The organism is Neisseria subflava, from assembly GCF_024205705.1.
GTDB classification, from domain to species: domain Bacteria; phylum Pseudomonadota; class Gammaproteobacteria; order Burkholderiales; family Neisseriaceae; genus Neisseria; species Neisseria subflava_D.
Genome location: NZ_CP073115.1, coordinates 1,036,772 through 1,094,442, shown reverse-complemented (window position 1 = coordinate 1,094,442; position 57,671 = coordinate 1,036,772). Strand labels below are relative to the sequence as shown.

The window sequence follows — 57,671 nt, the reverse complement described above, 5'->3', positions numbered from 1 at the left end:
AAGAGCCTGGTTTGATGTCTTCACACGCCTGACGCGCGTCATAATATTCCAAATCCGTACCGGGCAAAGCTTTGCGGTAGCGTTGGTTGGCAGTCATGTCGGTTCTCCTAAAATCTATTCTTTTTTTGGTTTTGGGTTTCAGACGGCCTGTTGATTCGGACCTTAAGGCCGTCTGAAACCATAAATTCTGTTTTATTGTTTGTTGTCTGAAATCTATTTGCGGTATGAAAAAAAATTGCTGCTCCGCTACCATCATTCCCGTATAGACGGAAATCCAAACTTAAATCTTTCAGCACTCTTTACAGCAGAACATTTCAACTTTTGAATTTCTGCCTGTATGGGAATGACGACAGCAGAGCAGCATGTTTTCCAAACGGCCGGCTCTCTCTCTCGCATACTGCACTAGGCCGTCGAAAAACGAAAACATCATTTATTCATTGTTTTCAAACGGCATTTCGAGATGGGGCGGGCTGGCGGCCCACCCTGCTGTGATGTGTATCAGCGGTTTTCAATCTCCACGAATGCCAAATCTTCAGGGCCTGTGTAGTTTGCGCTCGGACGGATGATTTTGCCGTCTTTGCGTTGCTCGAGAACGTGTGCGCTCCAACCGGTTGTACGGGAAATCACGAACAGCGGTGTGAACATAGCGGTCGGTACGCCCAATTTTTGGTAGGAAACGGCGGAGAACCAGTCCAGATTCGGGAACATTTTTTTCTCTTCCCACATCACGCTTTCCAAGCGTTCGGCAATGTCAAAGAGGCGCATATCGCCGGTTTCTTTGCTCAAACCGCGTGCCACTTCTTTAATGACAACATTGCGAGGGTCGGAGATGGTGTACACCGGATGACCGAAACCGATCACGATTTCTTTGCGGCCGATGCGTTCGCGGATGTCTGCTTCGGCTTCGTCGGCATTGCGGTAGCGTTTTTGAATATCGTAAGCCACTTCGTTCGCGCCGCCGTGTTTCGGGCCTTTCAACGCGCCAATTGCACCGGTAATGCTGGAGTACATATCAGAGCCTGTACCGGCAATCACGCGGGCGGTAAAGGTAGAAGCGTTGAACTCGTGTTCGGCATACAGAATCAGTGAAACGTGCATGGCTTTGATGTGTGATTCGCTTGGGCGTTTGCCGTGCAACAGGTGCAGGAAATGACCGCCGATGGTCTCTTCGTCGCTTTCAACTTCAATGCGTTTGCCGTTGTGCGAATATTGATACCAGTACAGCAGGATGCTGCCGAGGCTGGCGATCAGTTTGTCGGCGATGTCGCGCGCTTCACTTTCCGGATGGCTTTCACGTTCAGGATGAACGCAGCCCAGCATGGATACACCGGTACGCATCACGTCCATCGGATGGGTATGTGCAGGCAGGCTTTCCAACACTTTAATCACACGGATAGGCAGACCGCGCATGGATTTGAGTTTGGCTTTATAAGCGGCCAGCTCGAATTTGTTGGGCAGATGGCCGTGAATCAGCAGGTGGGCGACTTCTTCAAACTCGCATTTTTGTGCCAAATCCAGAATGTCGTAACCGCGATAGCTCAAATCATTGCCGGTACGGCCAACGGTACACAATTCGGTATTACCGGCCGCAACGCCGGAAAGCGCAACGGATTTTTTAGGTTTGAAAGTCGGGGTTTGCGTAGTTGCAGTCATGGTATTTCTCCTTTGTATTTTTATGGGTTTTATTTTTTCAGACGGCCAATGCGGATTTGCTGAAAGGCCGTCTGAAAGCGGTAAATCATTTTTGAAACAATTTATCCAGTTTTTGCTCGAAGGCGTGATAGTTCAGATGCTCGTACAGCTCGGCACGGGTTTGCATACTGTCAACCACCGCCGCCTGCGTGCCGTCGCGCATAATCGCTTCATAAACATTCAGTGCGGCTTTGCTTGCGGCGCGGAACGATGACAGCGGATACAACACCAGCGATACGCCGTTTTCAGCCAGCTCGCTTTGGGTATAAAGCGGCGTTGCACCAAATTCGGTAATGTTCGCCAACACAGGGACTTTCACCGCGTCCGCAAATTGGCGGTACATGTTCAAATCGGTCATGGCTTCAGGGAAAATCATGTCTGCACCGGCTTCGACACAAGCCTGAGCGCGTTCGATAGCAGCATCCAAACCTTCTACCGCCAGCGCATCGGTACGCGCCATAATTACAAAGTTCTCATCAACGCGCGCATCGACGGCAGCTTTGATACGGTCAACCATTTCATCTTTAGAGACAATGGCTTTGTTCGGACGGTGGCCGCAGCGTTTTTGCGCTACCTGATCTTCAATGTGAACCGCTGCAACACCGGCGCGTTCAAAGTTGCGAATCGTACGAGCGATATTGAACGCTCCGCCCCAACCCACATCAATGTCCACCAGCAAAGGCGTATCCACATTGTCCGTAATCCGCCGCGCGTCGATCAGCACATCTTCCATTGTGGTGATGCCCAAATCAGGGATACCGCAAGAGCAGGCTGCTACGCCGCCGCCGGACAGATAAATCGCCTTGAAACCGCTTTGGGTGGCCAATCGCGCAAAATAAGCATTGACGCAACCGACGACGGCAAGAGGATTCGATTCTTTTACGGCTTGACGGAAACGCGCTCCGGCAGAGTGTTGGCTCATCATATTTCTCCTTTATAGACTTTTTTCAGTATTAATCGGACGGCTCGGTTTTTTCACAACTTGAAATGAACCGTTTAAAAAGAAACAATCGTTCTAAAAACTGTTTTCAGACGGCCTGTAAGATTTCAATCATCAACTATCTGAAAATTTAAAATCAATAAATACAAATAGTTATCAAAACTAATAAATACAATAAGGCTGAAGCGGAGGCGTACGTTTTTTAATTTTTATTAATCAGAATATGAATTCGATTGGAGATACAGATATTTAAAAACCCGAAGCGTTTGAAGGAATGCGGAAACTGGATTCGGGTCGAGAGCCTTCAGACCGTCGGGACTGCCAATAAACTGGCGACGACGGGAGCGGCAGAGATAGGAGAAAATCTATAACAAGAGAGAGTGGTTTGATACAGATTCATGATGATGTTCCTTTGTAGTGCGATGTAGTTTTTATTTATGGAAACAAATTTAAAAAATAAAACCGGTCTTGTCAAACACTTTTTTCAAAAAAATTATAAAAAATTCAGTTATTAATAAACGATTTTTTCACAACAAATGTAAAAAACGGACAGGCTGTACCACATCAAATCCTTATGTAGCCTAGCTTCTGTCCGTTTTATTCTTTTGGCAGATAGTTAGAATGATTGTAAACAATCTATCTAAAAATAATTTATAATTGATTCATTTATAAGGAACTTTTAAATATACCGTCTGAAAAAATTAAAATTTTTGCCTTTAAATTTTCAGACGGCCTTTGCATGATGACTACTCTGCACTAAATGCCGTCTGAAAAGTCTGCTTGCCAATGGTAATGTCGGCAGTGTAATCATGGCGGCCTTCGACGCAAAACGGCAAGCGGATTTGCGCAACCTGCCAACTTTGCGACGATTGTTGCGTCAGGTTGTAGCGGTTGAAGCCCATATCCATGTTTTTCATACTGAAACTGATACTGACAGTGCCCGTATTCTTCGGGACATTTTCCACTACAATATCGAAAGGCTCGTGTGTATTGATGGAGGTCGCACGCACTTTTGAACCGTCAGGCAGGACGCAGCCTTGTGTTAGACTACATTCGACTACATTAGCTTTTGACTGTTGCTTCTGCCACCAATCCAAGAGCAGCAGTTTGGCTGCTGCAAACACAATCAGTAAAACAGCGGCAATCAGTAGTTTTTGATTTTTACTCATTTCAAACGGCCTCAATGTCATTATCGGTCAAAACGGCATGCACACCTATGCTCTGCCACTGTTCGCGATAAATGGAAACCATACTTTCCAGAGCTGCCACAATCAGCGGCATCGCCACGCCTTGTGCCAAAATATCCATAACTTGCCCGGCAGCCGCTTCATTCGCTACTTTCCATACGACAGCATCTGCATTTTGCACCCGCCGCCATTGTTCGGCATTTTCAATGATTGGCCACACGCTGGATGCTTCTATCGGCTTGCCTTGCTGCCAATCGGCAAATTCCAACAATACGGCAGATGCGGTTTGATGCTGAGCCGACATATACGGCACAACATGATATTCGCCCATGCTGTTTTGACCGCTCAAGCCAATTTTCAGACGGCCTTGAAACTGGCGCGGAATGGATAGGGAGCGTAACAATGCGCTATTGGCTGGCAGCATCGGCGCAACGGTAAAATCCCCTGCCTTTTGCCATGCCCATTTCTGCCCTTCCCTCGATTGGATTTCGCCCGTCCATTGGTCGGCTTCCACCCATAAAAAATGCAGGCGTACATGTGCGTGTTCGTAGGAATGGACTTTGGTCAGCCACGGCGTAGCGGCGAGGATACGGATGCCGAGTTCTTCTTCAAACTCGCGTTGTAAGGCTTGAAAATTGCTTTCGCCTGCCTCAACCTTGCCTCCGGCAAATTCCCAATAGCCGGCATACGGCTTTCCCTCTGGACGGGAACTGAGCAGGTAGCGGCCGTTTTTGTCGAGCAAAATTCCGGCAACCACTTGCACCAATGGACGTGTGTCTTCAGTCATCATGAGATTATTCTTATATGCGGCAGGCGGCGACACCTGCCGATTTATGCGTAAAAAAAACGATGTCGGGCTTATACGCCCGACCTTCAATAAATACCAAACCCTTCAGGCCGTCTGAAAAAGATGCTTTATTTCAGAATACTTAAATCCGGCCTTATTTTTCCGCAATGACAAAAGCCATGACGGTATCTTCTTCATCGCTCATACTGAGATGGCAGCTTCGGATACCCTGTTCCTCCAGCCATTTAGTCAAAGCCGGTGCAAAAAACAATTCAGGTTTGCCCAGTGCATCATGCCCGACACCGATATTGCGGAAAGACACCACGCCGCGTATGCCCGTCCCGACGGCTTTGGCAAAAGCCTCTTTGGCGGCAAAGCGTTTGGCAAGATAGTTGACCGGTTTGCCTGCCTGCGGAAACTCCAACAGCTCTTCTGGGCTGAGAATGCGTTGCGCAAATGCCAGTCCGAATTTTTTGTTCAGGCGGATAATGCGTTTGAGGGAAACAATGTCTGTACCAATTCCGTAAATCATGGGTCTGCTCCTTGTTTAAATAGTCAGGCCGTCTGAAAGTGTGGATACCGGCCAAAGCCAATTGCCTTAGTCGGTATGACTGATGCCGTTAAGGCAGCATTCTGGCTCTGAACATGATTTCCTTCATTTGGCGGACAGCTTCTGGCAAGCCGAGGAAGAGTGCTTGGGAAATCAGCGAATGGCCAATGTTCAACTCACGGATGGCCAGAATTTGAGCAATCGGCGTAACGTTGTGAATGGTCAGGCCGTGTCCGGCGTTAACGACCAAACCCAAATCGCTGGCGTAATGCGCGCCGTTTTGAATGCGCTCGAATTGTTTCATTTGTTCGGCATGGCTGTGCGCATCGGCATATGCACCGGTGTGCAACTCGATAACGGGCGCGCCGACATCATAAGCGGCTTGGATTTGCGCGTTGTCGGCATCGATAAACAAGGACACGCGGATGCCTGCGTCGGTCAAGATTTTGGTGAACTCGGCTACTTTATCCTGTTGCGCCAATACGTCCAAACCGCCTTCGGTGGTTACTTCTTGACGTTTTTCAGGCACGATGCACACATCTTCCGGCATGACGTTGAGCGCGTTTTCCAGCATTTCTTCCGTCAGCGCCATTTCCAAATTCAGGCGCGTGCGGATGGCGTTTTTAACGGCGAACACGTCCTCATCTTTAATATGGCGGCGGTCTTCACGCAAGTGCATGGTAATCAAATCTGCACCGTGGGTTTCCGCAATCAGCGCTGCTTCGACAGGGCTGGGATAAATCGTACCGCGCGCATTGCGGACGGTGGCAATATGGTCGATGTTTACGCCTAACAACATAATAATGTCCTTTCTTTAAGGTTTCAGACGGCCTGAACCTTCTCATATCAAAGGCCGTCTGAAAAAAATTCAACTGCCCAAGCCAAACTGCTGTAACTGCTGCAAAACCTGCCGAGACTTGATGCCCTCGGGCAGAAGGTTGTCAATTAAAAGCCGCGTCACTTTCAAGGCCTGCCCCAGACTTTCCTGATGAACGAAACTGCCTTCCCTCAAATCAATTAACGTCTCGCCCAATACGGCAACGCCTTTATTGATCGCGTGAAAGCGGTCGTCCTCGGCCAGGGGTACCACAGCCTCTTCCGGCGTAAGCCAATACGTTTCTTCGCCATTGATTTCATTGCCGTTGCCATCATGGAACAAATCGGGGGCAAAGCCCAAGCGTGTCAGCAGAGACCATTCAAAACGGCGCAAAGCGGCAATGTGGTTGGCCTCGCAACAGATAGTTTTCATGGTTTCCGCCAACACATCGTAAAGCTCGGGCAACGGGTCTTCACGGACGGTCAACTTCAGCATCAACTCGTTCACATACAATCCGCTGAACAAAGCCCTGCCCTGCGGCTGCGGCCAACCGCCTATCCATTCGGCGCGATGCAGGGTCTTCAATTCTTGCAAGCCATACCAAGACGCGCTCACCGGTACAAACGGCACCAATACGCCGCGCAATTCGCTCTGTCGTTTACGCGCACTTCTGGCCAACAAAGCCACCCGCCCATAACAGCGGCTGAAAGCCTCCACCCACAAGCTGCTCTCGCGCCAAGGGGCGGAAGCAAGCAGAAAGATAGGTTCGTGGTTGATGCGGTTTGGTTGCGCCATAAGGGTTTGGAAAGATAAAGAGTATGTCGATTATAACGGAAAATCGATGCAAAAAGGCCGTCTGCAAATCTGCCTTCTATAAAGGCCGTCTGAAAACCTTTATAATCCATTTTGAATGAACAACCGACTTTCCTGTGTTTATGCCAAAATTTCCTTTTAAATCCGCCATTTCCCTGCTCTCCGCAGCCCTATTATCCGCCTGCTCGCTGGTGAAATATCAGCCTGTCGCCGGTATTGATACGGTCGACCTGCAACGTGGCTACCGCTTTGAAACCAGCCGGCTTCAGCGCAACGACGAAGACGATACGCTTATTGTGTTGATGTTCTCCGGTGGCGGTACACGCGCGGCGGCTTTGGGTTATGGTGTGTTGGAGCAACTTCATAAGCAACAGATTACCATTGGCGGCAAAAAACAATCTTTGATGTCGAATGTCGATGTGGTAGTCGGCGTATCCGGCGGCTCGGTTTTGGCAGCTTATTTTGCACTCAAGGGCGAAGAGACCATTCCCTTGTTTTATAAACGTTTCCTACACCAAAACTTCCAACGCCAAGTCGTCAAACAGGCATTTTCCATGTCCAACCTGCCCCGACTGGCCTCGCCTGAATACGGACGCGGCGATCTGTTACAGGAGCAGTTTGAAAACTACCTTTTCGGCAAAACCACTTTCCGCGATTTGGAGAAAAATGCCAAAGGCCCGTTTGCCATCATTTCCGCCACCGATATGGGCATAGGCGAGCGTTTCAATTTCACACAGGAATATTTCGACCCGATGTGTATCGACTTGGGCGACTTGCGACTTGCCCGTGCCGTCGCAGCTTCAAGCTCCGTGCCTATGGTATTTGCACCGATCACCCTAAACAACAACGGCGGACGCTGCAGCTACACGCCACCGATCAAAATCGAAGATGTAGACGACAGCGAAACAGGCAGACAACAAAGCCGCACCATAAAAGAATTTTACGAGCGCTTCCAAAAATACGCAGACGGGAAAAACCGACCCTACATCCACCTGATAGACGGCGGCCTGACCGACAATCTGGGTATGCGCAGCCTTTTGGATATGACGGAAATGTACCCGGAAAAAATCCTGACAAACAAAATCCTGCAAAACAACATCCGCCATATCGTCGTCATCAACGTCAATGCGCAAAACCAAGTCAGCAGCAATTTGGACAAAACCGCGGCCGTTCCCGGTTTCCGCGACGTCGTCTCCTCTATCGTCAATATTCCCATCGACCAAAACTCGCAAGAATCCCTGCGCCGTTTCCGTGCCTTCGTCGATCAGTGGAATAAAGACAAACAGAATGAAAACATCTATTTCTCTTTCGTCAGCCTGAATCTCAAAGACCTTCCGCCATCCCAGCTGAGGGACAAGGTATTGAATATCCCGACCAGTTTCTATCTGCCACCGGAAGACGTGGACAATCTGCGCACCGCCGCTGCCGAACTGATGAAACAATCGTTGGACTACCGCAACCTGCTGACAGAATTTGCAGCGCACCACAATCCCGACGCCATCTTTGCCGAACCGCCACCAGACGCTAAAGATTTCAAACTGTTAAACGAAAAAGAAACACAGAAACAATCTGTCCCATAAAGTATTGCTCTGTTAAAATAGACAAATAGATTTCAACCCCTTCAGACGGCCTCAGAGATAAAGGCCGTCTGAAAAAAATATCAAAAACAGAATACAACCATGACCGAAAAAATCACACCTATCGTTACCGATATTGACCGCCCTATTCTCGTTCCGCCCGGCGGCTATAAAAAAGTCCTGCTGCATTCCTGCTGCGCCCCATGTTCCGGCGAAGTGATGGAAGCCATGCTTGCCAGCGGCATTGACTACACCATTTATTTTTACAACCCCAATATCCATCCGCACAAAGAATATATGTTGCGCAAAGAAGAAAATATGCGCTTTGCGGACAAATTCGGCATCCCTTTTATCGATAAAGACGATGACTACGAAAACGACCGTAAAGAATGGTTCGCCAAAGCCAAAGGCATGGAATTTGAACCCGAACGCGGTATCCGCTGCACCATGTGTTTCGACATGCGTTTTGAAAAAGCGGCGCAATACGCCCATGAAAACGGCTTCCACGTTTTCACCAGCTCACTGGGCATTTCACGCTGGAAAGACATGAAACAGATCAACGGCTGCGGCCATCGTGCTGCCGAGCCATACGATGACTTGGTTTATTGGGATTTCAACTGGCGCAAAGGCGGCGGCAGCGCACGCATGATTGAAATCAGTAAGCGCGAGCATTTCTACCAACAAGAATACTGCGGTTGCGCCTACTCCCTGCGTGACTCCAATGCCCACCGCAAATCGCAAGGCCGCATCCCCATCAAGCTGGGCGTATTGTATTACGGTGATGAATCCACCCAATACGAGCCTCAAGCCGAAAACAAAATCATTGTTGAGAAATAAATATCAAAGGCCGTCTGAAACATTCAGACGGCCTTTGTTTAAATCAGACGATTAACGGCGGCGGAATTTGCCGTGATCAAAATCATCAAATGCCTGATAAGCGGCTTGGCATTGGATTTTTTGCTCGGCATAAGGCAAACCGCGGAACGCTTTTGCCGCTTTTCGGTTTTCCCTCAACTCGGCCTTGTTGCCTTTGTAGCGATACCAAGCTGCACGGCGCTCAAGGTATCTTTTACAAGCAGGATGCAATTTGTTTTTCTTCGCATACTGGTGTTTGCTCGCTTGATGGCCATGCGGTTTGGCCGCCGCTTCGGCAGAATAAGCACCCAAGCTCAATACGGCAACCGCCGCCAGTGCGGAACCTAAAGTTTTCAGTGTCAACATGATTCGCTCCCAGTTTAGGTTGGATAGTTCTTCCATTATATGCCTCGCCTGATACCTCGACAAACTGCCCAATGTGTTGATAAATGAGTGTAAGCAATTACAGCGCTATCCTTCTTGCTTTGCAAAATTTAACACACACTCTATGCATACAGAAGCCGAATATAAATTTCTTTATTTATAAGCCTCTAGCCAATGTCTGACCAAATGTGATGCAAATGCAAAAAAATATCAAATCTCCACAAAGCCACATGAATCCTAGTCTGAGCCCTCCCTCTCCTTAATCAGCCCCCGAAAAAAGCGCATTGTCAAGTCTAGTTAAACAAAGAAAAATACATTATATTGTGCCGTTCAAAGCAATCACATACCGTATCTTGTGTTTTTTAATGGGAAGACTGAACAATGAATGCAGCAACGAATATTAAAGTAACCAAACGCGACGGACGCTTGGAAAATATCGATTTAGACAAAATCCACCGTGTTGTTACTTGGGCGGCAGAAGGCTTACAAAACGTCTCCGTATCGCAAGTCGAGCTCAAATCACATATTCAGTTTTACAACGGTATCCGTACCGACGATATCCATGAGACCATCATCAAGGCCGCGGCCGACCTGATCTCACAAGATACGCCCGATTATCAATATCTGGCTGCACGCCTCGCCATTTTCCATCTGCGCAAAATTGCTTATGGCGAATTCGAGCCGCCTCACCTCTACGGTCACGTTAAAAAACTGACCGAAGCAGGTAAATACGACCGCCACATCATCGCAGATTACAGCCGCGAAGAATTCGACGAGCTGAATGCCTATATCGACCACAGCCGCGATATGACCTTCTCTTATGCTGCCGTAAAACAGCTGGAAGGCAAATATCTGGTTCAAAACCGCGTTACCCGCCAAATTTATGAAACGCCGCAGTTTTTATACATTTTGGTGGCCATGTGTCTCTTCAGCAAATATCCGAAAGAGACCCGTTTGGATTACGTCAAACGCTTTTACGACGCCGTTTCCACATTCAAAGTATCGCTGCCTACGCCTATCATGAGCGGCGTGCGTACGCCTACCCGTCAATTCTCAAGCTGCGTGTTGATTGAATGCGACGACAGCCTCGACTCCATCAACGCCACCACCAGCGCGATTGTAAAATACGTTTCCCAACGAGCAGGCATCGGCATCAACGCCGGCCGTATCCGCGGCTTGGGCAGCGAAATCCGTGGCGGCGAAGCGCAACACACCGGCTGTATCCCATTCTTCAAAATGTTCCAAGCGGCCGTTAAATCCTGCTCGCAAGGCGGCGTACGCGGCGGCGCGGCAACCTTGTTCTACCCATTGTGGCACATCGAAGCCGAAAGCCTGTTGGTATTGAAAAACAACCGCGGCGTAGAAGACAACCGTATCCGCCAACTGGACTACGGCGTACAAATCAACCGCCTGCTGTACACCCGCTTGATCAAAGGCGGCAACATTACCCTGTTCTCGCCGAATGAAGTTCCAGGTTTATATGATGCCTTCTTCGCCGACCAAGACGAATTCGAGCGCCTCTACACTCAATACGAGCAAGATCCAAACATCCGCAAACGCACTTTACCGGCAACAGAATTGTTCTCCACCCTGATGCAGGAACGTGCCGGTACCGGTCGTATCTACATCCAAAACGTTGACCACTGCAACACGCACAGCCCCTTTGATCCACGCGTTGCGCCCGTGCACCAGTCCAACTTGTGCATGGAAATCGCCCTGCCGACCAAACCTTTGGACAACATCAACGACCCGAACGGCGAAATCGCCTTGTGTACCTTATCCGCCTTCAACTTGGGCGCATTGAACAACTTGGACGAACTGGAAGAGCTTGCCGATTTGACCGTACGCGCACTTGATGCCCTGCTGGATTATCAAGACTATCCGGTTGCTGCAGCACGCACCGCGACCATGAACCGCCGCACACTCGGCATCGGCGTCATCAACTACGCCTACTATCTGGCAAAAAACGGCGTACGTTACAGCGACGACTCCGCCCTCGGCCTGACCCACCGCACCTTTGAAGCCATGCAGTATTACCTGCTCAAAGCATCGGTAAACCTTGCCAAAGAATACGGCGCATGCCCGCTGTTCAACCAAACCGTTTATTCGCAAGGCAAACTGCCTATCGATACCTACAAAAAAGACTTGGATGCCGTGTGCAGCGAGCCTTTGCACTACGACTGGGAAAGCCTGCGCGCCGACATCGTCAAATACGGCCTGCGCAACTCTACCCTGACCGCACTCATGCCGTCTGAAACCAGTTCGCAAATTGCCAACGCCACCAACGGCATCGAGCCGCCACGCGGATTGGTAACGGTCAAAGCATCAAAAGACGGTATTTTGAAACAAGTCGTACCGGAATTTGAAACCCTGAAAGATGCCTACGAAACCCTGTGGCAGCTTCCCGGCAACGAAGGCTACCTGAAACTCGTCGGCGTAATGCAAAAATTCGTCGATCAATCGATTTCCGCCAATACCGCCTACGACCCGAACAAATTTGAAGGCAGCAAAGTTTCCATGAAACAAATGCTCAAAGACCTGCTGACCGCCTATAAATACGGCGTCAAAACCCTGTACTACCACAACACCCGCGATGGCGCAGACGATACGCAGACCGATATTCAAGATGACGGCTGTTCGGGCGGGGCTTGTAAGATTTAAAACAGGCTGATTTTTGAAATATATCCAAGGCTTCTAGATAGTAGAAGGCTTTAAGGATTTTCTTAAATTAAAACCTACTACTATATGAAGCTAAGTTGTTATTTTCCAGAAAAGGAAAAATATGGATGCCATTTGGTCATTCTTAGCTGAATATAAATTTTATGTATTTATTAGTGTTCTTTTAGTCTTCGCTATTTTAGGATGGCACTTTATTGATAAAATTCAACATGTTTCATATGGTGAATTAACAATTAATAGAAAAGTCGACTAATTTTTAAAAAGAGAGACATTATGTCCTGCGAACACCTAACCATGTCATACAGCACCTTTTCCAAAACCAAAAACGACGCGCTGAAAGAGCCGATGTTTTTTGGTCAACCGGTAAATGTCGCCCGTTATGACCAGCAGAAATACGAAGTATTTGAAAAACTGATCGAAAAACAATTGTCTTTCTTCTGGCGTCCGGAAGAAATCGACGTGTCGCGCGACCGTATCGACTACGCCAATCTGCCCGAACATGAAAAACATATTTTCATCAGCAATCTGAAATACCAAACCCTGCTCGATTCTATCCAAGGCCGCAGCCCGAATGTTGCGTTCTTACCTTTGGTGTCGATTCCCGAACTGGAAACTTGGATTGAAACGTGGAGCTTCAGCGAAACCATCCACTCGCGCAGCTATACTCATATCATCCGCAATATCGTTAATGATCCGTCAGTCGTGTTCGATGATATTGTGCAAAACAAATACATCATCGCCCGTGCTGAAGACATTGCCTGCTATTACGATGATTTGATTGAATACACTCAGTATTACAATCTGTTGGGCGAAGGTTCGCACAATATCGGCGGCAAGCTTGTTACCGTATCTTTGCGTGAGTTAAAGAAAAAGCTCTATCTCTGCCTGATGTGCGTCAACGTATTGGAAGCCATCCGCTTCTACGTTTCATTCGCCTGCTCGTTCGCCTTTGCCGAGCGCGAATTGATGGAAGGCAACGCCAAAATCATCAAACTGATTGCCCGTGACGAAGCCCTGCACCTGACCAGCACCCAGCATATGCTCAACCTGATGCGTGCCGGTGCCGATGATCCTGAAATGGCTGAAATTGCGAATGAATTGCAGGACGAGTGTTTCAACCTCTTCAAAAAAGCAGCCGAGCAGGAAAAAGAATGGGCGGCCTATCTGTTTAAAGACGGCTCAATGATTGGCCTGAACAAGGAAATTTTGGCTCAATACGTTGAATACATTACCAATCTGCGTATGCAGGCGGTTGGCCTTCCTGCCGGATTTGAAGGTGCGACCCAAAATCCGATTCCTTGGATCAACGCATGGCTGTCTTCTGACAATGTACAGGTTGCGCCGCAGGAAGTGGAAATTTCTTCTTACTTAATCGGTCAGATTGATTCGGAAGTCAGCGCGGACGATTTGGGCGATTTCGAGCTGTAATCGAACATTCGGTTTTATGATCAAGGCCGTCTGAACGGTGTGGCAGAAATCTTTGATTTCGTCTTTACACCGTTTCAGACGGCCTTTCCAATCCAAATAAATCATATGGCACTCATCAGCACACACGACAAAACCTTCCAACTCCAACAAGGCGAAACCTTATTGGAGGGCTTGGAGCGCACTGGACACGAAGTTGAATACCAATGTCGCAGCGGTTATTGCGGTTCATGCCGGGTTAAAATCTTGGATGGGAAAGTCTCTTATGATAATTTTCCGCTCGCTTTTGTCGCGCCCGGAGAAATTTTGCCGTGCTGCTGCCGAGTTACTGAAGACATCAAACTCGATTGTCGGGAGCGCATCAAAGAGCCGGATTTATTTGATGTCGATTTATTTGAAGACAAATAAAAAATGCCGTCTGAACATTGCGGTCGAAATCTTTGATTTCATTTCCACCGTTCAGACGGCATTTTGTATGGTTAAGCTTATTTACGCTCACCAACCGGCAAAACAGTACGGCCGAAAGATTCGTTGATGACCTCTGCCGCTGCCAAGTAGAACGCACCAAGTGCAGTTACCAAGCCTAAGCAACCGCCGATATGGACGATGCTGTGGTTTTGCATACCGTCGCCAATACCCAAAGCAAAGAAAGTCAGCGTCAAGCAAAAGAAAATACCGCTCAATACTTTAGGCTTGGTCAAGGTAGCCACAAACATCATCAGCGAAAACATACCCCATGCGCAAAGATACCAGCCGATAAATGCCGGGGCTGTTTCACCTTTAAAAAAGATGGTAAACAAAGCCCATGTCCACCAGAAGGCGCCATAGCTGATAAAAGCGGTAAAGCCAAACGTATTGCCTTTCTTGAACTCAAACATACCGGCAATAACTTGGGCGATACCACCAAAGGCGAGAGCCATGCCCAAAACTAAGCCGACACCCTCTTGAGCAGTAAAAAAGCCGCCGTTAATCAGACTGAGCAACCAAGTTGTCAATGCAAAGCCACACAGGCCTACTGGACCTGGGTTCGCTAGGTTTTCTTTAGTAGTAGTCATTTTATTTCTCCTCTGGTTATTAAAATAGGAAACCCATTGTTACCTATTTTATTTAAAATTAAAAGAAATAAATTTAAAAAAATCAGGCTGTCTGAAAAATATTTTTCAGACAGCCCTGAATATTAATAATTAAACTATCCCAAAATTGCCAAGATTTTCCTTAATTCGTTGGCATCAATTTGGCCGGGGGCCGACGTTTTTTGTGCCGCACCAAAGGTAACGGCCGAGCCGAAAGTCGAGCCGGCCAAGCGGCTGACGGCTCCGATTTTACCCATAGACATAGTAATAATCGGGCGGTCGATAATTTGTGAAACATCATATGTTGCCTGCAATAAAGTCAATACATCTTGCGGCGATTGCGGCATCACGGCAATTTTGCAGATATCCGCGCCCCACTCGGCCATTGTTTTCAGACGGCCTGTAATGTCTGTCAAAGACGGCGTGGATTGGAAATCGTGATTACAAAGTAAGGCGGCAGTTTGATACTCATGCGCCAAAGCAATGGTTTGTTTTACGCTGCTTTCCTCGGCAAAAAGCTCGATGTCGATAATATCGGCTTGTTTGGAACGGATGATTTTTTCCAATAATTCAAAATAATAGTCGTCAGAACAAGGCGTATTGCCGCCCTCTTGCGCCCTTCTAAACGTAAACAGTAAGGGCTTGTCAGGAAAAGCCTGTCGAGCGATACCTAATTGTTCGGCAATAAAATCGGCATCAAGCGCTTTTTGGAAAAAATCCGCACGAAATTCAATGATGTCAAAAGCCGTATCTGTTAAGATACGCAAAGCCTGCTTCAATTCCTGCGTATTGGCAGCCACCAGCGGCACGGCAATTTTAGGCAGGCCTTTGCCGATCTCGATATTCTTAATGATGACAGGTTTCATATTGTTCCTTTTTGCTGTTCAAGCCAATCAGTGCAGATGCTCGTAAATGGTTTCCGCCAAGGCTTTGCTGATGCCTTCAACTTTTTCCAAGTCCTCACGGCTGGCCGCAATCACGCCGCGTAAACCGCCAAATCGGGTAAGCAATGCTTGGCGGCGTTTGCTGCCGATACCGGGGATTTCGCTGAGTGAGGAAGTAACGCGTGCTTTGTCGCGTTTTTTGCGGTGGCCTGTAATCGCAAAGCGGTGCGACTCATCCCGTACAGTTTGCAATAAATGCAAGGCCGGGCTGTTGGGCGGCAGGCGGAAGACTTCGCCGGTAAAAGGCAGTATGAGTTCTTCCATACCGGCTTTGCGCTCGGGGCCTTTGGCGATACCGACCAAAGGAATATGCAGCCCGAGTTCTTCCCATACCGATACGGCTACACCGATTTGCCCTTTGCCGCCGTCAATCAACACGACATCCGGCCATTTGACGCTTTCGCCGTTGGCTTCGGCTTCCTGCATTTTGCCGTAACGGCGCGTCAACACTTCGCGCATGGCGGCGTAGTCGTCGCCGGGCTTGGCAGTCGTGATGTTGTAGCGGCGGTATTGCGAAGGCTGGATGTTTTGCTCATCGTACACAACGCAGGACGCAATAGTGGCCTCGCCTTGTGTGTGGCTGATATCGAAACATTCAAGGCGGTTGAGGCCGTCTGAATCCATGCCGAGGATTTTGGCCAGTTCATCAATGCGGTGTTGCTGGCTGCTTTGTTGCAGGCGGCGTTGAGCAATCGCCATTTGCGCGTTTTGTTCCGCCATTTTCAACCAGACTTTGCGTTCGCCTATGGTTTTGGTGACAAACTGCATCTGCTTGCCGTGTTCGCCCTCCAAAGCCTCTTTCAGCGCATCGGGAACGGGAAAGTTGCTAATAATGATGTCGGGTTTGCTTTTGCCCAAATAATGTTGGGCTACGAAGGCTTCGGCGTAATCTTGTCCATTTGGCTCGGGATCGTTTTTGGTGTCGGGGAAAAAGCTTTTATCGCCGACGTGCCGGCCACCGCGGATGCTGACCCAGTGTACGCAAACCAGGCCGTCTGAAACTGCCAGCGCGAGCAAATCGATATCGTTTGGATTGTTCGGATTTTTGCTGTCGATAAACTGATTACTCTGCATGATGCCGAGCGCTTGAATTTGATCGCGGTAACGGGCGGCTTCTTCAAATTGCAGATTAGCGGCGGCGGTTTGCATTTTGTGTTGCAAGGTACGCGTCAGTTCGTCGGTTTTGCCATTAAGGAAAGTCGCGGCTTCGCGCACGCTGTCGCGATAATCTTCTTCGCTGATGTGGCCGACACAAGGCGCGGTGCAGCGTTTGATTTGGTAAAGCAGACAAGGACGGTCGCGGTGCTCGAATACGCTGTCTTCGCAGGTACGCAGCATAAAGACTTTTTGCAATACTTGAATGCTGTCGCGCACGGCGTTGCTGTTGGGATACGGGCCGAAATATTGATTTGGCTTTTTCAGTGTGCCGCGGTAATACGCCATTTGCGGATATTGATGGCCGCTGAGCATCAAATAAGGATAACTTTTGTCATCACGGAAAAGGATATTGTATTTCGGCGATAAGGCTTTGATGAAGTTGTTTTCGAGAATCAGGGCTTCGGCTTCGGAACGCGTGATGGTGGTTTCGATATGGTGAATCTGTTTTACCATCAATGCGATGCGCGGCGAATGGTCGCTTTTTTGGAAATAGCTGGAAACGCGCCGCTTGAGATTGACCGCTTTGCCGACATACAAAACATTATTGTCTTCGTCAAAAAAACGGTACACGCCCGGCAGATTGGGTAGATTTTTCAGAAAAAGAGGTAAATCGAACGGTTCGGTTGCGCTCACGGGATTTTCTTTTGGAATAAGCAGGCCGTCTGAAAACTTTTCAGACGGCCTTTTTCATTGACGTTTAAGATTCTTGAGACGGAGTATCTTCAGTTTCTACCACTTGGTTTTCAGCTGCATCGGTTTCTAAAGGGGCTTCATCTTCAGCCTCTTCGGCCACACGCTCCAAGCTGACCAAGGTTTCGCCTTCGTCCAGATTAATCAGGCGGACACCTGCGGCAGCACGGCCGGTCTCGCGGATTTGTTCAACTTTGGTACGAATCAGGACGCCGCCGCTGGTAATCAGCATCAGGTCGTCGGTTTCGCTTACCAAAGTTGCGGCAACCAAATCGCCGTTGCGCTCTCCGGTATTGATGGCAATATTGCCTTGACCGCCTTTGTTTTTACGGCTGTAATCAGCAATCGGGGTACGTTTACCATAGCCGTTGGCGGTAGCGGTCAATACTTGCAAATCGCTTTGCTCGGCTTCAGGGGCGAAGGTAATCAGGCTGACAATCTTGCCATCGGCCGGCAGGCGCATACCGCGCAAACCGCCACTACCGCGACCGGACGGACGGACACCGTGTTTGCCGCTTGGCAATGCGTTTTCGGCATTTTCATCATCCAGGCCGTCTGAATCTTCGTTTTCGATTTCGATATCGGCATCTTCTGCTTCATCGTTACCGGATTTTTCCCAATATTCGTTAAAGCGGATGGCTTTGCCCAAGTTGGAGAACAGCATAATGTCGTCCGCACCGCCGGTTTGCGCTGCGCCGACCAAGTAATCGCCTTCTTTAAGCGCAATGGCTTTGATGCCTTGGCTACGAACGTTTTTAAATGCAGACAGCTGGACTTTTTTCACCATGCCTTGTGCAGTGGCGAAGAAAACGTATTGGTCTTCCGGGAACTCGCGGACGGCCAAGATGGCGCTGACTTTTTCGCCTTCTTCCAATTGGATAACGTTGTTGATCGGACGACCGCGGCTGTTGCGGCCGCCTTCCGGCAGTTTGTACACTTTAATCCAATGGCACTTGCCCAAATTGGTAAAGCACATCAAATAATCATGCGTGTTGGCAACAAACAGGGTTTCGATGAAGTCTTCGTCTTTGGTTGCCGCTGCCTGTTTGCCACGACCACCGCGACGTTGCGCCTGATAATCGGTTGTCGGCTGGGTTTTGATGTAGCCGCCATGAGTCAGGGTAACGACCATTTCGCGTTGCGGAATCAGGTCTTCATCGGCAATATCGCCGCCAAACGGATTGATTTCGCTGCGACGCTCATCGCCAAAGTTGGCTTTAATGTCTGCCAATTCTTCGCGGATGATTTGGGTAACGCGCTCTGGTTTGGAAAGAATATCCACAAAATCAATGATTTTGCTCATCAGGTTTTTATATTCGCCGACAATTTCTTCCTGATCGAGGCCGGTCAGGTTACGCAGGCTCATGCGCAGGATGGCATCGGCTTGCAATTCGCTCAGATAATAGCCTTGGCTGTGCAGGCCCAAATTCTCTGGCAAGCCTTCAGGGCGCATCATGTGCAGGTCTAAATCCGTGCGGCTGAGCATGTCTTCAACCAAGCTGCTGCGCCATGGGCGGGACAGCAGTTTTTCTTTGGCTTCCGGCGCATTGGCAGATTCTTTAATCAGACGGATGATTTCGTCGATATTGGACAAGGCCACCGCTTTACCTTCGGCAATATGGCCTTCATGACGCGCTTTTTTCAGGCGGAACAAAGTACGACGGGTAACGACTTCGCGACGGTGGCGCAGGAACTCGGACAGGATTTGTTTCAGGTTCAGCAAACGCGGTTGGCCGTCAACCAGGGCCACCATGTTGATACCGAAGCTGTCTTGCAGCTGGGTCAGTTTGTAGAGTTGGTTCAAAACGACTTCGGCATTTTCATTGCGTTTCAATTCAATCACGACACGCATACCGGATTTGTCGGACTCATCGCGCAGGTCAGATACGCCTTCCAACGTTTTTTCGCGTACCAACTCGCCAATTTTCTCAACCAGCTTGGCTTTGTTTACTTGATATGGGATTTCATCGATAACGATGGCTTCGCGTTCACCGTTTTTGCCGATAGGCTCAATATGGGTTTTACCGCGCATTACCACGCGGCCACGGCCGGTTTTATAGCCTTCGCGCACGCCACTTAAGCCGTAAATAGTCGCACCTGTTGGGAAATCGGGCGCTTGGATGATATTGATCAGCTCGTCGATTTCAGTTTCAGGCTCATCCAACAAACGCAGGCAGGCATTGATGGTATCGCCCAAATTGTGTGGCGGAATATTGGTTGCCATACCGACGGCAATACCAGACGAACCATTGACCAACAGCGCAGGGAAACGGGTCGGCAATACCAGCGGCTCATGTTCGCTGCCGTCATAGTTGGGGCCGAAGTTGACGGTTTCTTCTTCAATATCCGCCAGCATTTCATGGGAAATTTTTTCCATGCGGATTTCGGTATAACGCATGGCTGCTGCTGCCAAGCCGTCGACAGAACCGAAGTTGCCCTGACCGTCGATCAACACATAACGCATGGAGAAGTCTTGCGCCATGCGGACGATGGTGTCGTAAACGGCTATATCGCCGTGGGGGTGGTATTTACCGATAACGTCGCCGACGATACGCGCCGATTTTTTATAGGCGGAATTCCAGTTGTTTTTCAACTCGTGCATCGCGTACAACACGCGGCGGTGTACCGGCTTGAGACCGTCGCGGACATCCGGCAGGGCTCGCCCCACAATTACGCTCATGGCGTAATCGAGGTAGCTCTTGCGCATTTCGTCTTCAAGGCTGACAGGCAGGGTTTCAAGTGCAAATTTATGGTCGTTGCGGATGGTTGCGTCGGTCATGATTATCTGTAATTTCGTATGGCAAAAATCTTGTTGATTCTACCACAAAACAAGCGGTTTATGGCTTTTGCGTGAAGGCCGTCTGAAACAGGATTTCAGACGGCCTTCATTATTTAATAAATTCAATTTAGTTGCAGCCAGAATCTTCGTTCGCAGCCTGCAGACTCAACTCTTTACGCTTTTTAGCCCTTTCATAACGGCAACGTTGGCGCGGTGTATTGATTTCCAAAGGCGGTACAGGAACCGGCTTACCGTCTTCAACGGCAACCATGGTGAAGTAGCAGCTGTTGGTATGACGCACTTTGCCGGTGTGGATGTTTTGCGCCTCAACCCGAATACCGACTTCCATAGAAGTGCGGCCTGTGTAGTTGATACTGGCGTAAAAGGTTACCAGTTCGCCGACATGAATAGGCTCTTTAAACAATACTTTATCAACAGACAGAGTAACGCAATAGGTACCGCTGTAACGGCAGGCGCAGGAATATGCCACTTGGTCGAGCAGGCGCAAAAGATCGCCACCATGGACATTGCCGCTAAAGTTTGCCGTATAAGGCATCATCAGCTCGGACATGATCAGTTCATGGGAAGGAAGTTGGCGTTCCGGTTTCATCGTTTATTCTCCTTTTGATATTTATTTTTAAATTGTCTGAAAACTTCAGACTGCACGTGTGCAAAATTATTCTACCGTTTTTAATCGTTGAATTTCAACCCCTTGCCTACCCGTTTACAGCCATTTTCTACGTGAGAAGAAAATCAGCAGTCCGATGATAATGCACAGCATCACACCCAAAACCATGAAATAGCCGTAATGCCAATGTAGCTCGGGCATATTGTCGAAGTTCATGCCGTAGATGCCGGTGATGACGGTCAGCGGCATAAAGATGATGGTAATAACCGTCAACACGCGCATTTGCTGGTTCATGCGGTTGGATTGGAAGGAAAGATAAATGTCCATCATGCTCAACACCATATCACGCGAGGCATCAAGCGATTCGATAAGCTGCATATTGTGGTCGTACACGTCGCGCAGATAGACGGTCGATTCGCCTTTGAAAATGGCAAAATCGCCGCGTACGGCCAGTTGGTAAAACACATCGCGCAATGGCAAAAGCGTGCGCCGCAGACGGACGGCATCGCGCTTGAGGCGGTGAATCTTACTGAGAATATCGCTGTTTTCATTTTTAAACAGGGACTTGTCTATTGCTTCGACACGGTTGTTGTACGATTCCAAAACGATGAAATAGTCGTCCACAATACGGTCAAGCAGGCAATAAGCAAGAAACGCCGTATTTTTGTTCAAAATATTGTGCGGATTTTCATGCATCTGCCGGCGGAGATGGCTGAACAAGCCCAGCGGTTTTTGTTGGAAAGACAACACAAAATCTTTGCCGATAATCACATACACTTGGTCGGAATGGAGCTTGCCTGTGGTGGTGTAATGGTAAACCTGTGCGGCAGTAAACACATAGTTGCCGTAGTCTTCGATTTTCGGGCGCTGCTTGCGGCTGAGAATGTCTTCAATAACCAGCTCATGGATGCCGTAAGGCTCAAGCGCGTGTTTGAGCAAAGCAGCATCATTGATGCCGACAAAATGCAGCCAGTTGATTTGGCCTTCTTGCGGGCGTGCAATATCGGGCAAAGCCTTTCCGGCAAGATAATCATGCTGAACAAAGGTATCGGCGGAATATAAGGTTTGGTGGATGGCAGAACGCGGCGCATTGTCCGTGTTGCTGCGCTGCATGGCCTGCTCTTGCAGATTGTCGTTTGTCTCAACAGGATTGGCTGGTTTATTCATAAAAAGAAATCACGTTTATTGGTTTGAATGGATTGTACAGACATAAAAGGCCGTCTGAAAACTGATTTTCAGACGGCCTGACAATATCTATCAACGCTTTATTAGGCTTGAGGCGCGGTTTTCTCCAGCTCCAATGCAGCGGCAAGCAAGGACAGGCGCGCCATTACGCCATAAACGTATAGACGGTTGTGTTCGTTGTCCACGTCGCAGTCTTTTTCGGAGCGTGGCATGCCGAGCGAGTCCCATTGTTCAAATACGCGCTTGCAGGCTTCGGGCGCTTCTTGGGAATTGTCGCCACTGCCGGTGGGAATGCTGTTGGACAGCGGGACGAATACCATGCCGCCGGCGTTAAGGTTTTCGTCTGCGCCGCGCCCTTCGTGTACGCGGAAGAAGCCGCCGATAACGAAACGGTCCATCATATAAACGACAGGTTCACACACGGCGCCGTTCATGGTTTCGTAGGTATAAATACCTTCTTGGACAATGACTTCGCTGACTTCCAAACCTTCTTTGACTTTCGCCATTTTATTGCGGTTTTTACGGTTCAAGCCGCGCACTTCATCCGCAGATTTAACGCTCATCACGCCCATGCCATAAGTACCTGCGTCGGCTTTCACAATAACGAAAGGCTGGTCGGTAATGCCCAATTCATCGTATTTGGCTTGAATTTTCGCCAATACGCGCTCTACCGCGCCTGCCAACGCATCCTCACCTTCACGCTCTTGGAAATCCAAACCGCTGATTTTTTCAAAATAAGGATTGATTTGCCATTCGTCGATGTCAATCAACTTGGCAAAGTCGGCTGCAACTTGGTTGTACGCGCCGAAGTGTTCGGTTTTACGGCGAGTCGTCCAACCGCCGTGCAATGGCGGCAATACGGTTTGGCTGATGTCTTTAAGGATTTCAGGGATGCCCGCAGACAAGTCATTATTCAACAAAACAACGCAAGGCGAGAAGCCGTCTGCGAGATGTACACGCTCACGGGTACGCAATAAAGGCTCAAGCAAAATTTTGTCGCCCAACGCGGTTTCAAACTCGGTTGGCTCAGTCACTTCAGGATTCAAGCTGCCCAAGCGCACTTCGTATCCTGCCGAACGCAAAATCTCGCTGAGTGCGTAAACGTTTTGCAGATAGAATGTGTTGCGTGTGTGGTTTTCAGGAATAATCAATACGGATTTGGCCGTTTCACATGCGCGCTGTACCGCATCTTGCGCGGCAACCGCCGCCAGCGGGATAAAGTTGGGATTTAAATTATTGAAGCCGCCCGGAAACAGGTTCATATCGATAGATGAAATTTTGTAACCGGCATTACGGATGTCAACCGAACCATAAAATGGCGGACGGTGTTCGTTCCATTGCGAACGGAACCATGCTTCGATTTTGGCATGATTGGCAAGGACTTTTTTCTCAAATTTCCGTAATTGAGTCAGATGCTCAGGAGCCATTACCGGTAATTTCATTTTCTATACCTCTTGGTAAGTGTGGATGTTGAGTGAGAATGATAGAACTTTTTAGTACATTTCGACAAGCATTCTTTCAGATAAGATGAATCTTTTTGTCAACAATTCTACAATTTGTCTAATTTTTGACAAGTGTTTTTGAAACTTTACAACAAATTTTAAAAATTGGACAAATTCCTATTGCGCAGCCCCTATAAAAAGCCTAAAATCCGCCCATAAACGCAAACCATCATTCATACCTACCAATAGCAAAGAATACTCATCATGAGCGCACAAACCCTTTACGATAAACTTTGGAACAGCCACGTCGTCCGCGAAGAAGAAGACGGCACTGTCCTGCTTTACATCGACCGCCACCTGGTTCACGAAGTAACCAGCCCGCAAGCATTTGAAGGCTTGAAAATGGCCGGCCGCAAACTCTGGCGTATCGACAGCGTGGTCTCCACAGCCGACCACAACACTCCGACCGGCGACTGGGACAAAGGTATCCAAGACCCGATTTCCAAGCTGCAAGTCGATACCTTGGACAAAAACATTAAAGAGTTTGGCGCACTCGCCTACTTCCCGTTTATGGATAAAGGCCAAGGCATCGTACACGTTATGGGCCCGGAACAAGGCGCTACCCTGCCCGGCATGACCGTTGTCTGCGGCGACTCGCACACTTCTACCCATGGCGCATTCGGCGCATTGGCGCACGGTATCGGTACTTCCGAAGTCGAGCACACCATGGCGACCCAGTGCATTACCGCAAAAAAATCCAAATCCATGCTGATTGCCGTTGAAGGCCGTCTGAAACCCGGCGTTACCGCCAAAGACGTAGCGCTTTATATCATCGGTCAAATTGGTACGGCCGGCGGCACAGGCTACGCCATTGAATTTGGTGGCGAAGCCATCCGCAGCCTTTCTATGGAAGGCCGCATGACCTTGTGCAATATGGCGATTGAAGCCGGTGCGCGCTCAGGCATGGTTGCCGTCGACCAAACCACCATCGACTATGTAAAAGGCAAACCTTTCGCACCTAAAGGCGAAGCATGGGACAAAGCCGTCGAATACTGGCGCACGCTGGTGTCTGACGAAGGTGCCGTATTTGATAAAGAATACCACTTCAAAGCCGAAGACATCGAGCCTCAAGTAACTTGGGGCACCTCGCCTGAAATGGTTTTAGACATCAGCGGCAAAGTGCCTAATCCTGCCGAAGAAGCCGATCCGGTCAAACGCAGCGGCATGGAACGCGCCCTTGAATACATGGGCTTGGAAGCCGGTACGCCATTAAACGAAATCCCTGTCGATATCGTCTTTATCGGTTCTTGCACCAACAGCCGTATTGAAGACTTACGCGAAGCTGCCGCTATCGCCAAAGGCCGCAAAAAAGCGGACAATGTACAACGCGTATTGATTGTCCCTGGCTCCGGTTTGGTTAAAGAGCAGGCAGAAAAAGAAGGCTTGCACGAAGTATTTATCGAAGCCGGTTTTGAATGGCGCGAGCCGGGCTGCTCAATGTGCCTCGCCATGAATGCCGACCGCTTGACCCCGGGACAACGTTGCGCCTCTACTTCCAACCGTAACTTTGAAGGCCGTCAAGGCAACGGCGGACGCACCCACCTCGTCAGCCCTGCCATGGCAGCCGCAGCCGCGGTTACCGGCCACTTTACCGACATCCGCACTATGGCTTAAAGTATTTTCAGACGGCCTTTATTCATCAGGCCGTCTGAAACAATACCTTGCTCAAGCAAGTTTTCTTATTATATTGCGAAAAACGTCCGAAAACCTTCTTAATCATTGATAACTTGAAAGGAATCTAGTATGAAAAAACTGTTTGCATTGGCTGCCGCAGCCCTTATCCTGTCAGCTTGTTCCAGCACTTGGTCCGGCGCAAAAGACGATACCAACCGCAATTGGGACAAAACCAAAGAGACTGCCGAGCGCGTAGCCGATAAAACCGGAGAAGCCGTTAAAAAAGGCGGTAATGCCGTAGGTCGCGGTATGAGCCATGTTGGAGAAAAAATCGAAGCAGCTACCGAATAATTCGGTAAGGTGGGCCGTCTGAGCCTCCTGAATCCGTTTCAGACGGCCTGTTTCCCTACTATTCAGACATCCTAAGATTCCCAGTGAAAGAAGAAGCAATGAGTAATCCGTCAAGCTGGTTCGGCATCCATGCTCAAGATTTGGATCGCGCCAAGGCCTTTTACGAATCCGTATTTGACAAGCCCTTGCAAGACGTTGGCGGCAACGGATTCCGTTTCATCATTTTTCCGGCCGATTACACACAACACGGCACGGCGGGCATGATTTGGCATGACAGCAATGCCCAACCCGGCCACGGTGGAACGACCATTTTCTTCAATTGCCCGGATTGTGCCGAAACCGCAGAAAAAGCCGTTGCAGCAGGCGGCAAGCTTTTACAAGAAAAATTCCGCATTGCCAACGGCTTTGCCGCATTTATCGAAGATACAGAAGGCAACCGAATCGGTTTGCACAGCACACGCTAACCCGAATAGCCATAAAATTTCCCATTATTACTATAAGAATCTGATATGAAAGCCTTTACCAAAATTTCCGCCATCGTCGCCCCGCTCGACCGCAGCAATGTCGATACCGACGCCATCATCCCTAAACAATTTTTAAAATCCATCAAACGCAGCGGCTTCGGCCCTAATGCCTTTGACGAATGGCGTTACCTCGACCACGGCGAACCGGGCATGGATAACAGCAAACGCCCGTTGAATCCGGATTTCTCCCTGAACCAGCCACGCTATCAAGGCGCGCAAATCCTGTTGACGCGCAAAAACTTCGGCTGCGGCTCTTCACGCGAACACGCCCCTTGGGCATTGGACGACTACGGCTTCCGCGCCGTCATTGCCCCCAGCTTTGCCGACATCTTCTTTAACAACTGCTACAAAAACGGCCTTTTACCTATCGTTTTGACAGAAGAACAGGTTGACCAGCTTTTCAAAGAAGTTGAAGCCAACGAAGGCTATCAGCTCTCCATCGACCTTGCCGAGCAAACCCTGACCACCCCTAGCGGCGAAACATTCACATTCGACATTACCGAACACCGCAAACACTGCCTCTTAAACGGCTTGGACGAAATCGGCCTGACCCTGCAACACGCTGACGAAATTCACGCCTTTGAAGAAAAACGCCGCCAAAGCCAGCCTTGGCTGTTTAACGGTTGATATACAAAAGGCCGTCTGAAAAATTTAAGTGTTTCAGACGGCCTTTACTGAATGTTTTGGGATAGACCATGAGATCATTCGACGAATTAATCCAAACCCAAGACCCTGCGTGGCCATTGATTCAAGAGTGGCTTACAAAAGCGGTAAACAGCGTTGAAGTTCTGCCACGTACGCTTGAAAAGGCAAAGGAAGAACTTGTCAAAACCCAAGTAACGATACGTTCGTTTATGGGTGCTGTCGTTTATGAAACCGGCGGTATCCTTATCGATGACGGCTGGTTACGGATACTTGGTTCTGGCAGCGCGAAGCTACCTCGTGGTTTGGGAAGTTGGAATCTAAGCCGTACACAATCCGAGCCAGCAGGCCCTGCTCCCTATTATCTGTTTGCCGATGATGTTGCTGGAGGCTATTTTGCGATTAATGGCGGAGGATTGAATGGCAAAGTAGGTAATGTTTTCTACCTACCACCGGATACACTGGAATGGGAAGATTGCGGTAAAGGTTATGGCGACTTCTTAAATTGGGCATTGAACGGTGATTTACAGTTGTTTTACGAAAACCTGCGTTGGAAAAATTGGCACGAAGAAATCCGTGATTTGAATGGCGACAGCGTTTACACGTTCTTTCCGTTTTTATGGACTGAAGAAGGCAGCGACATAAACCAAGTCAGCCGCAAGCGTATTCCTATCGCTGAACATTATGCTTCCACTTTGGATCTGCACAAAACAACTCTATAAAGGCCCTTTCAGACGGCCTTGTTGTCAGAATACAAATAAGGCATCCTGAAAACCGTATTGGCTTCACATCCTGAAGTTTAATTTCTATCTAACCATACCATGATCACCGACACCATAAGCAATGCCAGCCGCTACGCTGCCTTGCATCCCGACTTTGCCGAGGCCCTCCATCTGTTGCAGACCTTGGATTTTTCCAAGCTGCCGGACGGCCAAGTGCCATGCGAGAATCCTAATATCCGTATTTTTATCGGCAGCGAGCCGATGAGGACGAAGGGAGAAGCCCAGCCTGAAGCGCACTTAAAACATATTGATATTCAAACACCGATTGATGGCAGCGAAACGTATGGCTGGATAGACAGAGGCCGTCTGAAAAACGGTTTAGGCTACAACGAAAAGCGCGATATCGAGTTTTTCGACTGCGAGCCGGAAACTTGGCTGACCTTGGAGCCCGGCGAATTTGCGCTATTCCTCCCGAATGATGCGCATGCCCCATTGGTCGGCGACAGACCGAACATACGCAAAGTTGTTTTTAAAATCCGTGTTGAAACCGAACGTCTATAATTTTTTAGACGGCCTTATCCTCTTATTCAGGACACAATATGTCTTTTTTCAGCAAGTTGTTCCGATCCAAACCTAAATTAATGACTTGGCAGGAATTTGTCGAATACTTTGCCCGTCGCATCCAAGAAGAATTGGATCTTGAGGCGAAAATCGACTGGGGCGAAAATATTGCTTCTTCGCCCATCATTGTCCAGTTTTCCGAAGACGATGAAGCATCGTACAGTACATATTTGAGCAACCATTACACAAGTTATCTGCAAAATCCCGAGGTCTTGGAGGCTATTGTTGCTGCCAATTTAGCGGTTATCGATAAGATTCAGGACGCTGATGCCGGTGTTTCAGCACAACAAATTCTTCCGACGATTAAAAATACGATTTATCTGGAAAATGCCAGACTGATTACAAATACGGACGAAGCCGAACCTGCCGATTACCTGGTATACAAACCGATTGCCGGCGATATCATGTTGCTTTATATGGTGGATACGGAAGAATCCATGCATACGCTCAATCGTGAGCATATGAAAGAGGCCGGTATTGAAGATGAGGACGCCTTGTATCGTACCGCCATGGATAATTTGCGCCAACGGATGAATGGACATGTCCAAATTCATCATGCCGAAGGTTGGTCATTGTCTCAAATCCATTTGGACAACGACTATGATGCTTCCCTGATTTTGCTTTTGGACGAAGTACTTAAAGACGATCCTATGCTGCCGGCCAACCCTGTTTTTGCAGTCCCGGCACGCAACGCCCTGCTCGTTTGCAGCCCGTCCGATGAAGAAGCTTTGCAGGCGATGGCGAATATTGCCCTGCAGGCATTTGAAGACTCTGCCTACGCGATTTCTACCCAGCTTTACCAGTACCATAATGGTACAATCAACGTTTTCAGAGCAAATTGATTTAAGGCCGTCTGAAAAACAGACGACCTGCCCTTTACCTAAAACCTTCCCATAAGGAAACCCGAAATGACCAAACATATCGCTATCTTGCGCGGCGACGGCATCGGCCCTGAAATCGTTGCAGAAACCGTCCGTATACTCGACAAACTTATCGAACAAGGTTTGGATGTCAGCTACGAATACGCGCCTTTGGGCGGCGAAGCCTATGACGAATACGGCCATCCTTATCCAGAATTCACGCAAAACCTTTGCCGTAAAGCCGATGCGGTTCTGCTTGGTGCAGTCGGTTCTCCTCAATACGACAATCTCGACCGTCCGCTACGCCCTGAACGTGGCTTGTTGGCCATCCGTAAAGACTTGAATCTGTTTGCCAATTTGCGCCCTGCTATTTTGTATAAAGAGCTGGCCAACGCTTCCACTCTGAAGCCGGAAATCGTAGCCGGCCTCGACATCCTTATCGTACGCGAACTGACCGGCGATATTTACTTTGGCGAACCGCGCGGCATCCGTGTTTTAGAAAACGGCGAACGCGAAGGCTACAACACCATGAAATACAGCGAAAGCGAAATCCACCGCATCGCCCACGTTGCCTTCCAATCCGCCCAAAAACGCAGCAAAAAAGTCTGCTCCGTAGGCAAAGCCAACGTTTTGGAAACCACCGAACTGTGGCGCGAAATCTTTGAAGAAATCGGCAAAGAATACCCTGATGTCGAGCTTTCCCATATGTACGTTGATAACGCAGCCATGCAGTTGGTACGCGCGCCCAAACAATTTGACGTGATTGCCACCGGCAACATCTTCGGCGACATTCTGTCTGACGAAGCGTCCATGCTGACCGGCTCCATCGGTATGCTGCCTTCTGCTTCTTTGGACGAAAACGGCAAAGGCCTGTACGAACCGTCTCACGGCTCCGCTCCAGACATTGCTGGTCAAAACAAAGCCAATCCGCTGGCAACCGTATTGTCTCTTGCCATGCTGCTGCGTTACAGCCTAAATGACGAAGCCCGCGCGCAACAAGTTGAAAACGCCGTACAAAAAGTACTGCAACAAGGCTTGCGTACCGGCGACATTTACGAAGAAGGTACCAAACTGGTTTCCTGCTCCGAAATGGGCGATGCCGTATTGGCCGCTTTGTAAGAGGCCGTCTGAAAAAAAGCGTGGGACCAATCCCACGCTTTTTTATATGCGAAAACTTGAAACCATAAAAAAGGGCGTGTCTTCACACGCCCTTATGTCTTATTCAGACGGCCTTAAGATTGAAGCAATCAACCTCTTTTGTGTTTGCCGCCAAAGCTGTCGTTAGACTTGCGCTTGCCTTTAAAGCCTTCGCCGCCTTTTTTAAAACCGTCAGCTTTTTTGAAACCATCTTTCTTGAAACCGTCTTTTTTATGGCCTTCGCCGCGAGCTTTACCGCCGAAACCTTCTTTAGCCGGTTTCTTATCGCCGCGCCAGCCGCCGGATTTACGATCGCCCCAGCCGCCTTTGCCTTTCGGTTTGCCGCCGGCAGATTTGCGTTTGCGTGTCGGTTCCATGCCTTCGATGGTCAGCTCAGGCAATTTGCGGCCGATGTATTTTTCGATTTTGTGTACTTTGACGTATTCGTTCACTTCGGCAAAAGTAATCGCAATACCGGTACGGCCTGCGCGGCCGGTACGGCCGATGCGGTGAACGTAGTCTTCAGCCTGTTTCGGCAAGTCATAGTTGATAACGTGGGTAATGGTCGGTACGTCGATACCGCGTGCGGCAACATCAGTGGCAACCAAAATTTTGCAGCGTCCTTTACGCAAGTCCATCAGCGTACGGTTGCGCCAGCCTTGCGGCATATCGCCGTGCAGGCAGTTGGCGGCAAAACCTTTTTCGTACAATTCATCCGCGATGACTTCGGTCATGGCTTTGGTTGATGTGAAAATCACGCATTGATCGATATTGGCATCGCGCAAGATGTGGTCAAGCAGGCGGTTTTTATGGTGCATATCGTCGCAGTACAGTAACTGCTCTTCGATTTTGCCTTGGTCGTCCACGCGCTCGACTTCGACGACTTCAGGGTCTTTGGTCAGTTTGCGCGCCAGTTTGCCCACCGCGCCGTCCCAAGTGGCGGAGAACAACAAAGTTTGACGGTCGCTCGGTGTCGCTTCCACGATGGTTTCGATGTCGTCAATAAAGCCCATGTCCAGCATACGGTCGGCTTCGTCCAGAATCAGCACTTCCAAACGTTCAAAATCAACTTTGCCGCTCTGCATCAAGTCCATCAGACGGCCCGGAGTAGCGACAATCAAGTCAACCGGTTTACTCAGGGCACGGGTTTGGTAGCCGAAAGATGCGCCGCCGACAATGCTGACAGTACGGAACCAACGCATATTTTTAGCATACGCCAGCGCGTTTTTTTCCACCTGAGCCGCCAGTTCGCGGGTCGGAGTCAATACCAAAGCACGCGGGCCTTTGCCCGGTTTTTCGCTACGTTTGGTCAGTTTTTGCAAAGTCGGCAGCAGGAAGGCTGCGGTTTTGCCTGAACCAGTTTGTGCCGAAGCCATAATGTCGCGGCCGTCCAAAGCAAACGGAATTGCTTGCGCCTGAATCGGGGTCGGGCTTTCATAACCCTCGCTGCGTACGGCAGACAAAATATTTTTATCAAGGTTCAAATCGGCAAATTTAATAGACATATCTATCCTAAGAGACAACAACGCGCACGCCTGAACAATTTCAGACGACCTGAAGCAAAGGAAAGTAACGATACGGGAAATGTGAAGTTACAGGGTTGTCGCAAGCATCTTGCTTGTGGTTAACATCGACGACAACCTGCACAGAAAAGGCTTTGCAAATATGCAAGCAATAAAAGAAACGCGCCCGAAACGGCGGTTTAGGTTGGATGACGATGGCTTCGTATCAAAAGGCGAACGGCGGATAATATAGATTTTATGGATAACAGTCAAGCAAAAAGACATCAAGTGCGTTAAAATCCAACCCCTTCCCAATACTTATTCAGGCCGTCTGAAACCATGACTGACATTACCCCCTTTGCCAATCGCTTGGGCAAAAACATCAAACATCTTATGAAATGGGCCAAACGCAACAATATCGAAGCCTGGCGCATTTACGACCGCGATATTCCCCAATTTCCCTTTGCCGTCGATGTTTACGGCGACCAAATCCATCTTCAGGAATACGATACCGGCTGGCTGATGCAGCCCGAAGAATACGAAGCATGGCTTGACGATATATTGGAAGCTATTGGTTTTGTGACCGGTTTTGCGCCCGAACAAATCCACCTCAAACGTCGAGAACGCCAAAAAGGTTTGCAGCAATACGAGAAAACCGGCAAAACTGGCGACGATTTCGTCATCACTGAAAACGGCCACAAGTTTTGGGTCAACCTTGACAAATACCTTGATACCGGCCTTTTCCTCGACCACCGCAACACGCGCAAAAAAGTCGGCGAAACCGCAGCGGGCAAACGCTTCCTCAACCTGTTTTCCTACACAGGCAGCTTCACCGTCTATGCCGCAACCGGCGGCGCGGTATCCAGCGAAACCGTCGATTTATCCAACACTTATCTCGAGTGGGCAAAACGCAATTTCGAACTCAACGGCATTGACACCGAACAACACAAAATCGTCCGCGCCGATGTGTTCCAATACCTGCAAAATGCCGCAGACGAAGGCAAAAAGTTCGATCTGATCGTCATGGATCCGCCCAGCTTTTCCAACAGCAAAAAGATGCTCGACATCCTCGACATCCAGCGTGACCATAAAAGGCTGATTGACGGCGCAATGAGCCTGCTCGCTTCAGACGGCATTCTGTATTTCTCCAACAACCTGCGCAGTTTTGTGTTGGACGATTCGGTCGTGGAACAATACACCGTCAAAGACATTTCCAAACAGTCCGTTCCCGACGATTTCCGCAACAAAAAAATCCATCAATGCTGGGAAATCAAGCACAAATAAGCATCAGGCCGTCTGGGAGCCAGTTTTCAGACGACCTGATTGCCATATTGAATCTCTGAATCAATAGGCGCATAATTCAAGAAATTGTTGACAATATCAAAAGGAAAAGAAAATGCAAAACTACCTGACACCCAATTTCTCATTCGCCCCCATGATTCCGGAACACGCACTCGGCAGCCGAGTTTGGGATACCGAAGGACGAGAATACATTGACCTGTCAGGCGGTATTGCTGTGAACGCGCTGGGCCATTGCCATCCCGATTTGGTCGCCGCCTTGGCCGAACAATCGCAAAAACTCTGGCACATTTCTAATATCTATACCACCCAACCGGCGCAAGAATTGGCCAAAAAATTGGTCGAAAACACCTTTGCCGACAAAGTGTTTTTCTGCAATTCCGGCGCAGAAGCCAATGAAGCCGCGCTAAAACTGGCGCGCAAATACGCTCGCGATCATTTTGGCGAACACAAAACCGAAATCATCTCCTGCCTCAACAGCTTCCACGGCCGTACCCTGTTTACCGTATCCGTAGGCGGCCAGCCCAAATACAGCAAAGACTACGCGCCGCTGCCGTCAGATATTACCCATGTTCCATTTAATGATATTGCCGCATTGGAAGCCGCCGTCGGCGACAAAACCTGCGCCGTAATTATCGAGCCGATTCAAGGCGAAAGCGGCATCCTGCCTGCCACCCAAGAATACCTGCAAGCCGCACGCCGTTTGTGCGACAAGCACGGCGCCTTGCTCATTTTGGACGAAGTGCAAACTGGCATGGGTCATACGGGCAAACTGTTTGCCTACGAGCATTACGGCATTACACCCGACATCATCAGCTCCGCCAAAGCCTTGGGTTGCGGTTTCCCAATTGGCGCGATACTGACCACCGATAAAATCGCCCCAACCTTCGGCCCTGGAACGCATGGCTCAACCTTTGGCGGCAACCCAATGGCGTGCGCGGTCGGCACCCGTGCGTTTGACATCATCAATGCGCCCGAAACATTGGCGCACGTTGAACAACAAGGCCAAAAACTTCAGACGGCCTTGCGTGAAATAGGCGAAAAGACCGGCGTATTTAAAGAAGTCCGCGGCATGGGCCTGCTGCTCGGCTGCGTGTTGGCAGACGAATACGCAGGCAAGGCATCGGAAATTACCGCCGCCACTTTAAAACACGGCCTGATGGTACTGGTTGCCGGCGCCAATGTGGTGCGTTTCGCCCCCAGCCTGCTGCTGAACGATGAAGACATGGCCGAAGGCTTGAAACGTTTTGAAGCGGCCTTGGCCGAATGGTTGGCCTGATTTTCAAAACCCAATATCCAAATCAGCCGACAGCTTTTATTCCCTAATTGATGCCATATAGCGAAGAACGTCTAAAAGACCGTTTGAGTTTTTCAGACGGCCTTTTTTCAATATTGAAAACAACATCCGCCTACATGCTTTGTCATTTGATGTTTGTTAAAAATCGTACCGCTTCTTCGTGTTACGCTTGTCAAACAATTTGATTTTACGAAGAAAAGGAGCAGGAGATGGTATCGTTGAAAACACAAATCGCCGGTTTTTCTTTTGACAACTGCCTGATGAATGCGGCTGGTGTGTCGTGCATGACTGTTGAGGAATTGGAAGCGGTCAGACAGTCTTCGGCAGGCACTTTCATTACCAAGACCGCAACGCTTACCCCTCGTCAAGGCAACCCCGAGCCGCGCTATCACGATGTCCCTCTCGGCAGCATCAATTCGATGGGTTTGCCGAATCAAGGCATTGATTACTATCTGGATTACCTGCTTACCCTTCAAGAGTCTCAGCCGGAACGGACATTTTTCCTATCACTGGTCGGTCTGTCGCCCGGCGAAACACATATCCTGCTGGAAAAGGTGCAAAACAGCGGATTCAACGGCATTACCGAACTCAATCTTTCCTGCCCAAACGTCCCCGGCAAGCCACAAATCGCCTATGACTTTGAAACAACCGAGATGATTTTGGATAATGCCTTTACCTACTTCGATAAGCCCTTGGGCATCAAACTGCCGCCATATTTCGATATTGCCCATTTTGATCAAGCGGCGGAAGTGTTCAACCGCTACCCCCTAAAATTCGTCAACTGTGTCAACTCCATCGGCAACGGCATGTATATCGAGGACGAATCCGTTGTTATCCGCCCGAAAAACGGCTTCGGCGGCATAGGTGGCCAATACATCAAACCGACCGCACTTGCCAATGTCCATGCGTTCTATCAAAGACTGGATCCGTCTATCCAAGTCATCGGAACAGGCGGCGTTTACAGCGGCCGCGATGCGTTTGAACACATCTTGTGCGGCGCAAGCATGGTACAGATCGGCACGGCGCTACACCAGCAAGGCGTAGACATTTTTGAACGGGTTTCCCTTGAATTAACAGCCATCATGGCGCAAAAAGGTTATGAAAAAATAGAAGACTTCAAAGGCAAATTGAAATATTTTGAATAGGGTTTACTCTAAAAAACGCCCAAGGCCGTCTGAAAATTTCAGACGGCCTTGTTGTATAATTGCTCCCCACATTACCCGTCTTCCCCTTCAATGAAACTCAACCCCCAACAGCAAGCTGCAGTCAAATATCTAGGTGGCCCCCTGCTCGTCCTTGCCGGTGCAGGTAGCGGCAAAACCGGCGTGATTACGCAAAAAATCAAGCATTTGATCGTCAATGTCGGCTATCTGCCGCATACCGTCGCCGCGATTACCTTTACCAATAAAGCCGCCACGGAAATGCAGGAGCGCGTCTCTAAAATGCTGCCCAAGTCGCAAACGCGTGGGCTGACGATTTGCACCTTCCACTCTTTGGGCATGAAGATTTTGCGCGAAGAAGCCAATCAAATCGGTTACAAAAAAAACTTTTCCATCCTCGACTCTACCGACAGCGCGAAAATCATCGGCGAACTCTTGGGCGGTACGGGTAAAGAAGCCATATTCAAAGCGCAGCATCAAATTTCCCTTTGGAAAAACGATTTAAAAACGCCTGAAGAAGTCGTTCAGACGGCCTCTAATGTGTGGGAACAACAAACTGCGCGCGTCTATGCAAGTTATCAGGAAACCCTGCAAAGCTATCAGGCAGTAGACTTCGACGACTTAATTCGCCTGCCTGCCGTGCTGTTGCAGCAAAACAGCGAAGTGCGCAACAAATGGCAGCGGCGGCTGCGTTATCTGTTGGTTGACGAATGTCAGGACACCAATACCTGCCAATTCACCCTGATGAAGCTTCTGACTGGCGCGGAAGGCATGTTTACTGCCGTCGGCGATGACGACCAGTCCATCTACGCATGGCGCGGCGCGAACATGGAAAACCTGCGTAAAATGCAGGAAGACTATCCTCAGATGAAAGTCATCAAGCTGGAGCAAAACTACCGCTCCACCGCGCGGATTCTCAAAATCGCCAACAAAATCATTGAAAACAACCCCAAACTCTTTACCAAAAAACTTTGGTCGCAGTTTGGCGAAGGCGAAATCGTCAAAGTCGTTGCCTGTCAAAGCGAGCAGCACGAAGCCGACTGGGTTGTCAGCCAAATCGTCAAGCAGAAGCTGGTCGGCGGCGACAAAACCCAATACGCCGATTTCGCCGTCTTATACCGTGGCAACCATCAGGCGCGGATTTTTGAAGAAGCCTTGCGCAGCGCACGCGTTCCCTACCAGCTCTCCGGCGGACAAAGCTTTTTCGACAAAGCCGAAATCAAAGACGTGTTGTCCTATTTGCGCCTGCTTGCCAATCCCAACGACGATCCCGCCTTCCTGCGCGCCGTCACCACGCCCAAACGCGGCATCGGCGACGTCACACTGGGCAAGCTCAACACCTACGCGCACGAACACGAATGCAGCCTATATGAAGCCGCGCAAACCGAAGAAGCGCTTGCCCTGTTGAACAATACCAACCGCCAACACCTGCAAGCCTTCATGGATATGATTGAAAGCTACCGCGTCAAAGCCGAAGCCAGCGAAGCAGGCGAGCTTATTCATAACCTGCTGAAAGAAATCGACTACGAAAACCACCTGTTGGCCAATGAAGAAGGCAAAGCAGGCGAAATCAAATGGCGCAACGTTACCGACCTGACCGGCTGGCTGGAACGCAAAGGCGAGCAAGACGGCAAAAACATCATCGAGCTTGCCCAAACCATCGCCCTGATGACGCTTTTGGAAGGCAAAAGTGAAGAAGAAGTCGATGCCGTCAAACTCTCCACCCTGCACGCTTCCAAAGGTTTGGAATACCCCTACGTTTTCCTTGTCGGTTGCGAAGAAGGCATCTTGCCACACAACGACTGCATCGAAGAAGACAATGTCGAAGAAGAACGTCGTCTGATGTACGTCGGCATTACCCGCGCCAAACGCCAACTTACGCTGACCCACTGCCTCAAACGTAAAAAGCAAGGCACATGGCAATTCCCCGAGCCAAGCCGTTTCATAGACGAAATGCCGCAGGAAGACATCAAAATCCTAGGCCGCAAAGGCGGCGAGCCGATTGTGAGCAAGGAAGAAGGAAAAAGTAATCTGGCTGGTTTGCTGGATATGCTGGGAAACAAAAGAAAAGGATAAGGCAAGGCCGTCTGAAAGCAATCTTTCAGACGGCCTTATTGTCAGCAAAATGTCAAAGACAACTATCCAATAATTTTTACTTTATTCCTTTATGCCTATCCGTCCCCATTCCTCCCGATTCTTCAAAAATAAACAATAAATAATCGAATAATCAGGTACAAAAATAAAAAATCAAGTGACACGATTGCTCCATTCCCCTTCAATTTACAAGCAAAAATTGTCAACACTTGAAGTATAAATTCACAAGCAAAATTGCATTTTTCAGGTATAATAATGGATTCCCCAACTGCATTTTGTGAGCTGAATCCATGTCTGTTGTTCTGCCCTTGCGCGGTGTAACCGCCCTTTCCGATTTCCGTGTTGAAAAACTCTTCCAAAAAGCAGCCGCCCTCGGCCTGCCCGAAGTCAAATTAAGCAGCGAATTTTGGTATTTTGTCGGTAGCGAAAAAGCACTTGATGCCAAGACAGTCGAAAAACTGCAAGCCTTACTGGCAGCGCAAAGCGTTGAACAAACGCCCAAAGCGCGCGAGGGCTTGCATTTATTTTTGGTAACGCCCCGTTTGGGCACCATTTCGCCTTGGGCTTCCAAAGCAACCAATATCGCCGAAAACTGCGGTTTGGAAGGCATTGAGCGTATCGAACGCGGCATGGCCGTATGGTTGGAAGGCGCACTTACCGACGGGCAAAAACAACAATGGGCAGCCCTATTGCACGACCGCATGACCGAAAGCGTGTTGACCGACATCGATGCAGCGGCGCAACTGTTCCACCACATCCAATCGGAAACCTTCTCCAGCGTTGATGTTTTGGGCGGCGGTAAAGAGGCTTTGGTCAAAGCCAATACCGAAATGGGCTTGGCGCTTTCGGCCGACGAAATCGATTATCTGGTTGAAAACTATCAGGCTTTAAACCGCAATCCGTCCGATGTTGAATTGATGATGTTCGCTCAGGCAAACAGCGAACACTGCCGCCACAAAATCTTCAACGCCGACTTCATCCTCAATGGTGAAAAACAACCGAAATCCCTTTTCGGCATGATTCGCGACACACACAATGCGCATCCTGAAGGTACAGTCGTTGCCTATAAAGACAATTCGTCCGTAATCGAAGGCGCAAAAGTCGAGCGTTTCTATCCGAATGCGGCGGAAAACCAAGGCTACCGTTTCCACGAAGAAGACACCCATATCATCATGAAAGTGGAAACGCACAACCACCCGACCGCTATCGCGCCGTTTGCAGGCGCGGCAACGGGTGCGGGCGGCGAAATCCGCGACGAAGGCGCAACGGGCAAAGGCTCACGTCCGAAAGCAGGCTTGACCGGCTTTACCGTCTCCAACCTGAATATCCCTGGCTTGGAGCAGCCTTGGGAACAAGCCTACGGCAAACCCGGCCATATTGCTTCTCCTCTAGACATCATGATTGAAGGCCCGATCGGCGGCGCAGCGTTCAACAACGAATTCGGCCGTCCGAACCTCTTGGGCTACTTCCGCACTTTTGAAGAGAAGTTTGACGGTCAGGTTCGCGGTTATCACAAACCGATTATGATTGCCGGCGGCTTGGGCAGCATTCAGGCACAACAAACACACAAAGACGAAATCCCCGAAGGCGCGTTGCTGATCCAACTGGGCGGCCCAGGCATGCTTATCGGCTTGGGCGGCGGCGCGGCTTCTTCGATGAATACCGGCACAAACGACGCCTCTTTGGACTTCAACTCCGTACAACGCGGCAACCCCGAAATCGAACGCCGTGCGCAGGAAGTCATCGACCGCTGCTGGCAGCTTGGCGACAAAAACCCGATTATCTCCATCCACGACGTCGGCGCAGGCGGCTTGTCCAACGCCTTCCCCGAACTCGTCAACGATGCCGGCCGCGGCGCGGTATTCAAGCTGCGCGAAGTACCGCTGGAAGAACACGGCCTCAATCCATTGCAAATTTGGTGTAATGAATCACAAGAGCGTTATGTATTGTCCATTTTGGAAAAAGATTTGGACACCTTCCGCGCCATCTGCGAACGCGAACGCTGCCCGTTTGCCGTAGTCGGCACGGCGACCGACGACGGCCATTTAAAAGTACGCGACGATTTATTCTCCAACAATCCCGTCGATTTGCCGTTGAACGTTTTGCTTGGCAAACCACCCAAAACCACGCGCACCGACAAAACGGTTACGCCGTCTGAAAAACCGTTTAACGCCGGCGATATCGACATTACCGAAGCCGCCTACCGCGTTTTGCGCCTGCCTACCGTAGCTGCTAAAAACTTCCTGATTACCATCGGCGACCGCAGCGTCGGCGGCATGACCCACCGCGACCAAATGGTCGGCAAATACCAAACTCCCGTAGCCGACTGTGCCGTTACCATGATGGGTTTCAACACCCATCGCGGCGAAGCGATGTCTATGGGTGAAAAACCGACCGTCGCCCTGTTTGACGCACCCGCGTCAGGTAGAATGTGCGTCGGCGAAGCCATCACCAACATCGCGGCAGTCAACATCGGCGACATCGGCAACATCAAACTCTCCGCCAACTGGATGGCTGCGTGCGGTAACGAAGGCGAAGACGAAAAACTCTACCGCACTGTCGAAGCCGTTTCCAAAGCCTGTCAGGCATTGGATTTGAGCATTCCGGTGGGTAAAGACAGCCTGTCGATGAAAACCGTATGGCAGGACAACGGCGCACAAAAATCCGTGGTTTCGCCTTTAAGCCTGATTATTTCTGCGTTTGCGCCAGTGGAAGACGTACGCAAGACTGTTACGCCTGAGTTGAAAAACGTCGAAGACAGCGTATTGCTGTTTATCGATTTGGGCTTCGGCAAAGCGCGTATGGGCGGCTCCGCGTTCGGTCAGGTGTACAACAATATGACCGGCGACGCGCCTGATTTGGACGATACAGGTCGTCTGAAAGACTTTTACGACGTGATTCAGCAGCTTGTCGCCAAAGACAAACTCTTGGCGTATCACGACCGCAGCGACGGCGGCTTGTTTGCGACGCTGGCGGAAATGGCGTTTACGGGGCGTTGCGGGTTAGACATCACATTGGGAAGCATACTTTTTGCAACCACGATAGCAACCTATACACCTGCCCAGGTTGACCACGACCTAGGCTTTGTTAATGCTGGTTCTATCATCTCTACCGAAGAAAACATAATCCGTTCGCTGTTTAACGAAGAGCTTGGTGCAGTTTTACAAGTTCGTGCAGAAGATGCTGATTATGTACTCAAGCAATTTGACAAGAAAGAATTTTTTGTAAACAAGGGAGGCTTCTCTCCGCGCAAGATAGGTAAATTTGCCAGCCATTATATTGGCACAATCAATCCGACATCTGACCGTCTTGTAATCACAGTTGACGATGAAACTCTGTTCGACCAACCACGCGCCGACCTGCAACGCGCATGGCAAGAAACCAGCCACGCCATCCAACGCCTGCGCGACAACCCTGCCTGCGCCGACAGCGAGTTTGCCCTGATTGGCGACAACGAACGCAGCGCATTGTTTGCCGACGTGAAATTTGACGTGAATGAAGACATCGCCGCGCCATTCATCAACAGCGGCGCGAAACCCAAAATCGCCATCCTGCGCGAACAGGGCGTAAACGGACAAATCGAAATGGCCGCCGCGTTTACCCGCGCCGGATTCGATGCCTACGACGTGCATATGTCCGACCTGATGGCAGGCCGCGTCCACCTTGCCGACTTCAAAATGCTGGCGGCGTGTGGCGGCTTCAGCTACGGCGACGTACTCGGCGCAGGCGAAGGCTGGGCGAAATCGATTCTGTTCCACCCTGCTCTGCGCGACCAATTTGCCGCCTTCTTCGCCGATCCGAACACGCTGACATTGGGCGTGTGCAACGGCTGTCAAATGGTCAGCAACCTTGCCGAGATTATCCCGGGCGCAGAAACATGGCCGAAGTTCAAACGCAACTTGAGCGAACAGTTTGAAGCGCGCCTGAGTATGGTTCATGTTCCAAAATCCGCATCGCTGATTCTGAACGAAATGCAAGGCTCCAGCCTGCCTGTCGTGGTCAGCCACGGCGAAGGCCGCGCCGACTTCGCGCTTCACGGCGGCAACATTTCTGCCGATTTGGGCATTGCGCTGCAATATGTGGACGGCCAAAACCAGGTTACCCAAACTTATCCGCTCAACCCTAACGGCTCGCCTCAAGGCATCGCCGGTGTGACCAACACCGACGGCCGCGTTACCATCATGATGCCGCATCCGGAACGCGTATACCGTGCCGCGCAAATGAGCTGGAAACCGGAAGACTGGACGGAATTGTCCGGCTGGTACCGCCTCTTTGCCGGTGCAAGAAAAGCTTTGGGTTAACCGGCAGGCTGATTTGACTCGGCTTTAAAGAAAAGGTCGTCTGAAATAGGCACATCGGACTTCGCTCCAACCTGTTTCAGACGGCCTTTATGCCTCCTTAATGCTCTTTTCTGCATTGACTACCGCACAACATTTCATTTATGAATAAAAATAAATAGGAAATTAAAATGGGTACCTTAGGCAAGATATTAATAAAATTTTCTGTTCCATTAGTTCTTATTTGTCAAATAGCTTATATTTTAAATATTTATTTAACAATTAAATATAAGATAGAAATGATGAGTGCCACCGAAGACATACTAATCATAACCTATGATATAACTCAAATATTATCTACTTTTATTATTTTTGATATTCTAATTATATTAATTTTATTGATCTATATAAAATTTATTAAAAAACATAAGCTAGATAAACTATAAAAATATCTAAAATTAATAAAGAATAAAAGAGCCTTTTTGCAAAGGTCTTGTTTGTTTTCAGATGACCTTTTTGTATCCTTTTGCGTATAAAGACCAAACCCGTCACCATCATTCCATATAATCATAATTCCCCTTAGCTCCCCATCAGCTATAATCGACATATTCAGACGGCCTTTCCCGACATTATGACTCGACAAGCCTTTATCCTCAGCGATTGCGAATTTTCCGAATGCGGAGAAAAGCCTTACGCCCTGTTGACCGCGAATCCGACGAAGGAACACCACTTCATCGCCCAAACCGAGCAGCGGCAACATGCGCATAATCCGCAAGTCAGCCCGCAAAACCAAAAAGTTTACCGCTTGCCGCTGTCAATTTTCCATACTGGCGAAAAAGCCCGCGGCAAAGAACAAAACCGCAGTGAAGCGATAAGCGTCAACATCATCGGTAACTTGGCGGCGAAAAATCTCTATACACTAACCTTTGTCGAAGACTCCGCCAACCAATATAATCTGGAAAGCTGGTTCAACCGTCATGAAAGCGGCTATGAAGAGGCCTGCAACCACCTGCGCACCTTACCTGCAGGCCGTCTGAAAACACCTACGGCAAATGCTGATACCGTCAAAGTACCGGATGCCTTTTGGCGGATATTGCGGCTAAAATTCCTCGGCATTCTGCGCAATCCGCACAACCATAAAAACCTGTTTGCCCACCGCCTGCATCAAACGCTTCGGGCGCGGCTGCCGGAAGTCGGTTTTGAATTTGTCCGCTTAATCAGCAAACGCGACCCAACGCGCATCGAAGCCATTATGCAGGACTACCGTTTCACCTTTCTCGGCTATGTCGATTGGCTGGGTGGGCTTTACGGTATGTTGAGCGAAGGCGTGGCGCAACCGTCGTTGTTTGAACGACTGTTTTGCAACATCTTTGCCGAACCCGAAGCCGTGAAAATCGAATTGTTCCGCTATCCGGAAAATACGGGGCTGTGCCTGTTTGGCGACAGCAGTTTCTGCCTGCAAGCCTCGGCCAAGCTATTTAGCGTCGGCGTTAATATTTCGCACGATATGTTTGCCATCGTCCATCTGCAAACCGACCGTTGGCACGCGTTTAAGAATACCTTTCATCACGACGCGCCCAAACTGCAAGGCCAAGTGCGGATTATCGACGGCGACCAAACCCAAAGATTGCTGTTCAACCGACTGTGCATCCAGCAAGCCCATGAAGCCGTGTTCGGCCAAAGCCCGGATATCAAAGATTATTTAGAGGCCGTCTGAAACCCCAAACCAGAAGAAAGCATATGAAAATCACGCCAATTAAAGCCCTAAACGACAACTACATCTGGATGATTCAAGAAGGCAACCATGCCGCCTGCGTCGATCCGTCCGATGCCACACCCGTTTTGAAATTCCTCGTCCACAACCGCCTGATGCTGGCACAAACATGGATTACCCATCCGCACCCCGACCATACCGGCGGCGCCAAAAGCCTGTTCCACGGCTTTTTAGAATCCCCAATATATGGCGAAAGCGACATCGACGTGGCGACGCATACCGTCACCGCAGGTACGCAGTTCCCGTTTGGCGAAGGTTTGGTTACCGTTTGGGCAACCCCCGGCCATACCGACCGGCACATCAGCTATCTGTTGGAAAATTCAGACGGCCTGCACGTTTTCTGCGGCGATACCTTGTTCTCCGCCGGTTGCGGCCGCGTATTTACCGGCACAATCGAGCAGCTTTACGACAGCTTCCACCGATTCAACCAACTGCCCGAAGAAACGCTGTTTTATCCGGCGCACGAATACACCGCCTCCAACCTGCGCTTTGCCCAGCATATCGAGCCGGACAACGCCGACATTCAGACGGCCTTGGCCTCAGCCGAACACACGCCGACACTGCCTGTCAGCCTGGCACACGAACGCAAAGTCAATCCGTTTTTCCGCGTACACCTACCCCAAGTTCAGGCACGCGCCGAAGAATTGAGCGGACGAAAATTAAACAGCGAACTCGAAGTCTTCGCTGCTTTGCGTGAATTGAAAAATCAATTTTAATTGGGCTTAGTTCCTAAAGAATAAGGCCGTCTGAACAATATCTGTTCAGACGGCCTTTATTATTTAGGGATTATTCCCATTCAATCGTGGCAGGCGGTTTGCCGCTGACATCATAAACCACGCGGTTGATGCCTTTGACTTCGTTGATGATGCGGTTGGACACGCGGCCAAGCAGCGAGTATGGCAGCTCAGCCCAGTGGGCAGTCATAAAGTCGCTGGTAATCACGGCACGCAAGGCTACGACGTAATCGTAAGTACGTCCGTCGCCCATTACGCCGACGGATTTCACAGGCAGGAATACGGCAAAGGCTTGGCTGGTTAGGTCGTACCAAGATGTGCCGTTTTCATCGGTAGTATTGCGCAATTCTTGAATAAAAATATCGTCCGCTTGACGTAGCAAGTCGGCGTATTCTTTTTTCACTTCGCCCAAGATACGCACGCCCAAACCCGGGCCCGGGAACGGATGACGGTACACCATTTCACGGGGCAGACCCAAAGCCACGCCCAATTCGCGCACTTCGTCTTTGAACAAGTCGCGCAATGGTTCAAGCAATTTGAGCTTCATGTTTTCAGGCAGGCCGCCGACGTTATGGTGGGATTTGATGGCGTGGGCTTTTTTGGTTTTTGCGCCTGCGGATTCGATTACGTCAGGGTAAATCGTACCTTGCGCCAACCATTTGGCGTTGGTGAGTTTTTTCTCTTCAGCGTCAAAGACTTCGATAAATTCCGCACCGATGATTTTGCGTTTTTTCTCCGGATCGGTCACGCCGGCAAGTTTCGCCAAAAACTGCTCTTCTGCATCAACATGAATCACGCGTACGCCCAAGTTGCGGGCAAACATGTCCATCACCATTTTGCCTTCGTTCAAACGCAACAAACCGTGGTCAACAAACACGCAGGTCAGTTGGTCGCCGATGGCGCGGTGAATCAGCGCAGCGGCTACGGAAGAGTCCACGCCGCCGGACAAACCTAAAATCACTTCGTCGCTACCGACTTGTTCGCGGATTTTGGCAACGGCTTCTTCGATGTAGTTCGGCATGGTCCAGCTTGGTTGTGCACCGCAAATATCCAAGACAAAGCGGTTCAACAGCGCGCGGCCTTGTTTGGTGTGGGTCACTTCAGGGTGGAATTGGATGCCGTAGAATTGTTTCTCAGCGTTTTCCATCATGGCAATCGGGCAAGACGGCGTATCGCCGATGACAGAGAAGCCGGTAGGCAGTTTGGACACTTTATCGCCATGGCTCATCCATACGTCGAGCGTATTAGGCGCATCGTCTTGAATGCCGCGTGTCAGCTCGCTGTCGATGGTTTTAACTTGCGCATAACCGAATTCGCGTTGGTTGCCCGGGGTAACTTCACCGCCCAAGTGGTGCGCCATAAACTGCATGCCGTAGCAGATGCCCAAAACCGGAATGCCCAAATCAAAAATACCGGTATCGGCTTGATAATCGGATTCGTAAACGGAATTAGGACCGCCGGAGAGGATAATGCCTTTCGGGTTGAAAGCTTTGATTTCTTCCAAAGGCATGTCGAAAGAATGCAGTTCGCAGTAAACGTGGGCTTCGCGCACGCGGCGGGCGATCAGCTGGGTAACTTGCGAGCCGAAGTCGAGAATAAGGATTTTGTCTTGGGTCATGGCGGAAACTTTGCAAAATGTAAGAAAACGGTGCGGCCGTGAGGGTAAATTTCAAATTTAAACCACAATAAAAAAGGCCGTCTGAAACGGCGGATTATACCATTGTTCAGATGGCCTTTATAGGGCAAAACCCAAATCTCTCATCTTTCTATTTTGTGTGTTTCTCAGGAATCATATCGCTGCGCGAGAGCAACAGCAGGCAACCCAACACGACCATGCCGATGGCCAGCAGCGGCGAGAGGTAAATCCAGTAGCTCATGTGCAGATAAATGGCTGTGCCGATATAAACCAGCATCGGGCCGGAAACAATGGACTGTTTGTTGATGCCGTCCATAATCAACACGGCAAAGCCCAAAATAATTAATGCGCCGGCAATCATGGTCGATGTCGCAGGCAAAATATCCGTAGCACGCAAAAACCAAATCGCACCAAAGATAATCAAAAACAAAGGCAGAAAAAGTGAGGGGCGGGACATAACAACGCTCCGTAAAGGTTTCAGACGGCCTGTATTATTGGGTGCGCCGGCCATGCAGGCAAGATATAAAAATGCAATCTTGTGTGTAATTATGCAAAGGTTGGCACAACAAAAGGCCGTCTGAACAGCGGCAAACCGAAATCGAATATTTCAATTTATCCTGTTACAGACGGCCTTTTAAAACATCAGGCTTTGCCGGTACTGCCGAATCCGCCTTCACCGCGCTCGCTGGCAGCAAACTCGTCCACAACCTTAAACGCAGCTTGGACAACCGGCACAATCACCATTTGCGCGATTCGTTCCATCGGCTCGATGGTAAACGCTTCTTTACCACGGTTCCACAGAGAAACCTTCAATTCGCCTTGATAATCCGAGTCAATCAAACCGACCAAATTGCCCAAAACAATACCGTGTTTATGACCCAAGCCGGAACGCGGCAACAAAACGGCTGCATACGCAGGGTTGGCCAAATGCACCGCCAAACCGGTCGGCACGAGATACACATCGCCCGGCTGCAATACAACAGCTTCATCCAAGCAGGCACGCAAGTCCAAACCGGCAGAACCGGGCGTTGCATAAGCAGGCAGGGAATCGGCCATTTTCGGATTTAAGATTTTCAGTTCGACTTCGGTTTGCATGACGGGACTCCGTATTGTTCTATATTGGAAAGGGCTACGATTATACACAAATGCCCTTGAGGCCGTCTGAAAAAACGGAGTATGATTCAGTCAGACCTAAGGAGAAAAATCATGGATCTGCACAATATCCGCGAAGATTACAGCAAACGCGAGCTGTCGGAAGCCGAATGCCACGCCGACCCGATTGTCCAATTCGAGCAATGGCTGAACGAAGCGATTCACGCCGAAGTCAACGAGCCGACAGCGGTCAACGTTGCCGCCGTGGGCGAAGACGGCAGGCCCAACAGCCGTATGGTACTGCTGAAAGAAGTCAACCCCAAAGGCTTTGTTTTCTTTACCAATTACCACAGCCGCAAAGGACGTTCCTATACGGCACATCCCTTTGCCGCTATGACTTTTTTCTGGCCGGAACTCGAGCGCCAAGTGCGCGTTGAAGGACGCATTGAAAAACTCGACGCCGCCGCTTCGGACGAATATTTTGAAAGCCGCCCCTACACCAGCCGTATCGGCGCATGGGCAAGCGATCAAAGCGAAGTGATTTCCAGCAAAGCCGTATTGGTGGCCAAAGCCGCGGCCGTCGGTGTCAAACACCCCCTGCATGTTCCCCGTCCGCCGCATTGGGGCGGATACCTCGTTATTCCCGACCGCATCGAATTCTGGCAAGGCCGCCCCAGCCGCCTGCACGACCGCATCCAATACCGTCTGATTGACGGCAACTGGATACGCGAACGCCTTTCGCCATAATTTTCGGATTTTCAAACAAAAATTTACTGGTTGAGTTACAATACAGCCTTTCATCGGCAGGCCGTCTGAATTTGATTTTCAGACGGCCTTTTCCCCCAATCCAACCCCTGCCGCAACCGCCGCAGAAGAACCGCTTTTTCAAGCGAGTTAGGAAAAATTATGTCCAAACAGCCTTCCAGCAAACGCCAATGGCGCGACGGCGTATCGTCTACCGCCAAAAAACCTTCCAAACCGGCCAAATCCTTTGTCAATAAAAAACGTCCAGACGACAAACGCAAAACATCAGGCAAACCTTACGGCCAAAAAGTTTCAGACGGCCCTAAAGCTCAAAATACCGCGCCTAAACAACGTGCCGCCAAAGCCAAAAAACTGGTTGTCCGCAATCCCAACCAAAAAATCATGGAGCACGCCCGAGATTTGAAAGAACGCCGCAGCGACCTTTCACGCTTTGAACCCGAGCGCCTGCAAAAAGTCCTGGCTGCCTCCGGCGTCGGCTCACGTCGCGAAATGGAAGAATGGATCAGCAACGGCTGGGTAACGGTCAATGGCCGCGTAGCGCAACTGGGCGAAAAAGTTACGCCCGAAGATCATGTTACCGTCAAAGGCAGCATCATCAAACTCAAATGGGCAGACCGCCTGCCGCGCATCATCCTCTACTACAAACAAGAAGGTGAAATCGTTTCCCGCGACGACCCGCAAGGCCGCATCAGCATTTTCGACCGCCTGCCGCAAGCAGCCAGCAGCCGCTGGGTGGCCATCGGCCGTTTGGACATCAATACCAGCGGCCTTTTGATCCTAACCACTTCAGGCGAACTCGTTCAACGCTTTGCCCACCCCAGCTTTGAAGTCGAACGCGAATACGCCGTGCGCGTATTGGGCGAGTTGACCACCGAACAAATGCGCGTCCTGACCGAAGAAGGCGTCATGCTCGAAGACGGTTTGGCTAAAGTAGAACGCATCTACGAACAAGGCGGCGAAGGCGCAAACAAATGGTACAACGTCGTCATCAAAGAAGGCCGCAACCGAGAAGTACGCCGCATTTTTGAAAGCCAAGGCCTGACCGTCAGCCGCCTCGTCCGCGTAGGCTTCGGCCCTATCGGCCTGCCAAACCGCCTCAAACGCGGCCAGTTCTACGAACTCAATCCGGCAGAAGTCGCCAACATCATCAAATGGGCAGATATGCTGCTGCCTGGCGAACGTCGCCGGAAGAAAAGTTAATGTAAGATAAATCGGGGCTGAGACTTTTGCAAAATCGTCTCAGCCCGACAAAATCTTGCCCAAGTCATAAAAATAGTGGGTATTGAAAGGATTTTCCTTATCCAACACATTCATCGGGCTACCATGCCCGACAAACAATACAGGCATTTTTTTCATCACTGCCTCCTTAATATTTGATGAGGCGGATTGTACGGATAAATGATTAAGCAATAAATCTCAATTTACGAACAGCATATTTTCCAAATAGGAAATAATGGGATGAGACCTTTGCAAAATTCCTTTCTTTCCGACAGCCGAAATCCAAACACAGGTTTTCGGCTGTTTTTGTTTCAAATATCCACTGATTCTACTCAAATACCCTCTTAATCCTCCTTGGATACCTGATTAATCAGGCATCCGGCCGCCTTTTAGGCGGCAACAGGCGCACTTAGCCTGTTGGCGGCTTTCAAAAGGTTCAGACACATCGCCTTCAGATGGCTTTGTGCATTCACTTTAATCAAACCAAAATAGGCTGCCCGCGCATAGCGGAATTTACGGTGCAGCGTACCAAAGCTTTGTTCGACCACATAACGGGTCTTCGATAAATATCGGTTACGTTTGGTTTGCGTTTCCGACAGCGGATGGTTACGGTGGGCTTTGCGCATAATGCCGTCCTGCAGCCGATGCTCTTCCAGATGTTGCCGGTTTTCCTCACTGTCATAGCCTTTATCGGCATAGACGGTCGTACCTTTGGGCAGTCCTTCCAACAAAGGCAACAGGTGTTTGCACTCATGGGCATTGGCGGGGGTAATGTGCAGTTTCTCGATATAGCCTTCCTCATCGGTGCGGGTATGTTGTTTGTAACCGATTCTGTATAAACCGTTTTTCTTTGTCCAGCGGGCATCGCTGTCTTTACTCGGTGTGGTTTGTCCGCTGACTTGTCCTTCTTCATCGACTTCTATGGCCTGACGCTGTTTGCTGCCGGCGGTCTGAATAATGGTGGCGTCAATGACGGCGGCGGATGCTTTCTCTATTTTTAGGTTTTTTTCGGTCAGTTGGCGGTTAATCAGTTCCAGCAATTCGGACAGGGTGTCGTCTTGCGCCAGCCAGTTGCGGTAGCGGCATAAGGTGCTGTAATCGGGGATGCTCAGTTCGTCAAAACGGCAAAACAGGTTGAAATCGATGCGGGTGATGAGGCTGTGTTCGAGTTCGGGATCGGAGAGGCTGTGCCATTGGCCGAGCAGGACGGCTTTGAACATGGACAACAGGGATAGGCGGGACGGCCGCGGTGGTCTCGAAGGTAACGGGTTTTTTGACGATTCAGGTATTGTTCGATCGGTTGCCAATCAATCACCTGATCCAACTTCAATAGTGGGAAACGGTCGATGTGTTTGGCAATCATGGCTTGGGCGGTTTGCTGGAAGAAGGTGCTCATGGAAAATCCCCTAAATGTCTTAGTGGGAATTTAGGGGATTTTGGGGAATTTTGCAAAGGTCTCGGGATATTCTTTGGCTTGCTGCAAAGTTAAAAAGAGGTCCGAAGATTCGGATTTCAATAGCAATACCTAAGTCAATCTAGTAAATCTGCCTAGAAGCACTTAATTCTATGACTGATAACTCAACGCCAGAATATTATTTTTTAATAGCAAATTATAAAAAAATGTCGTCTGAAAAATAAACTTGGTTTTCAGACGACCTTTTTATCTTAGAAAGATTAGAAAAATTTTCAATATAGAGATGGTAGAGCAATATTATTGGCCATCTTTAAACTATACGTTCAGACGATTTTTATCTATTAGATTGAAAATGTGCAACAACACATTTTGCACTCGGACAGTTTGGATGCGTGGCAGCATTTTCGATTGAAAATTCCCAATATTTAATCATCTTCTTAGCAAAGCCAACTTTGTTTCCCGGTCCTCTGGCAGAACCGGTTTCTTTGACAATTTTGCTGATTCTGTCCCAAGGCAATTCGGGCGTCTCTTCCGGAAACTGTTCTCCCTCAAAATCTTCAATTTCTAAAAATTTTTTCATGGCTTGAGTATCTGCTAGAAACCATGCTTCTATCGCTTTAACCGCAATAAAATAGGCAGTAATTTTCGCGTGGCTGATTCTTTCCTTAACACCTTCAACAGGGAGTCCGTCCGAATCCGTCAAAATATACAGTCTTTCTGCTCCATTTGCTTCCAAAACACCAATAAAGGGCTCAATATTATGAGGCAATAAATTACCTGCGCCATTGGCATCAACAACAGGTTCAATCAATTCAAAATCATTCCTGTGTAAAAAGGTCTTGAATGCCTCTGATTCGATAATAATCTTTTCGCATGACCCTTCAACAATAAATCCGACTTTTACCATGGCAATCCTCCTCCCAGCAGATTGGTCAGCCAAGCCGTATCTAACGGAATTTTGTTTTTATCGACACCGGACTTCCGAACATCTTTAATTTGGGTTTTGCCTTGAGATTTACTGACAAAATACAACTCTTCCAATTCCAAGCTACGCACTACCGATTCACTATGAGTTGTCAGAATAATTGGATGGTGAGGGCTTACATATTCACGTATAAAGCCGATCAGTTCACTGATAGCTTTCGGATGTAAGCCACGCTCAGGTTCTTCAATGATGGTAATGCCGGGCTGTTTTACACGCGTTAAAACGGCAACCAACAAACATAAGGCATAAATTGTGCCGTCCGAAACCATATGGGCGGGGAAACGATTACCGCTGTCTTCCTCGAAAAATAACCCTTTTGAGTCATCAATTTTTTGCGTTTGAACAGAGAGTTGCTGCATTTCGGGGACAATCACACCCATCCATTCAATGATTTGCTCGCGTAATTCGTCGTTATCCTCAAGATGTTCTAACACTGCAGCAATATTGCTACCGTCTGTATTCAGCTTTTCAGGGTTATTGGCATTATTGCGAAGATCTTTGATTTTAAAAGGATCTATACGAAATATCTTTACATCTTTAAGTAAATTAAATGAATTATTTTGGTACAATATGCTGGTATCTAATGAATTTTTATTATCACTTAAAAATTTAAGAATAATACCCGTCATTGCACCTTTAACGATTTCCTTACTCATTTCATCACTATTTTTTAATGCCCCCAAAACAGTTCCACCAGTTATCCCTAATAAAATTGAGGATAGATATTCTACAAACTTATTTTCATTTCCTTCTTTTTTCTTTAATTCTAATTTTCGAGCTTCCTCACTACTGTCAAAAATAGTTTTTCCATTTTTAAAAATTTTCAAATATTCATGTTTCACCGATACAGGCACTGTAGGCAATGAGGGGAGTAACGATGATTTACTTAGAAGAATATCTATTTCATATTCATATACTTGTTCTTCAATCTCTGCATTTATTCGATAGCTGATAATCTCATTTTTCTGTTTTGGATCAATTAAGTTTTTCACACCACCAAACTCAGATACTGCCTTGCTCACTCCCATATCAATCACTTTTGATAAAAATGCCAAGGCATCGACAAAATTGCTTTTACCCGTACCGTTTGCCCCCGCTAAAACCATAAAAGGAGAAACATCTTTTAGCTCTACATTTTGGATACTTTTAAATCCTTTAATTTCCAAATAGTTAATTTTCATTTTTAATTCTCTTGAATTTATCAACAAAACGTGTTTGAAAGCATACAGAGCATTTCATAGGATGGCAACCTTTTTCTTGTGCAAAAATCAAGCTATACTATTGTTTTAAAAAACATTATTCTTACATGAATTCTCAGATAAGTATCAACTTTGCTAGAACGCCGTTTTTAAAATATTGGTATAAAAATTTTTCCGAAACTCTTTTCAGACGACCTCGGCATCGCGTGGATAGCACAGTATGAGCTTGGCAGATGCACTCCATTCGGGACAACTGGTCGAGCTCTTCCCCGAATACGCCATTACTTACGATCCGCTTTACCTCTATTCCCCCAGCTGCCGCGGGCATTCGAATGTGTTTAAGTTGATTGTGGATGTGCTGCGGGTAGAGGTCGTCTGAAATTTGACGCCACCCCGTCCAAGTGTTATTAATAATTCCTATTCACAAACAAACAGGAATAAACATGAAAAAAGTTGGTAACAAAGTAGTCGTTGTGGGCTTGGGTGCGGTCGGTGTCAGCTACGCCTATTCCATGCTCAACCAAGCCTTGTGCGACGATATGGTTTTAATCGACATCAACCGCACGCGTGCTGAAGGCGAGGCGCGCGACTTCCGCCACGGAATGCCTTATGCCGCTTCGCCTGCACGCATTTACGTCGGCGATTACGATGATTGTTCGGATGCAGACATCGTGTGTATTTGCGCGGGCGCGGCGCAGGCACCCGGCGAAACCCGTTTGGACTTAATCAACAAAAACCTGCGCATCTTCCACGACATCGTTTCGAAAGTCATGGCTTCCGGCTTTGACGGTATCTTCTTGGTTGCCTCCAATCCTGTGGACGTACTGTCTTATGCCGTTCTGCGCTTCTCAGGCCTGCCCAAAGAGCGCGTTATCGGCTCGGGCACCATCCTTGACTCCGCCCGTTTCCGCGTTTGCTTGGGCAACGAGTTCGACGTCGCGCCTTGGAGCGTCGATGCCATGATGATCGGCGAACACGGCGACAGCATCATTGCGCTTTGGAGCACCGCCAACATCGCCGGTATGTCGGTTCAGAAGATGCTGGAACAATCGGAAGACGGGCAGGCGCGTATGGACAAAATCTATAACAACGTGCGCAATGCCGCCTACGAAGTCATCGCCGCCAAAGGCTCGACCAGCCACGGCATCGGCATGGGCTTAAGCCGCATCTCCAACGCCATCCTGCACAATCAAGGCGTCGTATTGCCCGTTTCCACCTTGCTAGAAGGCGAGTTCGGACAAAACGGTGTGTATATCGGCGTACCGACCGTCGTCAACCGCCAAGGTGCGGTACGCATCATTGACCTGCAACTTTCCGACGATGAAGCCGAACGCTTTGCCCGCTCGGCGGAGCTGTTGAAAAGCTATCAACGCAAAGTCGATGAAATGGTCGGATAAATAGAATAGCCTCTGAATAAAACGTCGTCTGAAAACTGGAAATCTGGTTTTCAGACGACGTTTGCTATGTAGGAGGAAGTTAAACCGTCAATAGTCTAAATTCAAATAAAAAATACCTATATCTAAGTTACTTTATTCTCGTTACGCAATTTACCGGTTGTCGTCATTCCCGCCCCCGCCTACGCGAGGACAGGCTACGGCGGGAATCTATTTTTGAAATTCGGAAACTGTTTTTCAAATAAGGGTTTCTCAAGTTTTACGATGGATTCCCGCCTGCGCGGGAATGACGGTGCTAATCCGCCTATAACAAACGTCGTCTGAAAACCAAATTTCCGGTTTTCAGACGACGTTTTCTGTTCACAAACCTAAGCGTTATTTCTCTGCTTTCAACACCCGTTGACGGCGGGTTTCGCTCAATACCATGCCTGCGCTGACGGAAACGTTCATGCTTTCTACCGTGCCAAACATCGGAATCGATACCAGCATATCGCAATGCTCGCGCGTCAGGCGGCGCATACCCTCGCCTTCGTTGCCCATTACCCAAGCCACGCTGTCGGGCAAGTCGTAGTGGTAAAGGTCGGAGTCGCCACCCATGTCTGTGCCGACAATCCAAATGCCGTACTCTTTTAATTCACGCAAAGTACGGGCAAGATTGGTTACGGTAATATACGGCACGGTTTCCGCCGCGCCACAGGCAACTTTGCTGACAGTCGCATTCAAGCCGGCGCTTTTGTCTTTAGGCGCAATTACGGCATGCACGCCCATCGCATCGGCAGTACGCAGGCACGCGCCGAGGTTGTGCGGATCGGTAATGCCGTCCAATACCAGCAAAAACGGAGGTTCGCTCAGGTTTTCCAATACATCTTCTAAGTGAACATGGTTTTTGGAAGCATCGATAAACCCGACCACGCCCTGATGACGCGCCCCTTTGCTGATGGCATTCAGGCGGTCGGCATCAGCAAAATGCACGCGTACGTTTTCAGAGGCCGCTTTATCCAATACATCGCGGGTGCGCGCATCGGATTTGCCCTCTTGGATATAGAGTTCGGTAATCGATTTCGGGTTTTGCCACAAACGGGCATTGACGGCGTGAAAGCCATAGATGAGTCGTTGGTTTGCCATGTTTTTGCTTTATCAAAAAATTCAGACGGCCATTATAACAAGTAAGGCCGTCTGAAAATTTTTTATTTCATCAAATAACCGAGTATGCCCGAAGTGCCAACGCCGATTAATACCGTCACCAACATCGAAAACCGGCTGGCCGCCAATACCGTCAAAGCAATGGCAATCAGCTCATGCGGTTTGTCCGACACAAAATAAGGCGCAATCACGGAAATCAACACACAGCCCGGCGCGGCCTCCATAACCACTTGCGCGCGACGGCTCAACGTACGGTTGCGCAATGCAAAAAAGCCGATTAATCGGGTTGAATAGGTAACGGCCAACATACTTAAAAACAGCAAAAACGATTGCAGCGACAACAAATCCTTCATTTTTGCTCTCCCCACACATACGCCGCCAACAAGCCCGACAACGTTCCGGCCGGAACATACCATGCGCCATCCACGGTCAAATAGGTTGCGCACGCCACAATCAGGCTGACAAACCAAGGGCGTGAAGCCGCAAAGCTCTTCCACATCCCGCGCAGCAACACCAAAAACACCGCAGGAAACGCCATGCCGAAGCCCCAAGCCGCCACATCGCCGAACATCGGGCCGACTGCCGCGCCAAATGCCGCAAAACCAATCCAAGTTACATACAAAATAAAACACACGCCGGCATAAAACGGCATATTGAAAGCAGGCAAACCTGCCGCCTTACGCTTTTGAATTTCAGCAAACGCCATTGCCCAGCTTTCATCACACATAAAAAACAGCGCGGGCATTGCCTTTTTCAGCGGCATATCCCTCATATACGGCGCAATCGCCGCCCCCATCAGGATATGGCGCGAATTGATCATAAACGTAACTGTTGCAATCAGCATAATCGGCAAAGGATTTGCCCACAAATTGACTGCGGCAAATTCCGAACCTCCGGCAAAGTTCATGCCCGTCATCAGCAGCATTTCCAGCCAACTCATGCCTTTCTGCCCACCCTGCATGCCCAAAATCAGCGCCCACGGCAACAAGCCGATCAGCATGGGGGAACATTCTTTGATACCGCGCAGAAATTCCGATTGAGGAGAAGCAGTCTGATTCATTTTGATTGAAACGGTTTATTAAAAAGAAGCGACGTATTATAAAGCAGGCCGTCTGAACAAGGGTATAATACGGAAAAATTAGATTTATTTACGGAAACCGATATGACCCACACCGTCCATCTACAGTTTGAAGAAATTGACAATACCGTGTTGCAACGCCTGTGCGGCGCGCTCGACAGCAATCTCGAAGCCTTAGGCAAAGCCCTTGATATCCAAATCAGCCGCCGCTTCGAACATTTCACCTTCATGGGCGAACTGGCACACGCCGGCCGTCGCGCCTTGCTGTCGCTTGCCGAAGCCGCAAAAAAAGGCGACTTGGACGACAACGCCATCAGCCTCGCGGCCGTTGAAGCAAAAACAGCAGATGAAAAACACGAAGAAAAACACCACGACCAACAATACTATTTCCGCACCAAACGCGGCAGCATCGGCGGCCGCACCCCGCGCCAAAACGGCTATATCCGCGCCTTGCTCAACCACGATGTCGTGTTCGGCTTAGGCCCGGCCGGTACAGGCAAAACCTATCTTGCCGTTGCCGCCGCAGTCGATGCCATGGAAAAACACCAAATCGAACGCATCGTGTTGGTGCGCCCCGCAGTCGAAGCAGGCGAAAAATTAGGCTTCCTGCCGGGTGATTTGGCACAAAAAGTCGATCCCTACCTGCGACCGCTTTACGATGCACTGTATGATTTGATGGGTTTCGACCGCGTAACCAAACTGATGGAAAAAGGTTTGATTGAAATTGCGCCGCTCGCCTACATGCGCGGCCGCACCTTAAATGGCGCGTATGTCATCTTGGACGAAGCGCAAAACACCACGCCCGAACAAATGAAAATGTTCCTGACCCGTATCGGCTTTGGTGCCAAAGCAGTCATTACCGGCGACATCAGCCAAATCGACCTGCCGCGCAACATCAAATCCGGCTTGAAAGATGCACGAGAAAAACTGCGCGATGTAGAAGGCCTGTATTTCCACACCTTCACCAGCGAAGACGTTGTCCGCCATCCTTTGGTGCAGAAAATCGTCGAAGCCTATGAAGCAGCGGAAGAGCAAGCCGAAAAGAAAAGCGGCGAATAATCTTTTCAAACACTCAAGGCCGTCTGAAAATCAAATTTCAGACGGCCTTTCTACATCATTCTCCCTATAATACTGCTATAATCCGAAAATCAAGTAAAACAAAGACTTCAAAAGGAAAAATATGTCCCTCAAGCCACCCGTCCGAATCGCCGTTACCGGCGCGGCAGGCCAAATCGCCTACGCCACTCTGTTCCGCATTGCCGGCGGCATCATGCTCGGACGCGACCAACCCGTTATCCTGCAGCTGCTCGACCTGCCGCAGGCACAACAGGCATTGCGCGGCGTGATTATGGAAATGCAGGATTGCGCCTTCCCGCTCCTTGCCGACATCTTCGCCACAGACGACCCAGAAGTCGCCTTCAAAGATGCCAACATCGCCCTCTTGATTGGAGCGCGCCCGCGCACGCAAGGCATG

50 protein-coding genes and 2 pseudogenes (2 of these 52 running past the window's edge) are annotated in these 57,671 nt (G+C 49.3%); 25 read left to right on the top strand and 27 right to left on the bottom strand.

Annotated elements, in window-relative coordinates:
- The 8 genes from acnD to recO all read right to left on the bottom strand — a co-directional run.
- Positions 1 to 97, bottom strand: partial view of a Fe/S-dependent 2-methylisocitrate dehydratase AcnD gene (gene acnD, locus KCG54_RS05230; protein WP_254324864.1) — the 5' end (the start) only. Its footprint begins 2,510 nt before the window's first position; only the first 97 of its 2,607 coding nucleotides appear in the window; its start codon is at positions 95 to 97; its stop codon lies off the left edge, out of view.
- A gap of 401 nt (positions 98 to 498) precedes the next feature.
- The gene (gene prpC, locus KCG54_RS05225; RefSeq protein WP_003746647.1) at positions 499 to 1,653 is read right to left on the bottom strand and encodes a bifunctional 2-methylcitrate synthase/citrate synthase; all 1,155 of its coding nucleotides are present in this window, start codon (positions 1,651 to 1,653) and stop codon (positions 499 to 501) included.
- Positions 1,654 to 1,738: 85 nt separating this feature from the next.
- On the bottom strand, positions 1,739 to 2,614 hold the full coding sequence (prpB, locus tag KCG54_RS05220) for a methylisocitrate lyase (protein WP_036490908.1): 876 nt from the start codon (positions 2,612 to 2,614) through the stop codon (positions 1,739 to 1,741).
- 764 nt (positions 2,615 to 3,378) lie between these two features.
- Positions 3,379 to 3,801, bottom strand: coding sequence for a hypothetical protein (locus KCG54_RS05215; protein ID WP_254324863.1), 423 nt, complete (start codon positions 3,799 to 3,801; stop codon positions 3,379 to 3,381).
- Position 3,802: 1 nt separating this feature from the next.
- Positions 3,803 to 4,606: an NUDIX domain-containing protein gene (locus KCG54_RS05210; RefSeq protein ID WP_254324988.1), complete on the bottom strand. Its 804-nt coding sequence runs from the start codon at positions 4,604 to 4,606 to the stop codon at positions 3,803 to 3,805.
- Positions 4,607 to 4,760: 154 nt separating this feature from the next.
- Positions 4,761 to 5,138 (bottom strand): holo-ACP synthase, encoded by a 378-nt coding sequence (gene acpS / locus KCG54_RS05205; protein ID WP_003686416.1) that lies wholly within the window; start codon positions 5,136 to 5,138, stop codon positions 4,761 to 4,763.
- A gap of 88 nt (positions 5,139 to 5,226) precedes the next feature.
- On the bottom strand, positions 5,227 to 5,955 hold the full coding sequence (pdxJ, locus tag KCG54_RS05200; RefSeq protein WP_070649721.1) for a pyridoxine 5'-phosphate synthase: 729 nt from the start codon (positions 5,953 to 5,955) through the stop codon (positions 5,227 to 5,229).
- Positions 5,956 to 6,024: 69 nt separating this feature from the next.
- On the bottom strand, positions 6,025 to 6,768 hold the full coding sequence (recO, locus tag KCG54_RS05195; protein WP_254324862.1) for a DNA repair protein RecO: 744 nt from the start codon (positions 6,766 to 6,768) through the stop codon (positions 6,025 to 6,027).
- A 140-nt stretch (positions 6,769 to 6,908) separates the two neighbouring features.
- Here recO and KCG54_RS05190 point away from each other — a divergent pair, with 140 nt between their 5' ends.
- Both KCG54_RS05190 and KCG54_RS05185 read left to right on the top strand, forming a co-directional pair.
- Entirely contained in the window at positions 6,909 to 8,366 is a 1,458-nt protein-coding gene (locus KCG54_RS05190; protein WP_254324861.1) for a patatin-like phospholipase family protein, read from the top strand.
- Positions 8,367 to 8,465: 99 nt separating this feature from the next.
- A complete protein-coding gene (locus KCG54_RS05185; RefSeq protein ID WP_254324860.1) occupies positions 8,466 to 9,200 on the top strand; it encodes an epoxyqueuosine reductase QueH in 735 nt (244 codons plus the stop codon).
- A gap of 51 nt (positions 9,201 to 9,251) precedes the next feature.
- Here the strand turns inward: KCG54_RS05185 and KCG54_RS05180 are convergent, their stop codons facing one another.
- Positions 9,252 to 9,584 carry a stress response protein gene (locus KCG54_RS05180; protein ID WP_254324859.1) on the bottom strand — a complete coding sequence of 111 codons (333 nt, stop codon included), beginning with the start codon at positions 9,582 to 9,584 and terminating at the stop codon, positions 9,252 to 9,254.
- Positions 9,585 to 9,983: 399 nt separating this feature from the next.
- Between KCG54_RS05180 and nrdA the strand changes: the two genes are divergently transcribed.
- From nrdA to yfaE, 3 genes are all read left to right on the top strand, one after another.
- Positions 9,984 to 12,263 carry a class 1a ribonucleoside-diphosphate reductase subunit alpha gene (nrdA, locus tag KCG54_RS05175; protein ID WP_254324858.1) on the top strand — a complete coding sequence of 760 codons (2,280 nt, stop codon included), beginning with the start codon at positions 9,984 to 9,986 and terminating at the stop codon, positions 12,261 to 12,263.
- A gap of 312 nt (positions 12,264 to 12,575) precedes the next feature.
- Complete coding sequence (nrdB, locus tag KCG54_RS05170) at positions 12,576 to 13,709, top strand: class Ia ribonucleoside-diphosphate reductase subunit beta (RefSeq protein WP_049331034.1); 1,134 nt, start codon at positions 12,576 to 12,578, stop codon at positions 13,707 to 13,709.
- A 105-nt stretch (positions 13,710 to 13,814) separates the two neighbouring features.
- Positions 13,815 to 14,114, top strand: a complete 300-nt coding sequence (gene yfaE, locus KCG54_RS05165) for a class I ribonucleotide reductase maintenance protein YfaE (RefSeq protein WP_003686421.1) — start codon at positions 13,815 to 13,817, stop codon at positions 14,112 to 14,114.
- Positions 14,115 to 14,191: 77 nt separating this feature from the next.
- Here yfaE and KCG54_RS05160 read toward each other — a convergent pair whose 3' ends face one another.
- The 7 genes from KCG54_RS05160 to gshA form a co-directional block, all read right to left on the bottom strand.
- Entirely contained in the window at positions 14,192 to 14,761 is a 570-nt protein-coding gene (locus KCG54_RS05160) for an acetate uptake transporter (protein ID WP_204787980.1), read from the bottom strand.
- A 134-nt stretch (positions 14,762 to 14,895) separates the two neighbouring features.
- Positions 14,896 to 15,645, bottom strand: a complete 750-nt coding sequence (gene aroD / locus KCG54_RS05155; RefSeq protein WP_254324857.1) for a type I 3-dehydroquinate dehydratase — start codon at positions 15,643 to 15,645, stop codon at positions 14,896 to 14,898.
- 27 nt (positions 15,646 to 15,672) lie between these two features.
- Complete coding sequence (gene uvrC / locus KCG54_RS05150) at positions 15,673 to 17,514, bottom strand: excinuclease ABC subunit UvrC (RefSeq protein ID WP_254324856.1); 1,842 nt, start codon at positions 17,512 to 17,514, stop codon at positions 15,673 to 15,675.
- Positions 17,515 to 17,578: 64 nt separating this feature from the next.
- Positions 17,579 to 20,350, bottom strand: a complete 2,772-nt coding sequence (gyrA, locus tag KCG54_RS05145; protein ID WP_254324855.1) for a DNA gyrase subunit A — start codon at positions 20,348 to 20,350, stop codon at positions 17,579 to 17,581.
- Between the two features lie 127 nt (positions 20,351 to 20,477).
- Positions 20,478 to 20,960, bottom strand: a complete 483-nt coding sequence (locus KCG54_RS05140; protein WP_036490948.1) for an acyl-CoA thioesterase — start codon at positions 20,958 to 20,960, stop codon at positions 20,478 to 20,480.
- 114 nt (positions 20,961 to 21,074) lie between these two features.
- Positions 21,075 to 22,145, bottom strand: a complete 1,071-nt coding sequence (gene corA, locus KCG54_RS05135; protein WP_254324854.1) for a magnesium/cobalt transporter CorA — start codon at positions 22,143 to 22,145, stop codon at positions 21,075 to 21,077.
- Positions 22,146 to 22,246: 101 nt separating this feature from the next.
- Positions 22,247 to 23,605, bottom strand: coding sequence for a glutamate--cysteine ligase (gshA, locus tag KCG54_RS05130; protein ID WP_254324853.1), 1,359 nt, complete (start codon positions 23,603 to 23,605; stop codon positions 22,247 to 22,249).
- 264 nt (positions 23,606 to 23,869) lie between these two features.
- On the opposite strand from gshA, the gene leuC reads away from it, so the two are divergent.
- From leuC to leuB, 8 genes are all read left to right on the top strand, one after another.
- The gene (gene leuC, locus KCG54_RS05125; protein WP_004520350.1) at positions 23,870 to 25,279 is read left to right on the top strand and encodes a 3-isopropylmalate dehydratase large subunit; all 1,410 of its coding nucleotides are present in this window, start codon (positions 23,870 to 23,872) and stop codon (positions 25,277 to 25,279) included.
- A gap of 129 nt (positions 25,280 to 25,408) precedes the next feature.
- Positions 25,409 to 25,630: a hypothetical protein gene (locus KCG54_RS05120; RefSeq protein ID WP_004520349.1), complete on the top strand. Its 222-nt coding sequence runs from the start codon at positions 25,409 to 25,411 to the stop codon at positions 25,628 to 25,630.
- A gap of 98 nt (positions 25,631 to 25,728) precedes the next feature.
- On the top strand, positions 25,729 to 26,094 hold the full coding sequence (locus tag KCG54_RS05115; RefSeq protein ID WP_049349466.1) for a VOC family protein: 366 nt from the start codon (positions 25,729 to 25,731) through the stop codon (positions 26,092 to 26,094).
- A gap of 45 nt (positions 26,095 to 26,139) precedes the next feature.
- Positions 26,140 to 26,781 carry a 3-isopropylmalate dehydratase small subunit gene (gene leuD, locus KCG54_RS05110; protein WP_254324852.1) on the top strand — a complete coding sequence of 214 codons (642 nt, stop codon included), beginning with the start codon at positions 26,140 to 26,142 and terminating at the stop codon, positions 26,779 to 26,781.
- 68 nt (positions 26,782 to 26,849) lie between these two features.
- The gene (locus tag KCG54_RS05105; protein WP_254324851.1) at positions 26,850 to 27,518 is read left to right on the top strand and encodes a DUF2625 domain-containing protein; all 669 of its coding nucleotides are present in this window, start codon (positions 26,850 to 26,852) and stop codon (positions 27,516 to 27,518) included.
- A gap of 99 nt (positions 27,519 to 27,617) precedes the next feature.
- Positions 27,618 to 28,079 (top strand): YhcH/YjgK/YiaL family protein, encoded by a 462-nt coding sequence (locus KCG54_RS05100; protein WP_254324850.1) that lies wholly within the window; start codon positions 27,618 to 27,620, stop codon positions 28,077 to 28,079.
- A 38-nt stretch (positions 28,080 to 28,117) separates the two neighbouring features.
- Complete coding sequence (locus tag KCG54_RS05095) at positions 28,118 to 28,981, top strand: DUF1444 family protein (protein ID WP_254324849.1); 864 nt, start codon at positions 28,118 to 28,120, stop codon at positions 28,979 to 28,981.
- A 66-nt stretch (positions 28,982 to 29,047) separates the two neighbouring features.
- Positions 29,048 to 30,118 (top strand): 3-isopropylmalate dehydrogenase, encoded by a 1,071-nt coding sequence (gene leuB, locus KCG54_RS05090; protein ID WP_254324848.1) that lies wholly within the window; start codon positions 29,048 to 29,050, stop codon positions 30,116 to 30,118.
- 128 nt (positions 30,119 to 30,246) lie between these two features.
- Here leuB and KCG54_RS05085 read toward each other — a convergent pair whose 3' ends face one another.
- Positions 30,247 to 31,641: a DEAD/DEAH box helicase gene (locus KCG54_RS05085; RefSeq protein WP_254324847.1), complete on the bottom strand. Its 1,395-nt coding sequence runs from the start codon at positions 31,639 to 31,641 to the stop codon at positions 30,247 to 30,249.
- A gap of 336 nt (positions 31,642 to 31,977) precedes the next feature.
- Here KCG54_RS05085 and KCG54_RS05080 point away from each other — a divergent pair, with 336 nt between their 5' ends.
- The 7 genes from KCG54_RS05080 (at position 31,978) to gloB (ending at position 44,255) form a co-directional block, all read left to right on the top strand.
- On the top strand, positions 31,978 to 32,922 hold the full coding sequence (locus KCG54_RS05080; RefSeq protein WP_254324846.1) for a class I SAM-dependent methyltransferase: 945 nt from the start codon (positions 31,978 to 31,980) through the stop codon (positions 32,920 to 32,922).
- A gap of 112 nt (positions 32,923 to 33,034) precedes the next feature.
- On the top strand, positions 33,035 to 34,216 hold the full coding sequence (locus KCG54_RS05075) for an aspartate aminotransferase family protein (RefSeq protein ID WP_254324845.1): 1,182 nt from the start codon (positions 33,035 to 33,037) through the stop codon (positions 34,214 to 34,216).
- Between the two features lie 227 nt (positions 34,217 to 34,443).
- A complete protein-coding gene (locus tag KCG54_RS05070) occupies positions 34,444 to 35,379 on the top strand; it encodes a dihydroorotate oxidase (RefSeq protein ID WP_254324844.1) in 936 nt (311 codons plus the stop codon).
- 90 nt (positions 35,380 to 35,469) lie between these two features.
- Positions 35,470 to 37,470, top strand: a complete 2,001-nt coding sequence (rep, locus tag KCG54_RS05065) for a DNA helicase Rep (RefSeq protein ID WP_254324843.1) — start codon at positions 35,470 to 35,472, stop codon at positions 37,468 to 37,470.
- A 308-nt stretch (positions 37,471 to 37,778) separates the two neighbouring features.
- Positions 37,779 to 41,789 carry a phosphoribosylformylglycinamidine synthase gene (purL, locus tag KCG54_RS05060; RefSeq protein WP_254324842.1) on the top strand — a complete coding sequence of 1,337 codons (4,011 nt, stop codon included), beginning with the start codon at positions 37,779 to 37,781 and terminating at the stop codon, positions 41,787 to 41,789.
- 607 nt (positions 41,790 to 42,396) lie between these two features.
- Positions 42,397 to 43,482, top strand: coding sequence for a hypothetical protein (locus KCG54_RS05055; protein ID WP_254324841.1), 1,086 nt, complete (start codon positions 42,397 to 42,399; stop codon positions 43,480 to 43,482).
- A gap of 23 nt (positions 43,483 to 43,505) precedes the next feature.
- On the top strand, positions 43,506 to 44,255 hold the full coding sequence (gloB, locus tag KCG54_RS05050; RefSeq protein WP_254324840.1) for a hydroxyacylglutathione hydrolase: 750 nt from the start codon (positions 43,506 to 43,508) through the stop codon (positions 44,253 to 44,255).
- Positions 44,256 to 44,325: 70 nt separating this feature from the next.
- Here gloB and guaA read toward each other — a convergent pair whose 3' ends face one another.
- From guaA to dut, 3 genes are all read right to left on the bottom strand, one after another.
- Positions 44,326 to 45,891, bottom strand: coding sequence for a glutamine-hydrolyzing GMP synthase (gene guaA / locus KCG54_RS05045; RefSeq protein WP_070461856.1), 1,566 nt, complete (start codon positions 45,889 to 45,891; stop codon positions 44,326 to 44,328).
- Between the two features lie 148 nt (positions 45,892 to 46,039).
- Positions 46,040 to 46,366, bottom strand: coding sequence for a hypothetical protein (locus tag KCG54_RS05040; protein ID WP_039862324.1), 327 nt, complete (start codon positions 46,364 to 46,366; stop codon positions 46,040 to 46,042).
- 185 nt (positions 46,367 to 46,551) lie between these two features.
- Complete coding sequence (dut, locus tag KCG54_RS05035; protein WP_003680707.1) at positions 46,552 to 47,004, bottom strand: dUTP diphosphatase; 453 nt, start codon at positions 47,002 to 47,004, stop codon at positions 46,552 to 46,554.
- Positions 47,005 to 47,115: 111 nt separating this feature from the next.
- On the opposite strand from dut, the gene pdxH reads away from it, so the two are divergent.
- Positions 47,116 to 47,748, top strand: coding sequence for a pyridoxamine 5'-phosphate oxidase (gene pdxH / locus KCG54_RS05030; RefSeq protein WP_039864003.1), 633 nt, complete (start codon positions 47,116 to 47,118; stop codon positions 47,746 to 47,748).
- 159 nt (positions 47,749 to 47,907) lie between these two features.
- Positions 47,908 to 48,966 (top strand): pseudouridine synthase, encoded by a 1,059-nt coding sequence (locus KCG54_RS05025; protein ID WP_254324839.1) that lies wholly within the window; start codon positions 47,908 to 47,910, stop codon positions 48,964 to 48,966.
- Between the two features lie 81 nt (positions 48,967 to 49,047).
- On the opposite strand, the pseudogene KCG54_RS05020 reads toward KCG54_RS05025, so the two are convergent.
- The 4 genes and pseudogenes from KCG54_RS05020 to KCG54_RS05005 all read right to left on the bottom strand — a co-directional run.
- Positions 49,048 to 49,122: pseudogene (locus KCG54_RS05020) on the bottom strand (dioxygenase); the annotation flags it as partial.
- A gap of 251 nt (positions 49,123 to 49,373) precedes the next feature.
- Positions 49,374 to 50,380: pseudogene (locus KCG54_RS05015) on the bottom strand (IS5 family transposase).
- A 352-nt stretch (positions 50,381 to 50,732) separates the two neighbouring features.
- Positions 50,733 to 51,305 carry a DUF4276 family protein gene (locus tag KCG54_RS05010; protein WP_219088522.1) on the bottom strand — a complete coding sequence of 191 codons (573 nt, stop codon included), beginning with the start codon at positions 51,303 to 51,305 and terminating at the stop codon, positions 50,733 to 50,735.
- Positions 51,299 to 52,564 carry an AAA family ATPase gene (locus tag KCG54_RS05005; protein ID WP_219088520.1) on the bottom strand — a complete coding sequence of 422 codons (1,266 nt, stop codon included), beginning with the start codon at positions 52,562 to 52,564 and terminating at the stop codon, positions 51,299 to 51,301. Before KCG54_RS05005 ends, KCG54_RS05010 begins: the two co-directional genes overlap by 7 nt.
- Before the next feature lie 461 nt (positions 52,565 to 53,025).
- Here KCG54_RS05005 and KCG54_RS05000 point away from each other — a divergent pair, with 461 nt between their 5' ends.
- The gene (locus tag KCG54_RS05000) at positions 53,026 to 53,979 is read left to right on the top strand and encodes an L-lactate dehydrogenase (protein ID WP_254324838.1); all 954 of its coding nucleotides are present in this window, start codon (positions 53,026 to 53,028) and stop codon (positions 53,977 to 53,979) included.
- A gap of 372 nt (positions 53,980 to 54,351) precedes the next feature.
- Here KCG54_RS05000 and rlmB read toward each other — a convergent pair whose 3' ends face one another.
- The 3 genes from rlmB to KCG54_RS04985 form a co-directional block, all read right to left on the bottom strand.
- The gene (gene rlmB, locus KCG54_RS04995; RefSeq protein ID WP_254324837.1) at positions 54,352 to 55,101 is read right to left on the bottom strand and encodes a 23S rRNA (guanosine(2251)-2'-O)-methyltransferase RlmB; all 750 of its coding nucleotides are present in this window, start codon (positions 55,099 to 55,101) and stop codon (positions 54,352 to 54,354) included.
- A gap of 62 nt (positions 55,102 to 55,163) precedes the next feature.
- Positions 55,164 to 55,472, bottom strand: a complete 309-nt coding sequence (locus KCG54_RS04990) for an AzlD family protein (RefSeq protein WP_003680717.1) — start codon at positions 55,470 to 55,472, stop codon at positions 55,164 to 55,166.
- Positions 55,469 to 56,179: an AzlC family ABC transporter permease gene (locus tag KCG54_RS04985; protein ID WP_107791874.1), complete on the bottom strand. Its 711-nt coding sequence runs from the start codon at positions 56,177 to 56,179 to the stop codon at positions 55,469 to 55,471. Before KCG54_RS04985 ends, KCG54_RS04990 begins: the two co-directional genes overlap by 4 nt.
- Positions 56,180 to 56,281: 102 nt before the next feature.
- On the opposite strand from KCG54_RS04985, the gene KCG54_RS04980 reads away from it, so the two are divergent.
- Positions 56,282 to 57,256 (top strand): PhoH family protein, encoded by a 975-nt coding sequence (locus KCG54_RS04980; protein ID WP_254324836.1) that lies wholly within the window; start codon positions 56,282 to 56,284, stop codon positions 57,254 to 57,256.
- Between the two features lie 121 nt (positions 57,257 to 57,377).
- Positions 57,378 to 57,671, top strand: partial view of a malate dehydrogenase gene (locus tag KCG54_RS04975; protein WP_254324835.1) — the 5' portion only. 693 nt of this gene lie beyond the right edge of the window; 294 of the gene's 987 nt are visible here — the first part of the coding sequence; its start codon is at positions 57,378 to 57,380; the stop codon falls past the right edge of the window.

What these genes read in the sequence shown, in the direction of transcription:
- KCG54_RS05000 (WP_254324838.1), top strand. Translation starts at nt 53,026, where the DNA reads ATGAAAAAAGTTGGTAACAAAGTAGTCGTTGTGGGCTTGGGTGCGGTC.
- gloB (WP_254324840.1), top strand. Translation starts at nt 43,506, where the DNA reads ATGAAAATCACGCCAATTAAAGCCCTAAACGACAACTACATCTGGATG.
- guaA (WP_070461856.1), bottom strand. Translation starts at nt 45,891, where the DNA reads ATGACCCAAGACAAAATCCTTATTCTCGACTTCGGCTCGCAAGTTACC.
- prpB (WP_036490908.1), bottom strand. Translation starts at nt 2,614, where the DNA reads ATGAGCCAACACTCTGCCGGAGCGCGTTTCCGTCAAGCCGTAAAAGAA.
- KCG54_RS05105 (WP_254324851.1), top strand. Translation starts at nt 26,850, where the DNA reads ATGAGATCATTCGACGAATTAATCCAAACCCAAGACCCTGCGTGGCCA.
- KCG54_RS05190 (WP_254324861.1), top strand. Translation starts at nt 6,909, where the DNA reads ATGCCAAAATTTCCTTTTAAATCCGCCATTTCCCTGCTCTCCGCAGCC.
- KCG54_RS05185 (WP_254324860.1), top strand. Translation starts at nt 8,466, where the DNA reads ATGACCGAAAAAATCACACCTATCGTTACCGATATTGACCGCCCTATT.
- corA (WP_254324854.1), bottom strand. Translation starts at nt 22,145, where the DNA reads ATGAATAAACCAGCCAATCCTGTTGAGACAAACGACAATCTGCAAGAG.
- acpS (WP_003686416.1), bottom strand. Translation starts at nt 5,138, where the DNA reads ATGATTTACGGAATTGGTACAGACATTGTTTCCCTCAAACGCATTATC.
- rlmB (WP_254324837.1), bottom strand. Translation starts at nt 55,101, where the DNA reads ATGGCAAACCAACGACTCATCTATGGCTTTCACGCCGTCAATGCCCGT.
- nrdA (WP_254324858.1), top strand. Translation starts at nt 9,984, where the DNA reads ATGAATGCAGCAACGAATATTAAAGTAACCAAACGCGACGGACGCTTG.
- KCG54_RS05100 (WP_254324850.1), top strand. Translation starts at nt 27,618, where the DNA reads ATGATCACCGACACCATAAGCAATGCCAGCCGCTACGCTGCCTTGCAT.
- pdxJ (WP_070649721.1), bottom strand. Translation starts at nt 5,955, where the DNA reads ATGTTGTTAGGCGTAAACATCGACCATATTGCCACCGTCCGCAATGCG.
- KCG54_RS05210 (WP_254324988.1), bottom strand. Translation starts at nt 4,606, where the DNA reads ATGACTGAAGACACACGTCCATTGGTGCAAGTGGTTGCCGGAATTTTG.
- leuB (WP_254324848.1), top strand. Translation starts at nt 29,048, where the DNA reads ATGACCAAACATATCGCTATCTTGCGCGGCGACGGCATCGGCCCTGAA.
- KCG54_RS05115 (WP_049349466.1), top strand. Translation starts at nt 25,729, where the DNA reads ATGAGTAATCCGTCAAGCTGGTTCGGCATCCATGCTCAAGATTTGGAT.
- dut (WP_003680707.1), bottom strand. Translation starts at nt 47,004, where the DNA reads ATGCAAACCGAAGTCGAACTGAAAATCTTAAATCCGAAAATGGCCGAT.
- KCG54_RS05215 (WP_254324863.1), bottom strand. Translation starts at nt 3,801, where the DNA reads ATGAGTAAAAATCAAAAACTACTGATTGCCGCTGTTTTACTGATTGTG.
- prpC (WP_003746647.1), bottom strand. Translation starts at nt 1,653, where the DNA reads ATGACTGCAACTACGCAAACCCCGACTTTCAAACCTAAAAAATCCGTT.
- KCG54_RS05075 (WP_254324845.1), top strand. Translation starts at nt 33,035, where the DNA reads ATGCAAAACTACCTGACACCCAATTTCTCATTCGCCCCCATGATTCCG.
- purL (WP_254324842.1), top strand. Translation starts at nt 37,779, where the DNA reads ATGTCTGTTGTTCTGCCCTTGCGCGGTGTAACCGCCCTTTCCGATTTC.
- KCG54_RS05080 (WP_254324846.1), top strand. Translation starts at nt 31,978, where the DNA reads ATGACTGACATTACCCCCTTTGCCAATCGCTTGGGCAAAAACATCAAA.
- leuD (WP_254324852.1), top strand. Translation starts at nt 26,140, where the DNA reads ATGAAAGCCTTTACCAAAATTTCCGCCATCGTCGCCCCGCTCGACCGC.
- KCG54_RS04980 (WP_254324836.1), top strand. Translation starts at nt 56,282, where the DNA reads ATGACCCACACCGTCCATCTACAGTTTGAAGAAATTGACAATACCGTG.
- KCG54_RS05005 (WP_219088520.1), bottom strand. Translation starts at nt 52,564, where the DNA reads ATGAAAATTAACTATTTGGAAATTAAAGGATTTAAAAGTATCCAAAAT.
- gyrA (WP_254324855.1), bottom strand. Translation starts at nt 20,350, where the DNA reads ATGACCGACGCAACCATCCGCAACGACCATAAATTTGCACTTGAAACC.
- gshA (WP_254324853.1), bottom strand. Translation starts at nt 23,605, where the DNA reads ATGAAATTACCGGTAATGGCTCCTGAGCATCTGACTCAATTACGGAAA.
- yfaE (WP_003686421.1), top strand. Translation starts at nt 13,815, where the DNA reads ATGGCACTCATCAGCACACACGACAAAACCTTCCAACTCCAACAAGGC.
- rep (WP_254324843.1), top strand. Translation starts at nt 35,470, where the DNA reads ATGAAACTCAACCCCCAACAGCAAGCTGCAGTCAAATATCTAGGTGGC.
- KCG54_RS05070 (WP_254324844.1), top strand. Translation starts at nt 34,444, where the DNA reads ATGGTATCGTTGAAAACACAAATCGCCGGTTTTTCTTTTGACAACTGC.
- aroD (WP_254324857.1), bottom strand. Translation starts at nt 15,645, where the DNA reads ATGAAACCTGTCATCATTAAGAATATCGAGATCGGCAAAGGCCTGCCT.
- KCG54_RS05120 (WP_004520349.1), top strand. Translation starts at nt 25,409, where the DNA reads ATGAAAAAACTGTTTGCATTGGCTGCCGCAGCCCTTATCCTGTCAGCT.
- leuC (WP_004520350.1), top strand. Translation starts at nt 23,870, where the DNA reads ATGAGCGCACAAACCCTTTACGATAAACTTTGGAACAGCCACGTCGTC.
- pdxH (WP_039864003.1), top strand. Translation starts at nt 47,116, where the DNA reads ATGGATCTGCACAATATCCGCGAAGATTACAGCAAACGCGAGCTGTCG.
- KCG54_RS05040 (WP_039862324.1), bottom strand. Translation starts at nt 46,366, where the DNA reads ATGTCCCGCCCCTCACTTTTTCTGCCTTTGTTTTTGATTATCTTTGGT.
- KCG54_RS04985 (WP_107791874.1), bottom strand. Translation starts at nt 56,179, where the DNA reads ATGAATCAGACTGCTTCTCCTCAATCGGAATTTCTGCGCGGTATCAAA.
- KCG54_RS05140 (WP_036490948.1), bottom strand. Translation starts at nt 20,960, where the DNA reads ATGAAACCGGAACGCCAACTTCCTTCCCATGAACTGATCATGTCCGAG.
- KCG54_RS05010 (WP_219088522.1), bottom strand. Translation starts at nt 51,305, where the DNA reads ATGGTAAAAGTCGGATTTATTGTTGAAGGGTCATGCGAAAAGATTATT.
- nrdB (WP_049331034.1), top strand. Translation starts at nt 12,576, where the DNA reads ATGTCATACAGCACCTTTTCCAAAACCAAAAACGACGCGCTGAAAGAG.
- recO (WP_254324862.1), bottom strand. Translation starts at nt 6,768, where the DNA reads ATGGCGCAACCAAACCGCATCAACCACGAACCTATCTTTCTGCTTGCT.
- KCG54_RS05085 (WP_254324847.1), bottom strand. Translation starts at nt 31,641, where the DNA reads ATGTCTATTAAATTTGCCGATTTGAACCTTGATAAAAATATTTTGTCT.
- KCG54_RS05055 (WP_254324841.1), top strand. Translation starts at nt 42,397, where the DNA reads ATGACTCGACAAGCCTTTATCCTCAGCGATTGCGAATTTTCCGAATGC.
- KCG54_RS05095 (WP_254324849.1), top strand. Translation starts at nt 28,118, where the DNA reads ATGTCTTTTTTCAGCAAGTTGTTCCGATCCAAACCTAAATTAATGACT.
- KCG54_RS05160 (WP_204787980.1), bottom strand. Translation starts at nt 14,761, where the DNA reads ATGACTACTACTAAAGAAAACCTAGCGAACCCAGGTCCAGTAGGCCTG.
- KCG54_RS05025 (WP_254324839.1), top strand. Translation starts at nt 47,908, where the DNA reads ATGTCCAAACAGCCTTCCAGCAAACGCCAATGGCGCGACGGCGTATCG.
- KCG54_RS04990 (WP_003680717.1), bottom strand. Translation starts at nt 55,472, where the DNA reads ATGAAGGATTTGTTGTCGCTGCAATCGTTTTTGCTGTTTTTAAGTATG.
- KCG54_RS05180 (WP_254324859.1), bottom strand. Translation starts at nt 9,584, where the DNA reads ATGTTGACACTGAAAACTTTAGGTTCCGCACTGGCGGCGGTTGCCGTA.